Origin of the sequence: Oceanimonas doudoroffii, from assembly GCF_002242685.1 — a bacterium.
Classification (GTDB): domain Bacteria; phylum Pseudomonadota; class Gammaproteobacteria; order Enterobacterales; family Aeromonadaceae; genus Oceanimonas; species Oceanimonas doudoroffii.
This window is the reverse complement of the sequence record NZ_NBIM01000006.1, coordinates 112,915-165,240: the sequence shown is the minus strand read 5'-3', so window position 1 is coordinate 165,240 and position 52,326 is coordinate 112,915. Positions and strand designations below refer to the sequence as shown.

The following is a 52,326-nucleotide window of genomic DNA, read 5'->3' as shown; positions in this document are numbered from 1 at the left end:
CGTCACCCTGCCCGCCGGGCCGGGCCTGGGCGTCACCCTCAACGAAGACAAGCTGGCCGAATACCGCCGCAAGTCATCACTCGCCCCCCACGCGTAACAGGAAGACAACCATGCTGTTTAAAGTCGAGATGAAGGTCAATCTGCCCCACGACATGCCGGCCGAGGTGGCCGCCGAGATCAAGGCCCGGGAGAAGGCCTATGCCCAGGAGCTGCAGACCCAGGGCAAATGGCGCCACCTGTGGCGGGTGGCCGGCAGCTACGCCAACGTCAGCATTTTTGATGTGGCCGACAACGCCGAATTGCAGGATCTGATCAGCAACCTGCCACTGTTTCCCTACATGGACATTCAGGTGGCGCCCCTGTGCCGGCACCCGTCCTCCATTCATCAGGATGACCGTTAACCGACGTTCGTCCCCCCTGCGACCAAATCATAAAAAAGATGCAAGGAGCAATATCATGTCTGTGAAAACCACCCATACCCCCGAGGTAAAAGAGCTGCTGGAAAAAGTCGCCGGTCTGAACCAGGCCGGTGGCAACGAGCGGGTCAAGACCATCGTGCACCGCGTGATGCGCGACGTCTTCCAGCTCATCGAAGACCTGGACATCACCCCGGAAGAATTCTGGAGCGCCGTTTACTATATCAACGACCTGGGCAAGAACGGCGAAGCCGCCCTGCTCGCTCCCGGCCTGGGCATGGACAAGTACCTGGACATTCGCATGGACGCCGCCGACGAGCTGGCCGGCCTGGCCGGCGGTACCCCGCGCACCATTGAAGGCCCGCTGTATGTGGCCGGCGCCCCGGAGTCCGAGGGCTTCGCCCGCATGGACGACGGCACTCAGGACGGCGACACCATGATCCTGACCGGTGTGGTCACCGACCAGGACGGCCAGCCGCTGGCCAACACCCTGGTGGAGATCTGGCACGCCGATCTCAAGGGGGGCTACTCCTACTTCGACCCGTCCCAGAGCGAATACAACCTGCGCCGCAGCATTCGCACCGACGCCGATGGCCGCTATACCGCGCAAAGCATCATTCCGTCCGGTTACGGCTGCCCGCCCGAGGGCGCCACCCAGGCGCTGCTGAACCAGCTGGGCCGCCACGGCCGCCGTCCGGCCCACATTCACTACTTCGTGTCCAAGCCGGGCTACAAGCACCTGACCACCCAGATCAACCTGGCCGGTGACGAATACACCTACGATGACTTCGCCTTTGCCACCCGTGAAGAGCTGGTGTGCGACGCCGTGCGCATCGACGACGCCGCCGCCGCCGAGCAGTACGGCCTGAACCAGCCGTTCACTCGAGTGGAATTCAATATTCAGCTGGTGGCGTCCGACAAGCCCGAGCACCAGCAGCGCCACGAGCGCAAGCGCGCCCTGGAAGACGACATCGCCTGAAAACTCGCCGGGTCAGTTATCAAGCAAACCCTCACCTGATCGGAAAGGGGCCTTTCGGCCCCTTTTGCATTTAGTGGTGATGATGACTTCCCGTTTAAGCCAGCTCCTGGCCTTATGACCCAGAAAATCCTTTCCTCCCCGGATAGATCAAAGGGCCGGCATGTTTTCTGAACATCCGAGCATCTCACCCACCCATGGATAATAATGTAACCTGGCAAATGTATGTTGCGTATTCGCCAATATTAGCGGGCGAATTATGCTGAACCACTTGAATCCTTTTCTTACTATTCAGGACTTTGGCTTGAGCTGCCGTTCCTTACTCAATGATGTAAATATCAGACCCAGCGTTTAAAGATTAGTGAGGTATTGATGCCGCCAAAGGCAAAGTTGTTACTCATCACGTATTCCGTGTCGACTTTGCGTATTTCATGCATGATGTAATCGAGTTCTGCGCATTCCGGGTCTACATTGTCCAGATTGACGGTCGGGCAGAACCAACCCTCACTCATCATTTCAATGGCGGTCCAGGCCTCCAGTACACCGCAGGCACCCAGGGTATGGCCGGTATAGCTTTTCAGGGAGCTTATCGGGGTGTTGCTGCCGAATACCGCTGCAGTCGCCCGGCTTTCGGCAATATCTCCCCGGCCGGTGGCGGTGCCATGGGCACTGACGTAACCGACGGATGAAGCGGGCAGGGCCGCACTTTCCAGGGCCTGACGGATGGCGACTTCCATGGTGCCGGCATTGGGCTGGGTCACATGAGTGCCATCGGAATTAGTGCCAAAGCCGACAATTTCGGCGTAAATCCGCGCGCCACGCCCCCGGGCGTGCTCCAGCTCTTCCAGAATAAGTGCGCCGCCCCCTTCACCGATCACCAGCCCGTCCCGATCCCGGTCAAAGGGTCGGGGCGAAAGATGGGGAGTGCCGTTGGCCACGCTGGTCGCATACAGGGTATCGAACACGGCGGCCTCGGTGGCGCACAGACCCTCGCTGCCTCCGGCCACCATCACATCCTGACTGCCGAACTTGATCGCCTCATAGGCATAGCCAATGCCTTGGCTGCCCGAGGTACAGGCGCTAGAGGTGGTGATCACCCGGCCACGAAGGCCGAAATGCACGCCAATGTTCACCGGAGTGGTATGGGCCATCATCTTGATATAGGAGTTGGCATTCAGCCCATCCGATGAATGGTTCATCAGCATATTGCCAAAATCCGCCAGGGCCAGGCTGTCGCCAGCGGAGGAACCAAACGAAACCCCGACTCGGCCGTTACCCAGCTCCTCACTGCCCAGCAGGCCCGCATCCTCAAGTGCCAGCTCGGTTGCATACACCCCGAGCTGAGCCACCCGGCCCATACTACGTAGCGCCTTTCTGGTGTAATGGGCCGGCATGGCAAAATCCCGCACCGGTGCCGCCAGCCGGGTATTCAGCCCATCGTAACGGTCCCAGTCATCCATTCTGACAATACCGCTGCGACCGGCGGCAAGGTTATCCCTGATGGTCTGCCAGTCGTTGCCGATGGGAGAAAAACCCGCCATCCCCGTAATCACAACCCGTTTCATCAATACATTCCACCATTTACCGAGATCACTTGGCGGGTGATATAACCGGCCCCTTCGGACATCAGAAAGCTGACCGTTGCCGCCACCTCGTCGACACTGCCTGTCCGTTGCATCGGAATCATCTTCAGCGCTTCCTCCATGGGCACGTCCTCGGTCATATCGGTTTCAATCAAACCCGGAGCAACGCAGTTCACCGTAATCTTGCGCCTGGCCAGCTCCACGGCCAGGGCCTTGGTGGCCCCGATAATGCCCGCCTTGGCGGCACTGTAATTCACCTGACCCCGGTTGCCCATTTCACCGGAGACCGAAGACAGAGTCACGATGCGGCCGGGTTTTCTGCGCCGAATCATGGGCATCATCAGCGGGTGCAGCACATTGTAAAAGCCGTCGAGATTGGTTCTGAGCACCAGGTCCCAATCTTCTTCCGGGATGGCCGGAAAGGCATTGTCCCGGGACACCCCTGCATTGCAGACCACGCCATAGTAGGCGCCATGGGTTTCCACATCCAGCTCCAGTACCCGGCGGCACAGCTCCCGGTCGGCAATATCGAATTGCAGGACCCGGGCCTGGCGGCCCAGCGCTTCGATCTCCTGGGCCACCGCGTCGGCGGCGGCACGGCCCGAACGGCAGTGCAGCACCAGATCAAAGCCGTCCCGGGCCAGTTGCAGGGCGATGCCCCTACCGATACCCCTGCTGGAGCCGGTAACCAAAATTGTTGCTGTCATTATTTTGCATCCCGTAAAAACACGTCGGCGTCTTCCGGCTGATAGATATTCAGGCTTGCCGTTACTTCGTAATCCCGGCCCTGGAGTTCACAGTCAAAGGCGCACAGGCCATTTTCCGCCTGCATGTTTCTGGTCACCTTAACGTGTATGCGCTCACCCGGGAGGAACCAAGCCACCGGCACGCTGTATTTTCGGGTGCCGAGCAAAAAACCCAGCCTGGGCGTCCGCCCCTGCTTGCGTTCCTGCAGGCCGGCCCAAGCACCTATAGCCTGGGCCATGTACTCCAGTCCCACCCAGGACGGCACCCCCTGTTCATCCGCGAACATGGAGGCCGGGGTAATGTCCACCGCCGCCGACAACCAGTCTTCACCGTATCCGGTGATCTCCGACAACAGGCTCATCCGCCCGGAGTGAGGGACCAGTTCATCTACATTAAACTCAGATTTCATGACACTCTTCTCAAAATCAAAGAGATATTGTTACCGCCAAAGGCAAAGGAGTTGCTCAATACATATTCGGGCTTACCTCCTGACACCGGCGTCGTTACCAGATTAAGGCCGGGCAGACCCGGGTCCGGTTGGCCATCCCACACATGGCGTGGCACCAGCCCTTCGGTCAGCACCAACCAGCCGATCCCGGCCTCCAGCGCGCCGGCGGCCCCCAGGGTATGACCGGTCAGCGGCTTGGTGGAACTGCAGGGCACGCCGCCGCCGAATACCTCCGCGACGGCCCGCGCCTCCATCTGATCGTTCAGCTGGGTGGCGGTGCCGTGCAAATTGATATAGTCCACCGCTCCGGGTTCGATGCCGGCATCGGCCAGCGCCGCCCTCATGCAGGCCATGGCCCCCGCCCCGCCGGGATCCGGGGCAGAAATATGATGGGCATCCGAGCTTTCCCCCACGCCGGCAAGCTCCACCCCGCCCGGCTCCCGGCTGAGCATAAACAGCCCGGCCCCTTCCCCGATATTGATACCGCGGCGATTCGCACTGAACGGATTGCACAGGTGGTCGCTGACCGCCTCCAGAGCGGAAAAGCCCTGCACCGTCAGCTGGCAGAGGGTATCCACCCCACCGGCCACCACGGCGTCGCAGACCCCCGCCCGCAACAGCCGACGGGCGGACGCCAGCGCCTTGGCCCCGGAGGAGCAGGCCGTGGAAATACCGAACACGGGGCCGCCCAGTTGCAATTCGGCGGCAATAAAGGCCGCCGTCGCGCCCATTTCCTGCATGCGGTAGTCATATTCGGGGGGCAGGGTACCGGTGGCGGCCCTGTGTTTCAGGGCCGCTTCACTGTCGCCGATGCCGGAGGTAGAGGTGCCGATCACCACACCAATACGGTGCCGGCCAAACCGACCGGCGGCCTGGGTGACAGCATCCCGGATCTGGTTCAGCGCCGCCAGTGCCAGACGGTTGTTGCGGCTGTGCCAATGGGTCTCGCTCAGGGTCACCGCCGGCAGCTCGCCGCGACAGAGTCCTAGGAGCATGGGCCGTCCGGGACTGAAGTCGTCCGTCAGCACCAGCCCAGACTCGCCCTGTTGCAGGCGGTGGCAGGCCGACTGCCGGTCTGCCCCCATGGCACTGACCATGGCCATGGCATTCAGGTAACACCGCTTCACTGTGCCAACTTCCTTTCTTCCAGTGTCTGTATGGTAACGCTATATTCCCCCAGATGGTTGATGACCCGGGTGCTGTCTCCTTCGTGAACCACATCAAGCAGCGGCACGCCATCATGCCACAAGCGCCGCCGGTTCGCTTCCATCTCCAGTGCCCAGCCCGCCTCCGGCGGGTAATAACGGCTCAGCGCGTCTGCGGGCCAGAGCGCCAACTGAATCGTCGCCAGTATCGCCCTAGCGGGCAGCTCAGCCGGAATATTCACCTGCTGCCGCAATTGCCGCCCGTCGTATTCCAGGGTCATCAGCGGCTGCCCCGTGGCCATCAGGGCCGCCAGCCTGCTCCGCTGATGGTCAAACCGGCCCACCACTAGAAACTGCAGCCGCTCGCCCCGGGACTCCATGGCCAGGGTCTGCTTCAGCAATACCGGTGCCGGCCCCTCCGCCGGCGGCAGCAACAACGGCTCCGGGGCCGGGCGGTTCAGGGCGCAGCCCGCCAGCAGGCAGGCCGCACTCAGCAGCAGGATCAGCCGCGACATAGCTCGGCCAGGGTCGAGAGCCGGGCCGGCTCGCTGACATAGGGATTGTTGCTGTCCCAGGCATAACCGGCGAGGATGGAGCTGATCATCGCCTTGACCCCCTCGCTCTTGTTGTTGGCGAAGATCACATCCTGCAGCCGTCCGTCATACCAGCCCTCCACAAACACCCTGAAGGTATCAATGCCGGTTCGCAGCGGGATCTCATATTCCTGCTGCCAGTCGGGGTTCAGTCCCTGCAGTTGACGGTGTACCGTGGCCGCCGCCAGGGTGGCAGATTTGAGCGCGATGGTGACGCCGGATGAAAACACAGGATCGAGAAATTCGCCAGCGTTGCCCAACAGGACAAAACGATCACCATAGAGCCGCTCCACATCGCTGGAGTAGCCTTCCAGCTTCCGCATGGGAGTATCGAACAGGGCATTGGACAGAAACTCGCTCAGCATGCCGCCCTCGGCGATATAACCCTGCAGGGTGGCCAGCCTGTCCATGCTCTCTTCGTCAAACCTGTCTCTGGGCAACACCACGCCCACCGAGGCCCGGCCATTGCTGAAGGGGATCAGCCAGTACCAGATCTCGGGCACGAAGGGGTGCACCGTGATCAGGATCTTGTTGCGATCAAAACGCGGATCGACAATTCTGTCTTCCACATGGGTAAACAAGGCCAGCCGGGCGCCCAGAGTGGAGGCCTTTTCCAGCTGCAGCAGGCGCGGCAGCACTCGGCCGAAGCCGCTGCCGTCAAGCAAAAAGCCGGCTTCCATCCGGTAGGCCTCGCCCGTTTCGGCCAGCACATCCACCACCACGCCGGCGTCATGGCGGGAAACCGCCGTCACCGTCTGGCCATAACGGATCTCGGCCCCCTGGCGCTCGGCACAGTCGGCCAGGGTCTTGTCGAACTGACTGCGCTGCACCTGATAGGTGGTGCCCCAGCCGGCGGAGAATTTCTGGCGAAAATCAAAAAAGTCGTAGTCGTAACCCCGGCAGAAGGCGGCGCCGTTCTTGTGCTGAAAGCCGGCCTCCACTACGTCCTGCAGCATGCCGACCTGCTCCAGAAACGCCATGCTTTGCGGTAGCAGGCTTTCGCCGATGGAAAAACGGGGAAAATGCTGCCGCTCCAGCACCAGCACCCGGTAGCCATACCTGACCAGCGACGCCGCCGCCACGGCACCGGAGGGTCCGGCACCGATGACAATGACATCATAAGTTCCCTGCTCAGCCATTCATTCTTTCTCCTTCGGAAGGGTCACGCATAAGGGGGGCCAACAGCCAGGTCAGTAACAGCCCCGGCAGGACGATGGCACCAAAGTGATAAAGCACCGGGGTCTGGCTCAGGGCCAGCAGACCGAATGCCAGCAAGCTGCTGAACGCCGACAGACTGACCGCCAGCCAGGTGTGATCGCTGTCGTTACGCTCATGCAGAAAGATCCCCATATCCAGGCCAATGCCCAGCACCAGCATCAGGGCGATCAAATTAAACAGGTTGTAGCCATCGTTAAGCAGCAAAAAGCCGGCAAAGGTCAGCAGGGACGCCAGCAGCGGCGGCAGCACAATGCGCCAGCAACGGCGGCGGTAACGCAGCATCAGCATCAGGATAACGGCGCTATAGGCCAGCAGCAGCCAGTAGACGATCTCGGCCCGGTAACGAGCCATCAGCTCGCTGATATTCTCCAACTGATCGACCAGCTGCACATCCGGCTCCCCCTCGGCCAGCTCGCTCAGGGCCTGTTTCAGCCCGGGGCTCAACTCTCCCTTGAGGCGGATAAGGGTGGCCACCTCTCCCTGACTGTCGCTGATAATATGGGAAGACCAGAGCCGACTTGCCTGCAACGCTTGCCATTGTTCCGGCGTCAGACGGGTATCTGCCGTCCGCTCCATTTCCATCCATGCCAGGGCACGCTGCTCTCCGGACAGGTGCAGCACATCGGCCAGGGCCGGCCACCGGGCCCGATACAGCGCCTTTACCTGTTGGGCGTTATCGGCCTGACGCTGGAGCGAGGGCAGCACCTGGGACAGAGCGCTGTAGCCCTGCAGGCCATGCTCCCGCTGCAAGCGGGCCAGCCCGGCCTGCAACCGCTCTTCGGTGCTCAGTACCTGCTCAAAATCGGCACCGCGCACCAGCAGGAACACGGCGCTGCTGCCATTACCCAGCCAGGCCTGCACCTGTCGGTCCTCGACCAGCAGGACCGCGGGCGAGGTTTGCAGCAGCCTCACATCGTCCCGGGGTACCCCCTGCCAGATCACCAGGCCTCCCAGCAGGCCGGCCACCAGCAGCAGCCCCGTCAGCCGGGGTCGACCATCCAGCCGGGGATAGACATTGCGCAACCGCGCCAGCCAGCCGGCGGCGGCCAGGGGAGTAAGGTGCTGCCGGCGGCTCAGCAACGGCAGCCAGAGCAACACGGTCAGCCAGGCGGCCACCAGCCCCAGGGCACAAAACACCGCCATCTGCCGCAGTCCCGGAAAGGGGGCCAGCGCCAGCCCGGTGTAGGCAATCACGCTGGACAGCAGCCCCAGCAGCAGGCCGGCAAAGAGCCTTGCGGTGATCCGCTCTCGGGGCAACACTCGGGCCTCGCAAATAAAGTGCATGGCATAATCCACCGCCACCCCGACCAGACCCGCGCCAAAGGCCACCGTAATCATGTGAATACGCCCGAATAGCAGCAGGGTGGCGGCCACCGCCACCAAAGAGCCCACCAGCACCGGCAGCAGCGCCAGCCCCAGGGGCCACAGGCTTCTGAACACCAGCAGGATCAACAGCACTATGCCCGCCAGGGAGCCCAGCCCTATGGTGGATATTTCCCCCCGGGCTCGCTCGGCCCCCGCCGCCGCATGGAGCAACAGACCGGAGCGATAGAAGCCGACCTGCTGCTGCCGCAACTCCGCCGTCAGCGGCGTCAGCACTGCCAGCACCGCCTGCTGTACCTCAAGGCTGAAGGGATCCGCCGCCAGTTGCAGGCTGAGCAGATAGGCGGGGCGGTCGGCGGCAGTCAGGCGCAGCAGGCCCCGGTCCATGCCGACCGGTACCCCGGCCTGCAACGACAGGGCCAGCTCACCATAGAGGCCAAAAGGATCCCCGATGGGATCCAGGACCACGGGCGACAAGGGGCTCATCAACTGCTGCAGGGCCAGCCGGTATTGCAAGGCCCCCTGCTCCCGGCCAAGGCGCTCCCGGACCTCGGGGTTCAGCAAGGTAAAACGGTAAGGGTAAAGCTCCTCCAGCGCCTGTCCGCCGGCGGGGGCCTGCCAGGTCAGCCGGGCCAGGCCGTCCAGCGCCTGCAACCGGCTGGCCGCCAGCTGCACCGCCGCCCGGGCCTGATTATCGTCATCGGCGGTGACCACCAGCACCAGCTTGTCTGCAAATTCCGCCGCCTGCCGTTCGGTGGCCCGTTTGAGCAGGGGTTGCTGCTCATCCACCGGCAGCAACGCCATCAGGCTGGTATCGACCACCAGCCCCCGCTGCCAGGCCGACAGGCACAGGGTCAGGATCACCGCCAGCCACAGCAGGGCACCGGCCCGCATCCTGTTCATTGGGGCAAATCAAGGAAGCGGATGCGGGTGCTGTCCCCTCCCGCCTCAAACAGGCGCGCCTCCCGCAGATAGCCGTCGCCCTTCAGCTCAATGCGGATAACCAGCCGGGCGAGACTCGCTTCCCGCGGGAGCAGGGTCGCCTGCCAGCGGGGGCCGGTAATCCGGCTCTGCACCTCAAAGTGCTGGGACAGGCTGTCCCAGCGGGCCGTCATGACCCCGAAAAAAATATCGCTGAACAGGGCCACCACCGGATTGCTCCGGGTTTCCAGCCGGGACAGCAGGGTGCCGTTCTGCTCGCTGGTAATGCGCTCCGGGGTCAGGGTCAGCAGGTTTTCAATGGGGCTCAAGGTATGCCAGCGGATATGGCTGCCGGCCTCATAGGAGAAGCGGCCTTCCGATCTGATGTCGGTATCCAGCGCCGCCAGATACCTGACTTGCTCAAAGCCACCGTTCAGGCTCTGAGGCGACTGCATCAGGGCTGCCAGCGCCTGATAGTCGGAGGCCGCCGCCTGAACCGGGAGCTGCCACCACAGGGCGGCCAGCAACAACAGCACCTTCTTCATTCGGTCAGCCCCAGCTTGTGCAGCAGCACCGCCGGCGAGGCATACTGCATTTCCCCGCTGGCGGCCTCCACCGCCACCTGCACAGTGCTGGCCCGGGTCAGGCGTTGACCGCTGTCGGCATCGCTGATCACATAGTTAATCCTGAGCCTGTGCTCCCATTCGGCCAGGCTGGCCTCCACCCTGATCTTCTGCTGAAAGCGCAGGGGCTGAGCATAGCGGATATGCAAATCGATCACCGGCCACACATAGCCGGAGTCCTCCATCTGCGGGCAGTTGTAATCGATCTTGTCCAGCAGCGCACAACGCGCAATCTCCAGATACTTGGCATAATGCCCGTGCCAGGCGACCCGCATGACATCAACATCATGAAAGGGAATTTCAAGCGTGACTTCGGCTTTAATCATGGCTTGTCCTGCTTATCGGGGCCGGCCGCGTGCTGATCGGCCAGCCAGAAAGGGAAAAAGTTGAACCACTGCAAGGGGGCCTTGCGGCAATAAGCCGCCAGACGGTCGGCATAGGCCTGCACCGCCCGCTGCAATCCCGCCTCCCGCTGCCCCCGCGGCAGCACCAGCCGCCGGCTGAACCTTTCCAGGTAGAGGTGATAACGGCCTGACTGCTTGAGGCAGAACATCAGATACAGGGGGCAGCGCAACAGGCTGGCCAGAATAAAGGCCCCTTGGGGAAATTCCGCCTCCTCCCCCAGAAACGTCGCCGTCGAGGTGCGGCCACCGCCCTGCACCGGGGTGCGATCTCCCGCGATCACTATGTATTCCCCCGCCTCGACACGCTCCGCCAGCACCATAGCGGTGGCCGGCGACATCTCGGTCACCTGCATCAGGCTGATGCTGGCATGGCCATGAGCCTGCTTCATCAGCCGGTTGAACTTCTCGGCATGACGGGTGTGCACCAGCATGGTCACGGCGATATCCGGCAACTGATGGGCCAGAGCGCTGCACACTTCGGTATTCCCCAGGTGAGAGACGATAATAATGCCGCCGCTACGGCCCTGGTCGACCTCGTCAAAGGCCGCCGGGGTTTCGAAGATCACATCCCGGGGGCGGATATGCCCCATCCAGACCAGCAACTTGTCCAGCAGGATTTCGCCAAAGCCCCAGAAATGGCGGAAAGGGGTCAGCCCGGCGCGCTGCTCCGGGGGCAGCTGACGCGCCACCCGCCGCAGATAGGCCCGGGACGCCTGCCGGGCCTGTCGGCGTCTCAGGTAGAAATAGGTCATCACCGGCAGCAGCAGGATGCGGAATCCCGTCCGGCCAAACAGACGATAGGCCAGCAGCAGGCTTTTCATCCCCAGCAGGGTGCCGGCCTCTCCGATCCCGGCCCAGTGCTTGCCGCCCTCAGCCATGGCAACGCCGCCTGAGCATGGCCGGCAACCGCACCAGCATGCCGAAGAACAGCCGGGTGTGCATCAGCGAGATCAGGGCGTTGTCCCTGACCGCCTTGAAGTGGGATACCCCATCCAGCGGATAGTGCACCCGGGTGGGCAGGTTGACCACCGGCAGTCCGCGCCAGCACCAGCGCACCAGTACCTCGGGATCGAAGTCCATGCGGTTACCGCAGGGCTCCTCATCCAGCAGCCGCACCACCCGGGCCAGCGGATAGAGCCGAAAGCCGCACATGGCGTCCTTGATCCGAAACGAAAGCGTGTTGATCCAGACCCAGACATGGGTCAGGTAACGGGCGTAATAACGCAGCGCTGGCACGGAGGCATCGTAACGGGGATAGCCGGAGATCAGGGCCTGGGGGTGTTGCGCGCCCATGGCCATAAAACGGGGCAGATCGGCCAGATCGTGCTGGCCATCGGCATCAATCTGGATCCCATGGCTGTAACCTAGCTCCAGCAGCCGCCTCAGGCCGACCTTGACCGCGGCCCCCTTGCCGCCGTTCTGCTCCAGCCGGAGCAGACGCACCTTGTCGCCATAGTGCCGGTCGAGCCGGATCAGCTCGTCGCGGCAGGCGGCCGAGCTGCCATCATCCACCAGCAATACCGGATAGCCGTATTCCAGCACCCGGGCCAGGGTGGGGCCAATGGCCTCTTCATGGTTGTAAACCGGAATCACCACGGCGGCCTGCAGCCCCGGTTCAGCTGAAGCAGATGCGTCCACTGGAATGCACTCCCTTGTCCGAAAAATAACGAAACGCCAGCTTTTGCCTGTCAGCCTGATATTCCATCCCCAGCGTCACCCTGGCATCGGGAAAAATTACCTGCTGAAACTTGGCCACCTCCAGGCGGCAGAAGGTGCCCTCCACTCCCAGCAGGGTGCGCCCGTAATGTTCGGCCCAGTGCACTTGGGTAATGCCCGGCAAAATGGGGTTGCCGGCAAAGTGGCCGTCAAAATAAATCAGGGTTGCCGGTATGGCCAGCGCCAGATCCGCACTCCGCCCGGTGATCGTCTGGCCAAGCACCTCGGGCCATTTAACATCCTGCTGCCGGAACATCGCCATTAATGAATCCACCGTAATCTTGCCCTGCTGGTTGTAGGGCATCTGCTCTGTAAAACGCCAGCGTCGCGGCAGCGCCACCGGCTCGAAATGGCGGGCAAATGCCTCCCGCAGCCGGCGCACCAGCGCCGGCTTGCCCCGGGTCTGTAAAAACTGCCGGCCTTCCGGAGTCAGCTCCGCCACCAGGGCGATCTCGGTCCGCCGCCGGCTCAGCGCCAGGGCCCTGGCGATCTTGATCAGGGGCTGCTCCTCGGCCACCTGCTCCACCTCGGCCAGCGAAATGCGCTTGCCTTCAATCTTGACGATGCGATCGGCGCGCCCCAGCAGGGCGAAGCCGCCGTCTTCCGACAGCGTCGCACGGTCGGCCAGCAACTGTCGGCCGCCCTCAAGCTGGGGGCCGGTCACCAACAGCCGGCCCTCCGGGGTCAGCTCACAGTCCAGCCCCGGCAGGGGCCGCCAGCCGGCCTCACTGGTCGGGGTCTGAACTCGCCAGGCCACGGCCCCCGTTTCCGAGCTGCCATAAATTTCCCGTATCTGGGCATCCAGCAGCACCGCCACCCGCAGGCTGTCCGCCCGTTGCAGGGGGGCCGCCGACGACAGCACGGCATGGCAACTGAGCCGCAGGCTGTGCCAGTCCAGCGCCGGATTCAGCCGGCTCAGGTGAGACGGGGTGGACACCAGCACGAAGTGCGGGTAGCGCCGGGCGCGACGAAACACATCTTCGGTCAGCTGACAGATCTCCGCCTCGAACAGCTGGCCCCGGCACAGCGGCCAGAGCAGGCGGAAGGTCAGTCCGTACAGGTGCTGATGACTCACGGTCGCCACCACCACGGCTCGGGCTTCCTCCGGGCCGGGCCAGCGCCGCTCCAGTGCCGCCAGCTCGCTTTCAAGCTGGGCCACGGTTTTGACGATGGGCTTGGGCGCCCCGGTGGAGCCGGAGGTATACAGCTCCAGCGCCGGAAAGTCCGCCGTCAGGGGCTGCCAGTCCGGCAAGGATGAGGATAACGGAGGGGCGTCCCGATAGTGGGCCTCAACGCCCGGAAACTGACCGGCAAAGCCGGCCACCCGGGGCTGCAGCCGGGCATGGGTAGCCGGCCGGTTGTCCCCGGGCAGGCAGACGGTGCTTCCCCGTTGCCACAGCGCCAGCAACATGGCCGCGAACTCGACCGTATCCTGATGATAAAGGGCCCAGCGCTGTCCCGGCCTGGCCGGCAGCCGCCGGTACCACCAGGCCACCCGGGCCTCCAGCTCGCGACGGCTTACCATGCCATCGGCCCCCACCGCCACCGGTCGTTCCGGTGCCTGGCGCAGCCAGTCAGACAAAGGGATCAGTGCACTCATACGGCGCTCCTGACCCGCCGCCGGATCACCCACTCCCCCGCCAGCATCAGGCCGATAAGAAGATAGGCGATCAGGCCGTTGTACAGTGCCCAGACGGCGGGGGACGCCCAGAGCATGGTGCCTGCCGACACGGCCCCGTTCAGCGCAAAAAACACGCACCAGGCCTGGGTGACCTTACGGGTATAGGCCACCCCTTCCGGCGGCAGATCTGGCTCCCTGAGCCGGGCCAGCCGCTCGATCACCGTTCGGGAACCAAAGAGGCTGCCGCCAAACACCAGCAACAGGCTCAGATTCACCAGCACGGGGTAGAATTGCAGCCCCAGCCGGGCACCCCACCCCAGGGTAACGGCGGCAACCCCCAGGGCGCTGCCGACGATCACCAGACGCTCGTGTTGCTGTCCGCCACCTCCCAGCCAGCGCATGCCCAAGATCACCAGCAGCACCGGCAGCAGCGCCAGGGCATCAAAGCGGTGCAAACCCCAATACACCAGAAAGGGATAGGCCAGGGTCAGCAATATGGTCGTTGTTCGCAGCAGCACCGGATTCAGCTCAGCAGTTTCTCGACTTCAGTCACCACATCCTGCACCGTGCGCACCGATTTGAAGTCCTCCGGCTTTATCTTCTTGCCGGTCATCTTCTTCAGCTCCACGACCAGATCGACGGCATCTATGCTGTCGATATCCAGATCCTGATACAGGTTCGCCTCTGGATTAATATCCGCCGGATCGATTTCAAACAGCTCTTCAAGCACGCTGGCGATTTTCTGATAGATTTGTTCCTGATCTGACATGAGGTTCACTTATTGTCCGGTTTGGGTTTGAATCAAGGCGGCCAGCGCGTTCACACTGGCAAAATGTTTTTTGGTATCTTCTGAATCCGCTTTCAGTTTGATGCCATAGCGTTTCTGCAATGCCAGGCCGATTTCCAACGCATCAATCGAGTCCAGCCCAAGACCATCAACGAAGAGGGCATCATCGTCGTCAATTTCTTCCGCCTCGATATCTTCAAGATCGAGAGCCTCAATAATCATCTGCTTTACTTCCAACTGCAGGCTGCTCATAACGTGTTAACTCCTCAGTAAAATAATCGGCGAGATCCGCCGTTAACTGGCGGGCAGCAAGGGACGGGACGCTTTCCCGCAGCCAAGCCGCCACCGGTATGGTGTCGTTGACGCGAATGCGAACATGCACCCTGGCCGCCGGTACTCGGTACCAGGGATCCTGCTTGCTCAGGGTACCGGGGCGACAGCTGATCAGTACCGGTGTGATGTCGGCGCCATTACGGATCGCCACATTGGCAGCCCCTCTTTTAAAGCTCAGCGGCATCCCTGGCGTGGTCCGGGTTCCCTCGGGAAAGATAATCAGTGCATCGCCTTTGGCAAAGGCGTCTCCCGCTGCGGCAATCACCTTTTCGTTGTCTTCGTTGATGATATAGCCAGCGAGTTTGAGCGCCCCCCGGGTAAAGGGATTGCGGAGCAGTTTGCCCTTCACCACACAGTTGGCATTGGGCACCAGGGCGATAAGGAAAACCACATCGATAAGCGACGGATGGTTCGCCAGTATCAACCTGGCATCCCGCAGTTTTTCCCGGTTTTCCACCTCGTAGCTGAGCACCCCCAGGCCTTTCATCATACCGATATAGCCGCGAAAGACATGATGGATCAGCCGCTGCCCCTGGTGTTCACGCTGCCTTGTGGTACCCGGCAGGCAGTACAGTACCGGCAGGGCCAGCAGCGGCAGCAATATGCCACCCAGCCCGAACACCAGAAAACTGAAGGCGGTTGCGCACCAGCGCCACAGATGATTGAGAGAGGCCGGCATTGCATTCACCCCCGGGCCGCGGACCCGCCACGCAAGCGCCAGCCTGCTCCCGACGCCGAGCCAAAACGGGCGCTGTCGTCCAGGCCACACAGCAGGCGCATCATTTGCAGCAGTTCACTTTGGTTCTGCGAGGCGTCAGCCGAAGCTGGCACTGACTGCTCAGGTTCGCTCTGCTCAAGGGTCATTCCGGTACCCTCGGTGCGGGAGAGCAGCATGGCCAGCGCAAAGGGAAAAGACTCACACTGGCTGTAGGGCCGGTACAGTTCGGGCAGGGGAACGTCATAGATCAGGCACAGCACCCGCTCTCGTTGCTGCAGCTGGGTCGCCGACTCCAGCAACGCCAGGGGGATCAGGTTGTCGGTGGCGGCAATGGCGGTGACTTCACTGACGTCCTGGCGCGCAATGGACAGCAGACCGCTGACGGCATTGTGAACCGCCAGGCTGAAGCCGGTGGGTGACATGGGTTGTTCAGCGGCAATGCCTTCCAGCAACGACAGGGTCAGCGGGGTGTCGCCATGGCGGGAAGCAAACACCCCCGGCATGGCATCGTTCTGTTCAAGCAGCGGCAGGGCCGCTCCGGCGGCGCAACGGCCAGGCTCGGTAAAACGCCGCCGTAACAGGGGCGGGATCTGTTTCAGGGAGATCTTGTGCAATCCCGGCTCAAGAGGAACAGGCTGCTCCAGCCAGCGACGCCATGCACAAGGCCCTTCCAGGCCGGGTGCCAGGGCATTCCATGACTGCAACTTGAAACCTAATGACATCCTTACTCCTGCCTGTAGTCCAACACAGGCCAGCCACTCCCACCCTGGCGACATTATTTCTGGTTAAAATCTGGCACTGGGTTATCAACAAAAAGCGACCCCAAGGACAGTTTCCATTGCCTGATGATGACAAAATACAGTCGTATTTTACACATTCATGACGAAACCATGAAAATCAGACAAAACTTCTTTTAACCCTGTTATTAAAGGGCGATTTTACCCCCTCCCTCCCATAATGCAAAGCAAAAACGGTTTACTCAATAAACACAAGCTACCTATAATCGCTAACTTATGAGGAAATTTGCAGCCATTAAGGAAGAATTCAATGAAAGTGCTCGTTACTGCCCTGTCGCTATTTTTTATGCTGATGTCTCCCCAGGCATTCAGCCGTGATACCAAACACATGTTATCCATTGAGGAAGCCATGGCCTCTCCCGACTTCCAGGAACGTCTGGACCCTAATATCGGGTTTTATTTCGGCACTCAGAAACATCCTAGGGTAGAACGCAGTCTGGGCAACTTCTCTAGCAATAAAAAAACCAATGCATTTAACAAAAGTGATGAGGAAGCCTGCCGCTGGGTCATGTTGTCCGCCATGCTGTCACTACAGGACAGGGTCAGAAAGGAAGGCGGCAATGCCGTGATCAACATCGCCAGCTACTACAAGAAAAATAAGGTCAACAGCAATACCCAGTATGAGTGTCATGCCGGTGCGGTGATCGCCGGTGTTGCCCTGACCGGAGAAGTCGTCAAGCTTGCCCGCTAACGACAGCCTCGGCACCATACTGCTCTGGTTTGCCAGCGCCGGTGCCCCCGGCCAGCCCGTCCCCGATGCCGGGCTGGCCTTGCTCCCCCCTGCTCAACGGGATTTTTTCCACTCGCTCCGCGCGCCCGGACGGCGGCAACAATATCTGCACAGCAGGCTGCTGATGTGCACAGCCCTGAGCCGGCATTACCGGCGGGCCACCACAGAGTGGGATATTGAAGAGCGGACCAATGCGGCCCCTCTTATTCACAATCTGCCTGTTCCCGCCCATATCAGCCTGAGTCACAGCCACCATCTGATCTGCTTTGGATTAAGTTCGTTCAGGATAGGCATTGATGTGGAATGGATGAAAAGCGGACGCCGCTTCCGGGAAATGGCCGCCCTGTTTATGAGCAACGAAGAAGTTGCCCTGTTACCCGAACACCCTGCCGAGCTGCAGCGGTATTTCTATCGGATCTGGTGCGCCAAGGAGGCTCTGTACAAAGCGCTGACTCCCGCCGAGCAGGCCCGGACCACCCTGACAGGACTCTCATACCCTGCCCTGCTGGAAAACGATTCCCCCTGGCATCTGATGCAGTCCCGTCTGGATCATTACCGGCTCGCCGTTGTCAGTGAAAAAGTCACTGCCGCCCCTCTGTTGCACCAGGCCTCGATTAACCTTGAACACGTCATGCGGGATGCCGCCAGACGCGGACTAAGCAATCACAAAAAAGGGCCTGATGGCCCTTTTGGGATACTCGACACAACTGAAACTCAGTGATGGTGATGACCGTACCCGTGGACTTCCTTCGCGGGTTTGGCCTCTTCTCCGTCCACCGATATTTCCACCTCGACCTCGCCCGCCTGTTCAAACCGCAGGGTCAGGGGAAAACGATCTCCCAGCTGGGGGGCCTGCTTCAGTCCCATCAGCATCAGGTGATGGCCGCCCGGGGCCAGGCTCACCGTTTCGCCGGCGGGAATCGGCAGGCTCTTGAGCTGGCGCATTTTCATCATGTCGCCGTCCATCAGGTGTGTGTGGATTTCCACCCGCTCGGCCAGGGGCGTGCTGGCGCCCAGCAGCACATCATCGGCCCTGCCCTGGTTGTTGATCACCAGATAGGCGCTGCCGTTGGCCGCCATGGGCGGGGCCGGACGGCTCCATGGGTGATCGATATGCAGCCCACCCTGCTCATATTCATGGGCCAGGGCGCCGCTGGCGCTGAGCAACAGCAGGGAAGCGATGGCACTGCGCATTACATTCATGGGGCTCTCCTGAAAATAAAAAGCGCGGCGCCGGTCAGCGCCGCCGAAATCCGTTGCACGGGTAGTAAAAGATGAGTCCCGTTCATACTAGAAAAAAACCATTACCGGCACCATGCGGCACATTGTCGCAGCCGTCAACGACTTACGGCATGCTTCTGCAGCATGCGCTGCAGGCTGCGCCTGTGCATGCCCAGGGCCCGGGCGGTGGCCGAAATATTGCCCTCGTGCTGCTGCAGCACAAACTGCACATATTCCCACTGGTGCCGCCTGAGTGAAGGCGATGCCTCCTCAATGCTCAGGGCCGCGGTCTGCTCTGTGCCTTCCTCTTCAAAGGCGGCAAGAATGGCGTCGATTTCTGCCGGTTTGGGCAAATACTGCACCGCGCCCAGCTTGATGGCGGCAATGGCGGTACTGATGCTGGCATAGCCGGTGAGCACCACAATGCGCGCCTCAGGCTGGGCCGCTACCAGCGCCGGCAGCAGTTGCAGGCCGCTTTCGCCGTCCAGATTCAGGTCCAGCAAAATGCCCTGGAAACGGGCGGACAGCGCCAGCACCTGCTCGCCGGTGGCCGCCCACTCCAGGTTCAGCCCCCGGCGTTTAAAGCCCCGGCACAGCAGGCGCGCAAACGTCTCGTTGTCATCCACCAGCAAAAAGTCGGTCATCATGAGATGGGCTCCAGCGGCAACAAAATGCGTGCGTAAACTCCCCCTTCGGCGTGATTGCTGAGCTCCAGCCGGCCGTTTAGCCGCGACAGGGTCGCATGCGACAACCAGACTCCCAGCCCCAGGCCGGCAGGTTTGTCCGAGTCGAACTGATCCAGTCCGGCCCGGCGCAACTGGGCCTCAGAGAGCACGCCGGTACGGTTATGCACGCCCAGCTCCCAGTCACCGTTGGTGTGAAACCGAGTATGCAGTTCAATGCGGCCTTCGCCGGCATCGGCGGCATTGTTGAGGATGTTGAACAACGCCGGCCAGAACAGCGGGCTGAGCCGCACAGTTCGGTCTTGCGCCATATTTGAATGCTGCCATTCTACCCGCACCTCCGGCCGCAGGTTCTGCCATTGGGCCAGTCGCTCCCCAAGAGTACGATAGAGCCGCACCGGCTCTCGTTCCGCCTGGCTCTGAGATTTAAGCCGGCTCAGAATATCGGCGCACTGTTCAAGCTGGGAATGGGCCAACTGCAGATCTTCCTGCACCTCACGGGGCAGATCGGGGGTTTCGCGCAGCTCTTCATTGAGCAGAAACAGGTTATTGAGGGGGGTGGACAGCTGGTGAGTCAGGCTCGCCGCCTCCATCGCCAGCACCAGCAGTCGCTCGTCGCTGTCCTGGCGCCGATAGGCCTGGTTCAGCCGCCGCTCCCGTTCACCCAATATACGCACCAGCCGGGATACACAGGAGGTGATCAACCCCGCCGATAGCGCAAAGGTCAGCCACATGCCCACCAGATGCAGGTTGAACAGGGCCTCGTGGCCGCCATGTTCTCCAGCCGGCAACGGCAGGTGCCAGAAGAACAACAGCAGATAGAGACCGGTGGCGATACCGGTCAGCCCCCAGGCAACCCCGGGTGAACACACCAGTGCCGCCATCATCAATGGCAGCAGAAACAGCACCGCCAGCGGATTGCTGGCCCCGCCGGTCAGTCCCAGCACCAGCCCCAGCGCCAGCACGTCCAGCAGCAGGCCACATGCCAGCAGCCGCCGTACCGGCCGGCCAAGGCGCCAGTCGCGATTCAGCCACAGGTTGATCACGGCCACGCCGATGGCCACCGCCGCCAGCGGCAGCAGCGGCAAATTAAGGTGCAACAGGTAGAACACCAGGGTGCTGGAGCCGAGCACGGCCACAAACATCCAGCGGCTGTACAGGCTAAAGCGCAGCACATGGTTCAGCTCGAGCAGGGGCAGGCTGGCGGAACGGAGTTGGGTCATGGCGGCCAAGTAACACACACAAAGCGCCATGGTAGCACGAATAAAAACGCCGGAAGTGCGGCGAAATGTCGCACTTCCGGCGTGTCGAAGTCAGCAACCCTGAGGGTGCTTCGTGCTACGGTTTCTTCAGGATGACGTTTTTACTGCATCAATATTCACAGTGGCTTCCGGTTCACCTTCTTCCGCGTCGGCCCGCTTGCCCAGCAGCCGCAGGCCGGCGGCCATGGCCAGGGTACAGATGATAATGCCCAGCCACCAGGGCATGCCGTAGGCCACCGGCACCACACCAAACAGGGTGGCGATTACCCCCACAAACAGCGCATAGGGCAACTGGGTGCGCACATGCTCCACCAGGCCGCAGCCCGAGGCCATGGCGGCCAACAGGGTGGTCTCGGCCAGGGGCGAACAATGATCCCCCCATACCGCGCCGGCCAGCACCGCCGCCACCGAGGCATAGAACAGATGCATGGCGTCCGGGTCGCCGGCCAGGCCATGGTGCTGCAGCACCGCCCAGGCCAGGGGCACCACCAGGGGCATCATGATTCCCATTACGCCCCAGGACGAGCCGGTGGCAAAGGCGGTAAAGGCCGACAACACAAACACGCTCACCGGAATTAGTTCCGGCTGCAGGCTGTCGCTGAGCACGCTCACCAGGTAATCGCTGGTATTCAGGGTCTCGTTCACCGACGACAGCGCCCAGGCCATCATCAAAATGGTGATGGGCAGCAGCATCGACTTCACCCCTTCAAACCAGTAATGGGCGGCCTCGTCCATGCTCAGCAGGCCCTGAATGCGGGTCATCACCAGCGCCACCAGGGTACTGAGCAGCGAGCCCCACATCATGGCGGTAAAGGAATCGCTGCTGCCGAACACATCGCGCAGGCCGGCCTCGGCGGGAAAGCCCAGCTCGCTCATGCCGGTGTACCATATTCCCCCAAGGGTGGTGAGCACCAGCACCGTCATGGGAACGATGGCGTTCAGCGCCCGATGGGGAATACCCGGTTTGGCATCGATGCTGGCTTCCTCGGCGATGGCTTCCCGGTCGGTCAGTTCATCGTCCGCCTCACGCTGTCGGCGCACCGCCCGTCGCTCGGCCTTGAGCATGGGGCCAAAGTCCCGACCACTGAGGCTTATCATAAACACGAACAGCAACGCCAGAATGGGGTAGAAGCTGTAGCTGATGGAAGCCATAAACACCCCGTAAGCGGAGCCGTCAAAACCGTCCACCAGGCCGAGCGCCTCATCAATCAGCCCCACCTGAAAACCTATCCAGGTGGTCACCAGCAAAATGGCCGACACCGGAGCGGCGGTGGAGTCCACCAGATAGGCCAGCTTTTCCCGGGAGATGCGCAGCCGGTCGGTGATATTGCGCATGGTGTTACCGACGATCAGGGCATTGGCGTAGTCGTCAAAGAAAATGGCGGTACCCAGCAGGCCGGTGGTGGTCTGGGCGCTGCGCCGGCCGCGCACAAAGCGGGTAATGTGCCGGGCAATGCCCACGGTGCCGCCGTTGCGGGAAATAATGCCCACCATGCCGCCGATCAGCAGACAGAACAACACCACCGACATATGCTCGGCATCACTGGCGGCGGCCAGCACATGCACGTTCACCGAGTCGAGCACACTGCTCAGCAGCTTGTCGCCGGCCAGGCCATAACCCAGCCAGCCGCCACAGCAGATGGCCACGAATAACGCCAGTATCACCTGACGGAACGCCAGCGCCAGCACAATGGCCAGCAGCGCCGGCACCACCGACAGCCAGGCGGCAATGGCCGGGCTGGCCGCTTCTGCCAGCACGGTACCGGCCTCATCCTGCAGGCTGAGCGCCAGGCGCTCGGCCTCAGTCACCAGCTCTATGATTGCCGCACCGTTTTCAAGGCTGACCGGCTGGCGGTTGTCTTCCTGCACCAGCCACAGGGGCTCGGTACCGGTAACCGTCACCTCAAAGGGGATGCCCTTCAGCACCAGGGCCGGGGCCTCAAGAGTGGGCTCGCCGGCCCGGGCCAGCCCGGGCAGCAACATCAGCAATGCCAGCAATGGCGTCAGCCAGTGGCGAATCTTGTATCCTTCCATGGAACCGTCTCCTGTCAGACCGAACGCAGATACCAGTCATACTCCTGAGAGCTGACGTGGCGCATAAACAGTTGCCGCTCGCCGTAGCGGTTGGCGTGGTATACCCGGCAGAACTCCTGGCCCAGGTATTCCGGCAGGATCTCATTGCGCTGCCATTGATCCAGCGCCTGGATCCAGCTGTTGGGCAGGCTGGGGGGATGACTGGCGTAGGCGTTGCCGGTCACCGGCTCAAAGGGCTTCAGTTGCTGGGTCAGGCCATGGTGAATGCCGGCAAGAATGCTGGCCACCAGCAGGTAGGGATTGGCGTCGGCACCGGCCACGCGATGCTCCAGGCGGCGGGCGGCGGGATTACCACCGGGCACGCGCACCGCCACGGTACGGTTGTCGGCGCCCCAGGTCTGGCTCATGGGCACGTAATAGCCGGGCTGAAAGCGACGATAGCTGTTGGCGTTGGGCGCAAACACCACCATGGACTCGGGCATCAGTGCCAGTACGCCGGCCACCGCCTGCTGCAGCAGCTCACTGCCGAGGGGGTGGTCGTCTTTACTGCAGAAGCGGTTATTGCCCTCATTGTCCACCAGGCTCACATGAATATGGGTGCCGCTGCCCGCCTCCTGATTGTAGGGCTTGGCCATAAAGGTGGCTTCCATGCTGTGGCGAGCCGCCACTCCCTTGATCAATCGCTTGAGCAACACCGCTTCGTCGCAGGCCTGCATGGCATCCGGCCTGTGCTTAAGGTTGATCTCAAACTGGCCCGGGGCGCACTCGGCAATGGCGGTGTCCACCGGCAGGTTCTGGATCATGGCCGCGTGCTGAATGCTCTCGATAAAGTCGCAATAGTCATCGAGATCCGACAGTGAATAGACCTGGCACTGACGATCCCGCTTGCCGCTTACCGGCGACACCGGCGGCTGTAGCTGGTGCTCGTCGTCCCGTTCCCGATCGATCACATAAAACTCGGTTTCCACCGCCACCACAGGCGTCAGCCCAAGATCGGCAAAACGATCCAGCACCCGCTGCAGCACATGGCGGGGATCGTACACAAAGGGGCTGTGATCATTTTCATACATGCTCATCAGCACCTGGGCGCAGGGCCTGTCCTGCCAGGGAACCCGACTCAGGGTGCCGGGCACCGGAAAGCACAGCCGATCGCCCTCGCCCTGATCCAGCCCCAGTCCGGTTTCCTCAATGGTGTTGCCGTTAATGTCGAGGGCAAACAGCGAGGCCGGCAGGCAGACCCCCTCTTCATAGGCCTTGAGCAGGCTGTCTCTGGGAATGCGCTTGCCGCGGATCACCCCGTTGATGTCACCGATCATGAGATCGATGGAATTGATATCCGGGTTTCGCTCCAGAAACTCCCGGGCCTCTTGCATGCCCCTGTCACTCATGGTGACCTCCATGTTGCGTTTTAATAACCATAACAGAATGACAAATGTTATAGGATAATGAACAAACTAAGGCAATCACTCATCAACACCAAAAGTTAACACTCTGTGAAAAATAGTTAACTTCGTCACATAAATTAAACTACACCGGCTATAAACAAGGCTTTTTCACTGGATTCTGCGCAAATGACATGCTTCCATGCAGTAACTGGAACGGCGATACCGACCGTTGATTATATAAACCAAACGGTTTGAGCAGGTGAGACCATGGAAAGAATAATGCACAAACCCCTGATCGGCGTTACCGCCTGTCAGCGACAGATTGAAGGGCACCATTGCCATATGGTGGTCAACAAGTACGTGGACGCCCTGCGCCACTCGGCCAACGTGGAGGTCGTGCTGCTACCTGCCCTGGCCGAAGGCCTGAATGAAGGGATCCTTGAGCGGCTCGACGGCCTCTGCCTCACCGGCAGCTACAGCAATGTGGATCCGCGTCATTATGCTCCCGATCGGGATCATCCCGACTGTCGGCTGGATCCGGATCGGGACGGATCCGCTCTGTCACTGATCCGCACTGCCCGCAAGCTGCAACTGCCACTGCTGGGGATCTGCCGTGGCCTGCAGGAAATGAACGTGGCCTGGGGCGGCAGCCTGCGCCAGCCGCTGCAGGTGTTGCCCGGCCTGATGGATCATCGTGAGCCGAACACCGACGGGGTCAACAGCCACTACGAGCCGGCCCATGCCCTCAGCCTGAACCCGGACGGCCTGCTGCACCGGCTCACCGGCGAGCTGAATTTCGAGGTGAACTCGCTGCACCAGCAGGGCATCGACCGCCTCGGCGAGGGTCTGCTGGCCGAGGCCCTGGCACCGGACGGCCTGGTGGAAGCCATCAGCGATCCCACCCTGCCCTTTGCCCTGGGCGTGCAGTGGCACCCGGAATGGCGCACCGACGAGCACCCACTCTACGCCGCCATCTTTACCGCCTTTGGCACCGCCTGTGCCCACTACCGGGACAGCATCAAGGCTTAAAAAAGCTCATTCAAACAAGAGGGGGACAGGCCGTTGCCGAAGTCATGGCCTGACCCCGACATATACATGAAGAAAAAGGACACCATCATGCACCAATACAACACCCAAGCGCTGCGCGAACAGGACGGCCAGCACCACCTGCACCCCTTTACCGACACCAAGGATCTGGGCAGCAACAGCCGCATCATCACCGGCGCAGAAGGCATCTATATTGTTGATTCAGAAGGCAACCGCATTCTCGATGCCATGGCCGGCCTGTGGTGCGTGAACCTGGGCTATGGCCGCCAAGAGCTGGTGGAGGCCGCCACCGCCCAGATGACCGAGTTGCCCTACTACAACAACTTCTTCAAGACCGCCCATCCGCCGGCGATCAAACTGGCCAAAAAGCTCACCGAGCTGGCCCCCGAGCACATCAATCACGTGTTCTTCACCGGCTCCGGCTCCGAGTCCAACGATACGGTCGTGCGCATGGTGCGCCGCTACTGGCAGCTCAAGGGCCAGCCGGAAAAAACCGTGATCATCGGCCGACGCAACGGCTATCACGGCTCCACCGTGGCCGGTGCCAGCCTGGGCGGTATGGCCCCCATGCATGAACAGGGCGGCCCCATGCTGGCGGATGTGGAACACATCGCCCAGCCCTACTGGTTTGGGGAAGGTCAGGAAATGAGCCCGGAAGCATTCGGCCTGCTGGCGGCACGCTCCCTGGAGCAGAAAATCAAGGAGCTGGGCGTGGAGCGGGTCGCGGCCTTTATCGCCGAACCGGTTCAGGGTGCCGGCGGCGTGATCATTCCCCCCGAGAGCTACTGGCCCGAAATTCAGCGCATCTGCGATCACTACGGCATTCTGCTGATTGCCGACGAGGTGATCTGCGGCTTTGGCCGGTTGGGACAGTGGTTCGGCAGCCAGCATTTCAACATCAAGCCCGATCTGATGCCCATCGCCAAGGGACTGTCGTCCGGCTATCTGCCCATCGGCGGCGTACTGGTGGGCGACCGGGTGGCCGACACCCTGATCGAGCAGGGCGGTGAGTTCTACCACGGCTTTACCTACTCCGGTCACCCGGCCTGTGCCGCCGTGGCCCTGCGCAACCTGGAGCTGATGGAAGAAGATGGCGTGCTGGAGCACGTGCGCGAGGTGGCCGCGCCCTACTTTGCCGAGCGCTGGGCCAGCCTGGCGGATCATCCCCTGGTGGGCGAAGCCCGCAGCCTGGGATTGCTGGGTGCCCTTGAGCTGGTGGCCGACAAGACCACCCTGGCCCGCTTTGAGCCGGGCATCGGCGGCCGCTGCCGGGACAACTGCTTTAACACCGGCATAGTAATGCGTTCCGTGGGCGAGACCATGGTGGTGTCACCCCCCCTGGTGATTACCAAGGCCGAGATCGACGAGCTGGTGCGCCTGGCCCGGGAGAGCCTGGACGCCACCGCCCGCCAGCTGGGCATCATGAGCTGAGGAGGCTGTCATGACGCAACATGCTCTTGCCCACTGGCAAGCCCTGAGTGAAGGACTGCGGCCCGAGGGCCGCGCCTTTATCAACGGCCGTTACTGCGAGGCCGTGTCCGGCGAGCACTTTGCCAGCCACAACCCAGCCACCGGCGCGCACCTGGCCGACGTGGCCAGCTGTGATAAGCAGGACGCCAGCCTGGCGGTGGCCCACGCCCGCACCGCCCTGCCCCACTGGGCCGGGCTGGCTCCGGCGGAGCGCAAGCGCCTGCTGCTGCGGTTTGCCGAAATGGTCGAAAGGCACGCCGAGGAACTGGCGCTGCTGGAAACCCTGGACATGGGTAAGCCCATCGCCAACAGCCTGAATGTGGATCTGCCCGCGGCGGCGCGCTGCCTGCGCTGGAATGCCGAGGCCATCGACAAGGTCTATGGCGAAATCGCCCCGACCGCGTCCAGCAGCCTGGGACTGGTGACCCGGGAACCCCTGGGAGTAGTGGCTGCCATCGTGCCCTGGAACTTTCCGCTGATGATGGCCTGCTGGAAAATCGCCCCGGCGCTGGCCGCCGGCAATACCGTAATATTAAAGCCGTCGGAAAAATCCCCGCTCAGCGCGCTGCGGCTGGCGGCCCTGGCCCATGAGGCCGGCCTGCCCGCCGGCGTGTTGCAGGTTCTGCCCGGTTACGGCCATACCGTGGGCAAGGCCCTGGCCTCGCACATGGACGTAAATGCCCTGGCCTTTACCGGCTCCACCGGCGTGGGCAAACTGCTGACCCAGTATGCGGGCGAGTCCAACCTAAAGCGCACCTTTATGGAATGCGGCGGCAAGAGCGCCAATATCGTGTTTGCCGACGCCGGTAATCTCGACTTTGTAGCGCAACAGGCGGCCCAGGCCATTTTCTACAACCAGGGCGAGGTGTGCATCGCCGGTTCACGGCTGCTGGTGGAAAACAGTATTAAAGACCAGCTGGTGGAGCGCATTGTGCACCACGCCGCCGCCTGGCAACCCGGCAACCCCCTGGATCCGGCCTCCGCCATGGGCGCCATTGTGGACGCCACCCAGCTCGACGGCATTGCCGGCCATGTGGCGGCGGCGCTGAAGCAAGGAGCCCGCCTGCGTACCGGCGGCGAGCCGGTGAACATCAACGGCGGCCTGTATTTTGCCCCCACGGTGTTTGATAACGTCACCAACAACATGGCCCTGGCCCGGGAAGAAGTCTTTGGCCCGGTGCTGGCGGTGATCGGCTTTGACAGCGCCGACGAGGCGGTGGCCATCGCCAACGACTCCCCCTACGGCCTGGCGGCGGCGGTCTGGACCCAAAACCTGGATCGCGCCCTGACCACGGCCCGACGGCTGGAGTCGGGCCAGGTGTTCGTCAACAACTATGCCGGCGGCGACATGACGGTGCCCTTTGGCGGTTACAAGCAGTCCGGCAACGGCCGCGACAAGTCGCTGCACTCCCTCGCCGAATACAGCCAGCTGAAAACCACCTGGATAGAGTTTGGCGCGGGCTGACGATGGTGTGAAACACCAGCAGGCCGAAAAACACCAAGGGCGCCAAAAAGCGCCCTTGGTGTTTATTCCACCCCCAACTGACGCAGATACAGCTGAAACAGCTCGGCCTGGCTGTTGATGGCGAGCTTGCCGTAAATATGCTTGCGGTGATTTTTCACCGTACCAGGACTGATGCACAACTGCTCGGCAATGGCGGCGGCACTGTGCCCTTGCAGAAACAACCGTGCCACTTGCTGCTCCCGCTCGCTCAGGCGTTCATCAAGAAACTCCCCCGTATCATCCTGACATAAAGGCGACGCCTGCCAGTGATGCTTTTCCAGCAGCGCCTGCAATAACGGAAAAAGGTAAGCCATCTTTTCATTCAGCAGGCGGGCGTCCAGCTGAGGCGGCGGCTGGTAGAAACCAAATGAGAAGGCCAGGGTGGTATTCGTGCTGGATGAAAACAGGCACATCAGCTCGTCATGCAACCCCAGTCCGGTGTAATAGGTCAGGAAGTATTCACTGCGCCTAAACTCAGACGGAGCTATCTCATCCAGACGAAACACACCGGCGGCAGCATGGTTCAGCCAATGCTGATAAAAGGGGTCCAGCTGGTACATGCCGGCACAGTAGGGATGCAGGGTCGCCATCTCCTGCTGCTGGTTCAGATTATGTAACAAGATCTCCGGGGCGCGATAACGGTAAAACCGGCACAACACCAGATCGATATGTGGAAAGTAGCTTTCAAGGCAGGCTCGCAGCCGCGGCAGAAAGTCTTTTTCATCGAGGGATGACAGTAATTTCGCCAAGGGTGCAAGAGAGTCGGGCGCAATATCCTTTTGCATGAACGCCATGTACCACCGAAACGTAAAACGGTGAATAAAATGTAACATTCAAACAGGACCCTGACCAGTGACGGCACTGTATCAGGGTCAGGTACTCACGCACCAATGTCCTTCAGCAACGGCCGCAGGCGTTCAATCAGCACCGCCTGGTGAGGCTGCAATTCCTGCTGGCCCCAGCGGGCAATATCATCTCCCGCCGGATCGGGCACGTGAATATCGCTTCGACTCAGGGTTTCGATCACCCGGTGGCCGCAAAAAGGCACATATCCCTCCGAATAGCCTCCTTCATGCACCATCACCAACCGGCCCCGGCACAGTCGGTCGGCGGCGATCATCACCTTCTCGGTCAGCCGACCAAAGGCATCGGCATTAAGCAACATGCAGCCGAGCGGATCCAGGGCGCCGGCATCAAAACCGCAGGCCACCACGATCAGTTCCGGCTTGAAACGATCCAGTGCCGGGATCACCAGTTGATCCATGGCCGCCAAGTAGGTGCCGATCCCGGATCCGGCCGGCAGCGGCACATTGAGGTTATAGCCGAAACCGGCCCCTCGGCCTCGCTCGTCCGCGCTGCCCGAGCCGATGGGATAGTTATTGTCGTGATGCAGTGAAATGGTCAGCACCTCTGCATCCTCATAAAACGCCTGCTGAGTGCCGTTACCATGGTGCACGTCCCAGTCGATCACCGCGACCCGGCGCACCAGGCCCCGCGCCTGTGCCGACCGAATGGCGATGGGAATATTGCCGAGCAGGCAAAACCCCATGCCCCTGTCCGCCTCGGCGTGATGGCCGGGGGGGCGTGACAGGCAATAGCCGTTGTCGACCTCACCGTTGAGTACCGCCGCCACCGTGGCCATTGCCAGGCCGGCAGAGCGGCAGGCAATGGGAAAGGCATCCTGGCGAAAGGGCGCATACTGGCCGGCATCACCAAACCCTTGCTCACTCATTGCATTGAGTTCATCAATATAACGCGGGGTATGAAAGCGCAGCAGGTCTTCCCGCGTTGCGGGTTCACCTTTTATCGGAAGCAGTTGATCCAGCAGGCCACTCACCGCCAGCAGGTTGCGCAACCGGCGCTTGGTTTCCGGGTGTTCGGCGGCAGCGGCAGGCTGCACAAAGCCACCGGGGCGGTCAAATACCGAGCAGGGGCCGGCATCGTGCCACAGGCAATGTTCGTGAAAGGCGAATCCGGTTCGTTTCATTGTGCTCTCCTTGTTCAAAATCAGGCCAGCAGCCACAGCAGTACCGTGGTGATGCAGGCGGCAATCAGGGTATAGGGCAGTTGGCTTAAGGCATGCTGCATCGGGCTGATGCCGCATCCCCGGGCGGAGATCACGGTGGAGTCACCAAAGAAGCAGGCATGGCTGCCAAAGGCCCCCGCCGACACCAGGGCCCCCAGGGTTAGCGCCATGTTGGCGTCCAGCGCCTGCGCCAGAGGCACCATGATGGGAAAGGCGATGGCATACACCCCCCAGAAGGAGCCGGTGGCAAAGGTCAGCCCGGCGAGCACCAGAAAGCTGAGCGCCGGCAGCCAGCGGGCGTTCATGTAGGGGGTAATGGTGTCGATCAAATAAGGCGCCAGCCCCAACTTCTCGTTCACCGCCTGCAGCACAAAGGCCGCAAACACGATGCCCAGGGGCAGCAGCATGGTGGCCATGCCCTGAATAATTTCGTCAAACAGCCGGGGCAAACTGGCCAGCCCCTGCAGCCGATACAGTACCAGCGACACCACCAGGGCACAGCCCACGCCCATCAGGGCATCGATGTCGAAATACCAGGTGGCCAGCAGCAGGGTCAGTACCGGCAGCATGAAGTTCATCAGCCGAGGCGGCTGACGGTGGCCCGGCTCGTCCTGCTCCACCGGCATGCTGTTGCCTTCAAGGCAGTCCCGCTCCGCCTGCCTCATGCTGCCCAGCAGCGGAATGACGCCAAAGGCCACCAGGGGCACCAGCAACAGCCCCACCCAGGGGTACACCAGGTAAGGCAACAGACTCAGGTAATAGTTGAAGCCCTCCCCTTCCGGCACCAGGCCATTGGCTTCGATCAAGCCGGCGAGATAAATTACCCAGGTGGAAAACGGGATCAGCAGGCACACCGGCGCCGAGGTGGAGTCCACCACATAGGCCAGCATGTCCCGGGAAATGTTCAGCTTGTCCGACAGCTTACGCATGGCGGTACTGACGGTCAGGGCGTTAAGATAGTCATCGATAAAAATGGCAATGCCCAGCAGCCAGCTGGCCATCAGGGCATGAGAACGGCGTTTCACATATTTACCCAGGCTGTCGCTGAAGGCCAGGGTAGCCCCGGAAAACTGCAGCAGAGCGATTAAACTGCCAAGCAGGCCGCATACCAGGATCAGCCAGCCCATGATGGGCCCCTGCATTACTTCCAGGGTGCTGGCCACAAAGTTGTGCAGCGTTCGCTGTGGTTCAATCAGGGCAAACCCGGTCAGGGCGCCGGCCAGCAGCGGCTCCAGGGTTCGCCGGATCAGTAACGCCAGTCCCAATACCACCAATGTCGGCACCAGGGCCAGCAGCCCGAATTCGCCGTTGTCTTTTCCCGTTCCAAAGAATATCGCCAGCAGCAACAAGCCACTCACTACCGCCAGCCGAATCCAGCCGATGGGCAGTTTATCCACTCGGGGGCGCAGTATTTTCTCCATGCCATCTTCCTCGTCGTTCCATTGACGATTCATCATGAAGGTGGCTGAAAGCAGGTAACATGTCCCCTGAGGGACATTTGGCGTGATCTGAATCACGGCAAGGGTGCACCATCACCCGATACGGATAATACGAGAATGAAAAGGACGGCCCTGGCTACAGGCAGGGCCTGTTCCTGAAGCAGACGAGGCCTCATTCATTTTTCCGCCGAGGCTCAGGCGCAATGCGCCTCGATCAGCCGTACCAGGGTGTCCAGCTCCAGGCGTACCTGCTCGTCAAATGCAAAGCCCATATTGATGCGCAGGCAGTCGCGGTAGTGCGCGGAGGCGGTGAACAGGTCGCCGGTGCGAATGTCCAGGCCGGCGCCGCGGGCGGCCTGCCCCAGTGCCTCGGCCGCCAGCCCGGGCACCTGCAGCCAGAGCACCAGGCCACCGTCCGGCTGGGCGATTCGGCTGCCCGAAGGCAGCCGTCGGGCCAGGTAATCTAGGTAAAACTGCTTTTGCCGAATCAACCGGATTCGGGTACGACGCAAATGCCGGGCATAAGCCCCGGTGTCGATAAAGTCGGCCATGGCCAGCTGTACCAGGGTGGGCACACCAAACAGCCTGGACGCCATGGCGGCACCAAAGCGACCCGGGCGACACCAGCCCAGCCGGTAACCGGGGGACAATGTCTTGGACACCGAACCACACCAGATCACATATCCTTCCTCGTCATACCAGGCGGCCGGCAGCGGCATGCGATCGCCGTGGGCCAGCTCCAGATAGACATCGTCCTCAATCACCGGCACGCGGTAGCGACTGGCCAGCCGTGCCAGCCGTTGCTTCTGAGCCACCGACATGGTGATGCCCTGGGGGTTCATGTGGCTGGTGCAAAACAGCCCCGCCTGCACCGTGCCTTCGGCCATCAGCCGTTCCAGCTGGTCCAGATCAATGCCGTCGGCCCGGGACGGAATCTCCACAATGCGCCGCGACATATGCGCCAACAGCTCGAGCAGGCCGTTATAACAGGGCGAACTGATGGCCACCGCGTCACCGGGCCGAGTGCAGATCTCCAGCGCGCTCTGCACCGCGGCCATGCAGCCATGGGTGATCATCAGCTCGTCGGCGCCGAGGGCAAAGCCCGCCTGACTGAAATGACTGGTCAGGGCTGCCAACAACGCAGGTTCGCCCAGGGGGGGCGGATATTCGCCGATCCGGCCGGCAGTGGCTGCCAGGGCCCGTCGAAAGCTGCGATCCAGACCATTGCGGGTGGCTTCGTCAAGCCCCAGCAGTGCCGTACCCAGGGGCCCACCATTCCGCTCCCGCGCCCGTGCACGACCTCGTTCCGGTGTCGCCACCCGGCTGGCAAAGGATGCCCATTCCGGCGCCGGCGCCACGGGCCGGCCGGCGGCCACGAAAAAACCCGCCTTGGGCCTGGCCACCAGCCAGCCGAGAGATTCCAGCTCGGCGTAACAGCTGACCGCGGTAGACATGCTGATCCCGTGCTGGCGGGCCAGCTGGCGCAGCGACAGCAGCCGCTCGCCCGGTGCCAGCCGGCCGGCTTGAATGTCGGTGATGAACTTCTCCGCCAGCTGCCGATATCTCGCCATCGTCATCTGTACCCCCTTACTTTTTAAAAATTGTATCTGTACCCGTCAGGTGCGGCAAGGGACACTCAATCCCCATCAACCTCACTCGGAGCACTTGGCATGAACCCACGGGATTTCTGGCTGATCGTCCTGGTCATGGCGATCTGGGGCATCAACTTTTCCATGATCAAACTCGGCGTCAGCGAGCTGGATCCGCTGCTGGTCGCGGCGGCCCGCTTTCTCTGCGCTACCTTTCCCATCATCTTTTTCATTCGCCGACCCAAGGTGCCCTGGCGCCACCTGATAGGCTACGGTCTGGTGTTCGGCACCGGCATCTGGGGCATGGCGTCCTGCGCCATCACCTTTGGCCTGTCGGCGGGCATGGCCTCGGTGCTGCTGCAGCTCGACGTGCTTACCACGGTGCTGGTGGGCGTATTGTTGTATCGGGAAACCATCAGCCGGCGCATGTGGTCGGGCATTGCCATCGCCCTGCTTGGTGTGCTGGTGGCCATCGTCTACACCAACGGCAACGTCACTCCCGCCGGCGTGCTGTTTATTCTGATATCGGCCATCTGCTGGCCCCTGGCGGGGGTGATAGTGCGTCGCTCGGGCACGCAGTCGGCCTTTGCCTTCAATATCTGGGGCATGTTGTTTGCCCCCTTGCCGCTGATTGGGCTCAGCCTGCTGTTCAACGGGATCGACGTGCTGGAGATCACCTACCGGCAATGGCATGCCGGCACCTGGCTCTCGGTACTGTTTCAGGCCTATCCCACCACCCTGTTCGGCTACTGGGTATGGAACCGTATGCTGCTCAAATACCCAATGAGCCAGATGGCCCCCATGACGTTGCTGGTCACGGTGTTTGCCCTTGCCAGTGGCTACCTGATGTACGGTGAGCAACTGTCACCGGCCCAGTGGGCCTCGTGCACGGCCTTTTTGCTGGGTATCGCCCTGGTGCTGTATCGGGGACCACTGCCCGGCAAGCCGCGCACTCCTCTGAGTACCGACAAGGGCACGGCATAGCACAAACAGATCACGTGCAGGGATGCCCCTGCACGCGGTCAGAAATGCTTGGCCGGGGTGGAGCAGCTGACGATGCGGCAGGGTTTATCGCTGAGGTTGCGAAAACGGTGGGGCTGGGTGGTAGAGAAGTAGTAGCTGTCGCCGGCCTTCAGCAACCGGTGCTGGGCACCTATGGTGATTTCAATTTCTCCTTCAATGACCACGCCGGCTTCCTCGCCATGGTAGGCCATCATGTCGTGGCCGGTATCCACGCCGGGGGGATAGGTTTCCACAATAAAGGACATGGCCCGGTTCTTGCGGTTGTAGCCCACCAGTTTCAGGGACAAATTGCCGCTGCCCACGTCCTGCAGTTCCTCGGGGCTGAAAAAGATCTGATCGGTGTTTTGCAGATCCAGGGTAAAAAACTCCCCTACCGTCATGGGAATGCCGTCGAGGATCTTCTTCAGGGAGCTCACGGAAGGGCTGACCTTGCCCTGTTCAATCAGCGACAGGCTGGAATGGGTCACGCCGGTGCGTTTGGCCAGCTCCCGCTGGGAAATATTGCGCATCAGGCGCACCGCCTTGAGACGGGCGCCCACATCATTGGCGTCGTCGCCGTCCTGCTTCGCTGTTGTCATGTTGCTCCATAAACCAAAAAACCTGGCGGCAAATTTTACCCAATGCCAAAACAGGCTGTAAATTCAATTCCGTGCCGGTCAGAGCCCGGCCTGCTCCAGCCGGGTAGCCATGTCGCTCAGGCCGTCCAGCCCCTGAATGTCGGTGGGCTGAAGATACAGCGGATAGCGGGACAGATCCGCAAATATTCGAGCAATATCGGCCAGGTGTGTTTTTTCCAGCGAGCGCCGCCGGGCCAGAAAGGCGCCGTCGGCGTCGTCGGGCAAAATGCGATTCACCACCAGCCCGGTCAGGGGCAGCTTTTCTTCCCGCAGCGCCGCCACCGCCCGCCCGGTTTCCAGTATCGGCAGCTTTTCGGGCGTCAACACAAACAGCAGCGCGGTCTGCTCACTGTCGGTAAGCAGCCGGCGGGTGCGCTGAAACAGTCGCTGACGGGCCAGCAGGGTATCGGTAATGGATTTGGTGCGTTCGTCCATGCCGGCGGTTTCGTGGGCCCGAGGGTCGCCAAAGGGGCTGTCCACGTCCTTGCCCGGGGTCAGGTGGTCCAGCACTTCGCCCAGTTTTTCCGACCGTCGGTTGCTCTTGAGCATGCCCTGAGTCCAGGCCGCCATGGCCTCGGGCAGGCTGAGCAGGCGCAGGGTGTGGCCGGTAGGAGCGGTGTCGAAGATCACCAGGTCGTGGGTTTGCAGCCCCCCTTCCATCACTCGGGCCATGCGCTCCAGCAGTGCCGCCTCCTGGGCCCCCGGCGACTGTCGGGTGAGCCGCATCTGCCGCTCTACCTCGCCGTACATTTCGGGCCGAGTAAAGCGTTTAAGCTGGGCCAGCACCCGGGCCAGGTGCTGCTCTACCTCGTGGTCCGGATCCAGCTCCAGGCCGTCGAGGTTGGGCGCCAGCCGGGTAATGGTGTCGCCAATGTCCCGGCCAAAGGCGTCGGCCAGGCTGTGAGCCGGGTCGGTCGACACCAGCAGGCAACGCTTGCCCCGGCGGGCCGCCAGCAGCGCCAGCGACGACGACACCGTGGTCTTGCCCACGCCGCCCTTGCCGCCCACCAGCACCACCCGCTTGTCGGTCAGTAACATGTAATTTCTCCAGACAGGAAGGCCGGCATTGAAGCCGGCCCCGGTGTGCGAAATGTTGGGATTCGCTTCGCTCATCACCAACCTACGCAGCACATCAAAAGACAACTCAATCAGCAGCAGCGGAAGTGATCCAGCGGCGAGTGCTCCATGCCCATGCGCTTGTGCCAGTCGTGAAACCGTTCCAGCAGCAAGGGCTGCAGCTCCAGGGTGTAATAGGAGGCCGGGTTCGGCACTCCCATCATTTCCGAGAACACCAGCAGCATAAAGAGGTCCTCCTCTTCGCGCCGGGCCCGGGCAATGGCCGCCCGGTAGGGCGCGTTATATACCTCTTCCGCATATTGGCTGGCCCGGTTTATCCAGGCCAGAACCCGCTTGATTTTCACGACTGGTCCTCGAGCTCTTCGGCCTTGCCGCTGCGCAGCCGGTTCAGGGTAGAGCCGCATTCCAGGGCCACCAGAATGGCCGCCGCCAGCACCACCAGATCCAGGCCAAACAGGAACCAGTTGGCCTGCTCATAGAAGCCTTTGAGCTGAATAAGCAGCGCCAATACCGTCATCACCAGCAGGAACAGCAGTGGGATCAGGGTGACCAGCATGGGTCGGCCCAGTCGCGCCAGCATCACGGTGATCACCAGCAGGGTCAGGCCCGCCAGCAGCTGGTTGGTGGTACCGAACAGCGGCCAGATCAGCAGGCCGCCGGAGCCATCACCGCCGGCGCCAAAGGCCAGCAACAGGCATGAAGCCACCGCCAACAGGGTGGCCGGGGCCGCCTTCTGCATCCAGTTAATGTTGTAGATAACGCCCCACTCCTGAAAGATGTAGCGCTGCAGGCGCAGGCCGGTATCCATGGTGGTGCCGGCAAACAGCACCGCCATCACGGTGAGAATGGTCTGCGACAGCTCGATATCAAAGCCCAGGCCGTTGCTCAGAATGTTGGCGCCGCCCTGCACAAAGGCGGCCACACCACCCTGGCCAAAGCCGCTGTAAATGGCCTGCCAGTCGGCCAGGGTGGCGAAACCGGCGGTGGCGGCGATGATGGCGGCCAGCGCCAGGCAGCCTTCACCAATGGCGCCGAAATAACCCACAAAGCGCAGGTCGGTTTCCTTGTCGAGCTGCTTGGAGGTGGTGCCGGAGGATACCAGGCCGTGAAAGCCGGAGATGGCGCCGCAGGCAATGGTGACAAACAGCAGCGGTATCATGGAGGGCGTGCCTTCCGGCACATTGTCGTTAAACGCCGGCGCCACCACGTCCGGGGCCGACAGCAGCACGGCACCGTAGAGCAGGCCCAGGCCCACAAACAGCTGCAGGCCGTTGATGTAATCCCGGGGCTGCAGCAGCATCCACACCGGCAGCAGCGAGGCGATGGCGGCGTAGACAAACAGCAGAATGATCCACTGGGCCTTGTCGGTCAGCCCCATAAACAGCTCGGGCAGCGCCAGCGGCATGGAAGGGCCGACCCAGATCAGGGCATAGAGCGCTACCACGCCCACCACGGACACGGTGAGCAGGCCAATCATCTTGCGGTAAATCAGCTGACCGATGATCAGCGCTACCACGATGGCGCCCCACACCGGCACCACCGAGGTCTGGAACTGGGTGAGCAGGCCGGCGATCACCACGGCGAACACGGCGTTCACCATCAGCAGCACCAGGAAAATTACGATCATGAAAATGCTGCGGGCGCGCTTGCCCACCACGTCGCCGGTGAGGGACCCCACCGATTTGGCCTTGTTGCGATTACTGGCCCAGATCGCCCCTGCATCGTGCACACCGGCAAAGAAGATGGTGCCGAACACCACCCACAAAAAGGCGGGCACCCAGCCCCAGATCACCGCGATGGCCGGCCCCACTATGGGGGCGGCCCCGGCTACCGAGGTAAAGTGGTGACCCCAGAGCACGAACTTGTTGGTGGGCACATAATCCACCCCGTCTTCAAATTCGTGAGCCGGGGTACGAAATCCCGGGTCCAGCCGAAATATTTTTTCGGCCACGAATTTCGAATACACGAAATAGCCAAGCGCCATGGCGCCCAGCCCGATCAACATCAGGAATATGGCATTCATTTACCCGCTCTCCCGTAAAGAGTTTTTCTTATCATTGTTAGCATTTCCGGTATCGTCAAACCGGGGCCTGAACGAACCCCAATTAAAAGGAAAAGCCACGAAGAATCAATACGGTAACAACAAATTCAAATGACACCGAAAGAAGACAAAATCATGAATGCGCGAATGACCGAACCCGCCCAATAAAAACCACCATTCAATAAGCGGAATGGCAGTTTATATCACCAGTCACTACTGAAAATTAAGAGTAATACACAGACTCAATCAAACCGGCATTATTCTTCCCGAAAAATGCTGATCTGGGTAACCCCCAGCTTGCGAAAATATTCTTCCCGAAATTCCTTCATGGTTTTTTTATCGTTGCGGCTGATATTCGCCAGTTGATCTTCCATGCGGCGAAACTCCGCCAGGTTCAGCCCCTCGGCGGCGGCAATGGCATCATAAATGCTGTGATGCTTGTCGTTGGCGTAGCCGATTTCCTTTTGCTGCTTGCGGTAGTGGTAACGAATGCGAAAGGCCATGATGCAGGGCTCCGTAAAAAGCGCCATTGTCGCTGCAAACCCCGCCCGCACTCAAGAGTGCGGGCGGCATCACGCCAATTCGAGTCCATAAGGCGCATAATGCCGGCCATCATGAGTCAACATGCCACCCTCTCCCGCCTGCGCCGCATCGCCCTGCCGTTGCTGTTGCTGACCGGCACCCTGCTGGTGACCGCCGGGCTGTTCTTTCATGCCCAGAATCAGGGGCTGGCACACATTCGCCAGAACGCCGAGGCCAGCCTCAGTCGCTATATCATCAACCTGCGCCACCAGCTGGCCCGGCACCGGGATCTGCCCAGGCTGCTGGCCACCCAGCAGCAGCTCAAGGCGCTGCTGGCCGACCCTTACAACCCGCAAAAGGTCGACGCCGCCAACCGCTATCTGGCCTGGGTCAACCGCACCATGGGCGCCACCGACAGCTACCTTATCGACAGCAACGGCATCACCCTGGCGGCCAGCAACTGGGATCAGCCCAATCCCTTTATCGGCAACGACTACAGCTTTCGCCCCTATTTTCAGCAGGCCGTGGAAGGCGGCCAGGGCCGCTACTTCGCCCTCGGCAATACTTCGCGAGTGCGGGGGTATTTCTTTTCCGCCCCGGTGCGGCAAAACGGCCAGATCATCGGCGTGGCCGTGGTCAAGGTGGATCTGGAAGATATTGAAGGCAGCTGGAACGATGCCCTGCAGGACATTCTGGTGATGGACGAAGACGGCGTCATCTTTATCTCCACCCGTCATCACTGGCGCTTTCGACTGCTGCCTCAGGGCAATGCCCTGGTGCCGGACCAGCAACTGCTGGCCCGTATTCAGGGCAGCCGCCGTTACGAAAACGCCGAGATCACCCCCCTGCCCCTGCACAACAGGGAGATCACCGCCAGAGGCAACCAGCTGCTGACCCTGAATGGCAATCAGGCCGCCGGTCACTATCTGCTGGTCAGTGAACTGGTGCCGGAGGCCGGCATGCGGGTGGCGGTACTGGCCAACCTGAGCCCACTCAAGACCCGCATTGCCCGCACCCTGGTCATGGGGCTGGGCGGTTTCTGGGCGATCGCCGCCCTGTTGCTGTTCCTGCGCGCCCGCCATCGCATGCAACGGCGCCATGAGCGTGAGCTGCAGCAGGCCCACGAGGCACTGGAACGACGGGTGGAGCAGCGTACCCGGCAGCTGACCGACAGCAACCAGCGTCTTAAACAGGAAGTGGAGCAACACCGACAGACTCAGGATCAACTGGTGCAGGCCGCCAAAATGGCGGTGCTGGGTCAGTTGTCGGCGGGCATTAACCACGAGCTGAACCAACCACTCACCGCCATTCGCCAGTTCGCCGACAACGGCCGCAAGCTGCTGGAGCGGGGGCGCACCGAGTCGGTGGCCGGCAACCTGCGGGAAATTGGCGGCCTGGCCGAACGCATGGCCGCCATTTTGCAGCCGCTGCGTGAATTCGCCCGCCAGCGCGATGCCGGCGGCGCGCAGACCCGGCTGGCGCAGTTGCGTCAGGGCGTCATGGTGCTGATGGGCGGCGAACTGGAAAAGCGTCATGCCCGCCTGCACTGGCCGAATACCTATGACTCGCTCATGGTGGCCGGTGATCTGGGCCGGCTCGAGCAGGTGCTGGTCAACCTGATTGGCAACGCCCTGCAGGCCATGGCCGATGAGCCCGCGCCCCGCATCGACATTGATGTGCAGGCCAGCGAACGGCAGGTGACGCTCAGGGTGCGCGATGACGGCCCCGGCCTGAGTGAACAGGCCCTGGCGCACATTTTTGAACCCTTTTTCACCACCAAGTCCACCGGCCTCGGGCTGGGGCTGTCCATCTCTCACCGCATTGTTCAAAGCCTGGGGGGCGAGCTGACCGCCGCCAACCACCCGCAAGGCGGCGCCATCTTCACCCTGGTGCTTGCCCGCGCCCACAAGGAGCCCGCATGACCGCGCCCCATATTCTGCTTATCGACGATGACGATGCCATTCGGCGCTCCGCCGCCCAGACCCTGGAGCTGGAAGATTACCGGGTGCAGGCCTTTGACCGCGCCGACAAGGCGCTGCCGCAGCTCGATGAGAACTTTGCCGGCATCGTGATTACCGACATCAATATGCCGGGCATCACCGGCCTGGAACTGTTGGAGCGGATCAGGATCATCGATACCGACATTCCGGTCATTCTGATCACCGGCTTTGGCGATATCTCCATGGCGGTGAGCGCCATTCAAAGCGGCGCCTACGACTTTATCGAAAAGCCCTTTTCATCGGATCTGCTGCTCGACGTGGTGCACCGGGCCCTGGAAAAACGCGCCCTGACCCTGGACAACCGCCGCCTGCGCCTGGAGTTGCAGGCGCAGAGCGCCCCCGGGCCACGCATTATCGGCGGCTCGCCGGCGGTGCAGGAGCTGCGCCGGCTGGTACAGACGGTGGCGTCCAGCCCGGCAGACATTTTGCTGATGGGAGAAACCGGCTCGGGCAAGGATCTGCTGGCCCGCTACATTCACGAGCACAGCCCGCGCCGGGAACAGAATTTTGTGGCCATTAACTGCGGCGGCATGCCCGAGAGCCTGATCGAATCCGAGCTGTTCGGCCACGAAAAGGGTGCCTTTACCGACGCCAAGGAAAAGCGCATCGGCAAGCTGGAGCACGCCCAGGGGGGCACCCTGTTTCTCGACGAAATCGAGAGCATGCCCATGAGCCTGCAGATCAAGCTGTTGCGGGTGCTGGAAGAGCGCACCATAGAACGACTTGGCTCCAACCGGCTGATTCCGCTGGACATTCGTATTGTGGCTGCCACCAAGGCGGATCTGCGGGCCCTGGCCGATGCCGGCGATTTCAGGGAAGATCTCTATTACCGGCTCAATGTGGTGCGCATCGACATTCCCCCCCTGCGCGCCCGCCCCGACGACATTCCCATGCTGTTTCAGCACTTTGCCCTGCTGGCCTCGGCCCTGTACGAACGGGAAATTCCACCGCTGTCGGCGGAGCGGCTGCATCAGCTTCTGAGCCACAGCTGGCCGGGCAATGTGCGGGAACTGCGCAATCTGGCGGAACGCTATGTATTGCTGGGCGAGGCCTGCTCCTTTGATCTGGGTGACCACAGCGGGCCCGACAGCCCGGCTTCCGGCCAGAGCCTGGCCGCCCGGGTCGATCAGTTCGAAAAAACCCTGATCCAGACCGAGCTGGCCCGCCACGGCGGCTCCATCAAGCACACTCAGGAAAGCCTGCAACTGCCGCGCAAGACCCTGTACGACAAAATGAAAAAACACGGCCTCGACAAAAATGACTACAAGGGCTGACACCGACGCTAGCGGTTAACGGTGGTCCGGGCCGTCAGCACATACCCCGCCAGGCCCATAACCGGGCCGGGCAGCAACAACCACAGGGCATCCAACCCCAGGTATTCAAACAGGCTGCTGGTGACGGAAATGGAGACCACGGTAATCGCAAACCCAATGCAGTTCTGAATGGCCAGCGCGCTGCCGACGGATGCGGGCGGGCAGGATGTGGCCGCCAGCGCAGAAAACTGCGGCGAGTCGGCCACCACGGAAGCGCCCCAGATCATCAGCAGCAACAGCAGGCTGCCAGCCTGCAGGTCGCGCCAGCCAAGCACGAAGACCAACCCGCAAAGCCCGGACATGGCCAGCGCCCCCAGGGCGACCCTGGCGCTGCCCGCACGCAGGGACAGCAAGCCGCCGCACAGCGAACCCAATGCGCCAACGGCGATAATGGCAAAAGACAGTCCGGACACCCCCAGCCCGGGAAAGTGCGACGCCAGGGAAGTGCGGGCGACAATCAGGGGCACCAGGGTCCAGAAGGCGTACAGCTCCCACATATGGCCAAAATAGCCCAGGGTCGCAGCCCGGAACGGGCCGTGCCGAAACGCGTGCAAAATGGAAGGCGGCCGAGTATCGGCGCCACTCGGCCGGCCGGTTGCAACGGCCGCATGGGGCCCGTCACCCAGGGAGCCAACCAGCCAGGCGCCAAGCACCGCGGTCACGGACGAGGCAGTGATCACCAGCTGCCAGGGCAGATCGGCGCCCATCACCCGCATTGCATGAGGCAGCGCCGTGCCCAGTGTCAGCATGGCCACCAGCTGCGCCAGCGCCAGCCCGGTTCGAGCGGGTGCCCAACCCACGAGCAGCTTCATGCCCATCGGGTAGATGCCGGCAAGGCAAATGCCTACGCCAAATCTGAACAGCATGCCGCTTAACAGGCCCTCGGACAGCCAGGCAAACCCCAGGTTAAACAGGGCGCCGGCGACGGCGCTGCCCATAAAAATCGAGCTGGCCCTGAACCGATCCGCCCCACCGCTCATGGAGATAACCAGGGTGCCAAGAATAAAGCCCAGCTGAACGGCACTGGTTAGCCAGCCAATGTCTGAGGCACCGACCCCCCAACTCGCTATTAAATCGTCGGATGTGCCGTTGGCACTGAACCACAAGGCGGTTCCCAGCAGCTGGGCCAGGGCAATGGTGGCAACAGGCCCCATCCCCTTGAGCAGGAATCGCCTTACTGCGCCGTCATTCACCGTTAAGGTCAAGCCATGCTCCCATTGAGTCGATTGAACAGAACAAAAGAACGATGGGTGGAATTCCCCCCATATGCCCATTAAGAGGCCTGAGGTTCAGAGCCATTCCTCCCGCCACAGCCCCTCCCCCTGTTTTGAACTTCGCGAAGATAACCGAAGAGAAAAGCCCCGTCATCCCCGTAAAAACGGTGCTCCTGCCCACCACACAAGACGCTTTTTGCCAAATGAGGCTCGGGTTAAGGAGCCAAGGCCGGCTTACTCGCGCTTATGCACGGCCTGCTGCCCCGGCGTTTTTGACTAATGGGTGAAAACCCGCCCATCACCGGCCACGAATGGGTGGGTTTCCACCCATTATCCGCGTCCATGCATGGTCCTGTACTTGTCCCACTTCTGCCCAGGCTCCCTTTTGGTGCGGCTGTCGCCGGCATGCACCAAAGTTGGCCTGGCTTTTGCTAATAGGATGTTAACGAAAACGGCGGCTTGTTGGCGGCCGATGGAAAAACGAGGTTAAGGAATGTCACAGCAACAACAACAGCTCGACGCACTCAGCCCCGAAGAGCAGAAAAAGCTCAAGGAGCTGATGGAAAAGGATGCCAAGACCGAGCGCAAGCTCACCGGGCCCTGGGCCTGGCTGGTGGCGGCGCTGGCCGCCACCATGGTCGCCCTCTACTTCTACGGCGCCGGCGTGGCCGCGCTCAGTACTCAGTATCATCTCGGCATTTATGTGCTGATCACCTTTGTACTGGTGTTTCTGCTTTATCCCGCCGGCGGCCGCACCGCCCATGCCGGCCTGTCGGTGGTCAGCGCCGCCCTGCTGGCGCTGCTGGCCGGGTGCTTCGTGATTTATGACTCGCCCACCGCCTTTTACCAGCAGCTTTCCCTGTTTCAGGAAACCTGGGAATACGACGGCCTGAGCCTGGCGCTGGAACAGGATCTCGACCGGCTGCACTATGTGCTGGCCCTGGTGCTGCCCTTTGCCGCCCTGATGATTCCGCTGGATCAGTGGCTGAGCCGGCGCAACGGTAACAGCCCCACCGCCAGCGACGTGGTGCTGGCGCTGATGGTGGCGGGTACCGTGCTCTACTGGATCAGCCAGTTCGAGGCGCTCAATTACCGGGCCGGGGCCGAGAACGAGGTAGACATGCTGGTGAGCGTGGTCGGCCTGCTGTTGTCCCTGGAAATCTGCCGCCGGGTGCTGGGCTGGTCCATCACCCTGATCGGTGTGGGCATGATCGCCTTTGCCCTGTTCGGCCCTTACCTGCCCGAGCTGTTTGCCCACCGGGGCTTTCGCTTTGAACGCCTGGCCACCGCCCTGTTCCTGACCACCAACGGCGTGTTCGGGGTCATGGCCAACGTGCTGGCCACCTATGTGATCCTGTTTATCTTCTTTGGCGCCTTTTTGCAGAAATCCGGTGCCGGCAAGTTCTTTATCGATCTGCCCCTGGCGCTGGCCGGCCGCTCCACCGGCGGCCCGGCCAAGGTGGCGGTGATCTCTTCTGCCCTGTTCGGATCCGTGTCCGGCTCCGCCATCGCCAACACCGTTTCTTCCGGTGCCTTTACCATCCCCATGATGAAACGGGCCGGTTTCAAGCCCCACGTGGCCGGCGCCATTGAGCCCGCAGCCTCCATCGGCGGCATGTTCCTGCCCCCCATCATGGGCGCGGGCGGCTTCCTGATGGCCGAGCTCACCGGCACCCCGTACTCCACCATCATGATTCTGTCCATTGGTCCGGCCATTCTGTACTTCCTGGCGGTGTACTGCATGGTGCATTTCGAGGCCAAGAAGCACGGCCTGGTGGGCGTGCAGGGTGAGGAAATTCCGCACTGGAAAACCGTGTTCAAGGGGGGCTGGTACTACGCCCTGCCGCTGGTGATCATTACCGTGCTGCTGCTCACCGGCCGCTCCGCCGGCAACTCCGCCTTCTGGGCCACGCTGTCGTGCATTGCGGTGAGCTGGGTCAGCAAGGAAACCCGCATGGGACCGAAGCAAATCTGGGAAGCCATTCAGGTGGGCGCGCGCAACACCCTGATCGTGGGCGCCACCATAGGGGTTATCGGCGTCATTGTGGGCACCATCTCCCTCACCGGCATGGGCCTCAAGTTCTCGGATCTGATCATCTCCATGGCCGGCGACAGCCTGCTGCTGGCCCTGGTGCTGGTGGCCATCGCCTCGCTGGTGCTGGGCATGGGCGTGCCGGTGACCGCCGCCTACCTGATCGTGGCCGTGCTGGCGGTGCCGGCCCTAGGCGAGTTTGGTGTGTCGGCCATTGCCGCCCACATGATCGTGTACTGGCTGTCTCAGGACTCCAATATCACGCCGCCGGTGTGCGTGGCCGCCTACGCCGGTGCCGCCATTGCCGGCTCGGACCCGTGGAAGACCGGCTGGACCTCGTTCAAGTTCGCCAAAATGCTCTATGTGATGCCGCTGCTGTTTGCCTATGTTCCGGCCATGCTGCTGGACGGCACCCTGATGGAAATCATCACCGCCTTTGTCTCCGCCACCCTGGGCACCCTGGCCTTTGGCGCCTTTGCCATGGGTTATCTGCGCCGCAAGACCCGCGTGCACGAGTGGTTGCTGCTGGGCGCCGGCACCCTGTTGCTGTACTGGCCCACCTTTGCTTCCGACATCGGTGGCCTGGGTCTGGTGGCCCTGGTGTGGTGGCTGCAGCGTGAAGGCGACACCAGCACCGCCGTTAACCATTCCAATGCCCACTAAGGAGGCCTCATGTCCCGGATCAACCTCATCCTGTACGCCACCGACTTTTCCGAGGGTGCCGCCGAGGCGGCATCTCTGGCGCAGGAACTGGCCTCGGCGCACAGTGCCCGGCTGCACCTGTTGCACGTGATCACCGGGCTGGATGACCGGCACCGCCGCGGCATTCCCGCCAGCGTGGTGGACGCCTTTACCAAGGAGGTCAAAACCCAGGCCATGACCGACCTGCACGACTTCAAGGAGCGGCAGTTCGGTGGCTTTCAGGGCGAGCTGACTTCGGAGCTGAGCCAGGGCCATGGCGCCGACGAAATTCTGGCCCGGGCAGCGGCGCTCAAGGCCGATCTCATCGTGCTCGGCACCCACGGCCGACGTGGGGTAAGGAAACTGCTGCTCGGCTCCACCGCCGAGCGGGTCATTCGCCAGTCCACCGTGCCGGTGCTCACCGTGCCCGAACGTGACTGACACCGCATTCACCGGAAGACAACAAACGCAACGACAACGAGGAAACCAACATGGTTAAACATGCAACCAAGACCTTTCGCGTACTGACCACCCTGGCCGTGGCCACCGCCACCACCCTGGGCGCCGGTGCGGCCCAGGCCCAGACCGAACGCCTGGCTTTTTCCGGCGGCCCCGACGGCGGCACCTTTCAGTATTTCTCCAACGGCATTTCCACTCGGCTGTCACGCACCATGGACGGCGTGGATGTGTCCAACATGGCCTCGGCCGGTTCGGTGGAAAACCTGCGTCGGGTCAACTCCCGGGATGCCGACTTCGGCATTGTCTATTCCGGCGACATGTATCTGGGCCTGAGCGGCAAGCTGACCAATGACACGCGCAAATACCGCAACGCCAAGGCAGTGTCCTACCTCTATGGTGCCCCGGCCCACCTGATTGTGCTTGATGGCTCCGGCATTACCGAGGTGTCCCAGCTGGAAGGCAAAAACGTGGCCGTGGGCCCGGCGGGCTCCGGTGCCGCCGCCTCGGCCCAACGCTTCTTTGAAAGCGTGGGGCTGTGGGACAACATCACCCCCCAGTACATCGGCTACAACCAGGGCGCCTCGGCCCTGGGCGACCGCCAGATTGATGCCCTCTGGGTCTTTGCCGGCTTTCCCAACGCCTCGGTGATCCAGGCCGCCTCCAGCAACGACATTCGCCTGCTGCAGGTGCATGAGGCCGCCAGTCAAGGCACCCTGTTCCAGGATCACCCCTACTACGCCGAAGTCACCATTCCCGCCGGCACCTATCCGGGCGTGGACTACGATGTGGTCACGGTGCAGGACTCCGCCCTCTGGGTGGCCGGCCGTCATCTGTCTGCCGACCGGGTGGCCGACAGCCTGAAGCAAATCTATTCCGAGGAAGGCCTGACCTTTATGCGCTCGGTGTCTCAGGCGGCCTCTGCCATGAGTATCGACTCCGGCACCCTGGGCATCGTGACCCCGCTGCACGATGGCGCCAAGGCGTTCTGGACCGAGCAGGGCAAAACCCTGACCGACCAGCAGCAGTAACCTGCGGCGCATCGTGATGATAACAACGGGTCCATGAGGGCCCGTTTTGTTTTGCCCCGCCTTCTATACTGAACAACAGCCTTGCAGCCGGAGCTCACCATGACCCACCTCAGCATCGAACGGGATGCCATTCTCGATACCGCCCTGCACCTGGCCCTGCACCGGGGCTGGCACGGTTTCAGCCTGCGCGAGCTGGCCGAGGCCCGGGAGCTGACCCTGGCGGAGCTGAGCCGGCACTTTCGCTCACGGGACTCGCTGGCCGAGGCCCTGTTTGACCGGGCCGACGATGCCCTGCTGAGCCTGCCGATGGACCCGCAAGAGCCCATGCGTGAGCGGCTGCTCACCGGCATCATGGTCTGGCTCGATTACCTGGCTCCCTATCGCCCGCTGGTCAAGGAGATGCTCGGCTACAAGCTGGAGCCCGGCCATGTTCACCTGCAGGCCCACGGCATTACCCGCATCAGCCGCACCGTGCAATGGCTGTTGGAAGCCGCCGACTGGCAGGCCACCGGCCTGCGCCGCAGCGCCGCCGAAGTCACCCTCACCGCCATCTACCTGACCGCGGTGGCCAGCTTTGTGGTGGACGCCGGCGACAACCTCAACACCACTCGCACCCTGGTGCACGGCCTGCTCGGTCGCGCCGGCCGGCTGCTGCAATAAACTTTTGAGCCCGCCGCCGCGGCCGTTGCATAATCACAACATCCTGTTTTAACTGGTAAAGCGATATTACGTGATCACCGCTGAACGCAAGGACGGCCATTCACTCAAGCTGTCGCGCATTTTGCGCGAGGCCACCGAGCACCGACTCGATCTCTACCTGTTCGTGCCCGGCGAGCTGGGCCTCAACAGCCAGGTGCTGCCGGAAGACGGCTTCTATCACAACGCCATACACAGCACCCGCACCTACTTCAGCGATCGCCCCCACCTGCCCCTGGTGCACAGCCGGCTGGCGGAACGGGGCAAGCTCACCCCCGAACAATACCGGGTCAGCCTCAGCCTGTACGGCTACCAGTATGTGGTGGGGCTGGAACAGTCCTGCCACGATCTGCGCAACCGCATGGAAGCCGTGTCCCAGGAAGAGGTGGAAGCCGTGGTGTCCCTGGCCCAGGACATTCTGCGGCGGCTGCGCCGCCGTGTACCGAACGACGACACCCTGCGCAAGTACTACACCAATATCGACAACTATGTGTCCTGGTTTACCGAGCAGCGGTTGTTGTCGCTGGTGGCCCACCTGCCCCGCAACGGTGACTACAAGACCGTCAAGTCGCTGCTGCTGGAGGTCTGCGCCATTGAGCGCCAGCATCGCATCGACAATAAGTACAATACCGCCCACGCCAGCGATTCGCTGTCACGCATCTCCAACAAGATGCGGCTGCTGCGCCGGTTGATCGAATATCCGGTCACCCTCAAGGAGCGCACGCGGGAGCTGGGGGGTGGCGAACAGAAACTGCTCAAGGCGGTGGTCACCGCCGTGGTGATGACCACGGTGTCGCTGGCCGCCTACGAGGTGCGCGAAACCCTGGGCGGCCTGTCCATGATGGTGATCCTCGCCCTGGCGGTGCTCTACGCCCTGCGCGAGCTGTTCAAGGATGACCTGCGCAATACCCTGTGGCGCTGGCTGCGCCGGGGCCGTCCCAAATGGCGGCGACAATACTTTGATGTGCACAGCACCCAGCTGGTGGGGCGCCAGCTGGAATGGTTCGACTATCAGCGCCCGTACCGCGTGCCCGCCGAGGTGCGCGCCGCTCGTCGGGCCAACGTCAGCCAGCGGGAAGAAGTGGTGTTGCACTACGGCAGTCACTCGCGCATGTTGCCCACCCGCTTCCTGACCGGCTATGAGCAGACCCGGGAAAGCCTGCAGCTGGATCTGACCATGCTGGCCCGGCTGATGGAAAAAGGCTCCCATCATGTTTACCAGCTGAAGGAAAATCAGGTGTCACGCCAGCCGGTGGAACGGCGCTACCTGTTCAACCTGATCACCCGCGAGGTGCAGGGCCTGAAGCCGCCGGTGCTGCAACGCTGGAAGGTGGTGGTGAGTCGCTCCAAAATCGTGGAGGTGGAAGAAATCCCCCAGAAGAAAAAAGCATAAAAAAGTTGTAATAACGCCTTCGATGAACCAGACCAAGATAGTGAAAGACGGCAAATGCCGGGCTTTCCTTAACAAATGGACTTAACAGAAGGATATTCATCATGACCAAAGCCAACACTGCCACCGCCCTTGCCTTTGCCCTGGGTACCGCCCTGGCCGCTTCCGCCCCCGCCATGGCAGACAACCATTCCGGCGACATGGAAAAATGCTACGGCGTTGCCCTCGCCGGCCAGAATGACTGCGCCGCCGGCCCGGGTACCTCCTGCGCCGGTACTTCAAAAACCGACCATCAGGGCAATGCCTGGAAACTGGTTCCCGCCGGCACCTGCCTGGAAACCGATTCCCCCACCTCGCCCACCGGCAAGGGTCAGCTGGAAGCGTTTGAAGAAGTCGGCGCCTGATCCCGAGGAGGCACCATGGACCATCACCCTTATCGTGCCGGCACTGGTGCCTCCCGCTTGCCAGCCACGGCGGGACTGGGGCTTAAGCTGCAGCACGCCGAAGAGATACTGACCACACGCCCTTCTCTGGGCTTTGTGGAAATTCACGCAGAAAATTTTATGGTGGATGGCGGCCCTCGCCATCATTACCTGAGCCGCATTCGTGAACACTATGCGCTGTCGGTGCATGGTGTGGGGCTGTCGCTGGGGGGCATGGAACCGCTCGACGAAGATCACCTGGCCCGGCTGGCCCGGCTGGTGCAGCGCTACCAACCCGAGGCGGTGTCGGAGCACCTGGCCTGGGCCGGGCACGGCGGCCGTTTTCTCAACGATCTGCTGCCTCTGCCCTACACTCCCGCCAGCCTGCAGCGGCTGTGCGATCACATCGACCGGGTGCAGCAGGTGCTGGGCCGCCCCATTATGCTGGAAAATCCCGCCACCTATGTGCGCTTTTCCAAATCCAGCCTCATGGAGGCCGACTTTATTCGCGAGGCCGTACGCCGCAGCGGCTGCGGCCTGCTGCTGGATGTAAACAACGTTTATATCACGGCAGTTAACCACCGGCTTGATGCACAAGACTATATCGCTGCCCTGCCCCTGGACCAGGTGGGTGAGGTGCACCTGGCCGGTTTTGACGAGCAGGCCGATGACAGCGGCGCCGCCCTGTTAATCGACCATCATGGCAGCCCGGTGGCCGAGCCGGTATGGGCACTGTATCAAGGGTTGCTGGAACGAACCGGCCCCCTGCCCACCCTGCTGGAACGGGACAACAATGTGCCCGCCCTGAACGAGTTGCTGGCGGAAACCGGCCATATTCACCGACTGCTGCACGAGGCCGACCACCACGCCAGCAACAAGGAGCACCGCCATGCATGATGACTTTGCCAGCGCCCTGCTCAATGCGGATCTACCGGTGCCCGCCAGCCTGACCGGGCACCCCGGTGGCCGGTCCCGCTTCAATGTCTACCGCAACAATGTCAGAGTGTCGCTCACCGAGGCACTGGCGGCCCAGTTTCCGGTGTGCCGGCAACTGGTGGGCGACGACTTCTTCAACGCCATGGCCGGTATTTATATCGAACAGTCACCGCCATCATCACCGCTGCTGACCGACTATGGCGTCACCCTGCCCGACTTTATTGACGGCTTTGCCCCGGCCGCCAGTGTGCCTTGCCTGGCCGACATGGCTCGACTGGAGCTGCTGGTGCAGCGGGTGCAGCATGCCGCCGACGCCGAGCCGGTAGCCGCCGACCGGTTGCAGGCGTTGCTGGCCGATCCGGAACGTCTGGCCCGCCAGGCGTTGCAACTGACACCCGCCTGCGCCCTGTTGCGCTCGGCCTTTGCGGTGGCTTCAATCTGGCTGGCCCACCATGGCGAAGGCCGCCTGCAGGACATTCGCACCGCCACGCCGGAAAACGTACTGGTGCTGCGTATTGGCCTGTCGGTGAGGCTGCTGCGCCTCACTGGCGCCGATGCCACCTTTATTGAATGCCTGCGGGCGGGCGCACCACTGGGAACCGCCCTGGAGCACAGCCTGCAACAGCAGGAAGACTTCAACCCCGCGACCATGCTGCAGAGCCTGCTGGAATGGCGGGCCGTGACCGGATTTATTACGCAAGGAGATGCCTTATGAGCCTGACCCAACAGTGCTACCGGCTGCGCGGCTTGCTCAACCGCCTGCCCCACACCCTGATCGCCCTGCTGGGACGGTTTTCCATCGCCGCCGTGTTCTGGCGCTCGGGCCAGACCAAGGTGAACAACTTCAGCCTCGATATCGTCAGCGGCGAGTTCAGCCTGGGATGGCCAAGTCTGAATCCGTCGGCAGTGTTTCTGTTTCGGGAAGAATACCGCTTGCCGCTGATCTCCCCCGAGCTGGGCGCCCTGCTAGCGGCCACCGCCGAACACCTGTTTCCGCTGCTGCTGTTGCTGGGACTGGCCACTCGGTTTTCGGCGCTGGCACTGCTGGGCATGACCCTGGTGATTCAGGTGCTGGTCTACCCCGGCGCCTGGCCGCTGCACGGCATCTGGGCCACGGTGCTGCTGCTGCTGATCGCCCGCGGCCCCGGCGTGGTGTCGCTGGATCATTGGCTAACGAGGAAGCATTGTGATTAACTTGCAGGTAAACCATAAGACCCTGAAAAGGACGGTCATGGCTGCACCCTCGGAGTTTGCCCCTGAACTGAACGAACAACTGCGGCTGCAAATGCTGAAATTCGCCACCCTGCAGCTGCAAGATTCCCATCTGGCGGAGGACGCAGTGCAGGAAGCCATGCTCGGTGCCTTTCGTTATGCCGACTCCTTTAACGGTCGCTCCGCCTACAAAACCTGGGTGTTTGCCATTCTCAAGCACAAGATTGCCGATCAGATCCGCAAACGTCAGCGCCTGACCACCGTCAGCGAACTGAACAACGAAGCCGATCAGCAATTTGAAGAAACCCTGTTCAACCAGAGGGGCCACTGGAACAAACAGGAGCGGCCGGTGCGCTGGAGTTCTCCCGACGACAGCCTAGAAGACGAGCGTTTCTGGCACATTTTCGAGGCCTGCCTCGACGGCCTGCCGGCCCGCCAGGGCCGGGCATTCATGATGCGGGAATTCGTGGGGCTGGAAAGCCCGGAGATCTGCGCCGAGCTGACGCTCACCGTCAGCAATCTCAATGTACTGCTTTACCGGGCACGGTTGCGGCTGCGTGAGTGCCTGGAGAACCGCTGGCAACGGCAAGGAGACTGCACATGCTGAAATGCCGCCAAGCCACCCGGCTGATGTCCGAAAGCCAGGAACGGCCGCTCACTTCTCAGGAAAAACTGTCGCTACGGCTGCACACCCTGATGTGCAGCGCCTGCAACAACTTTCAACGGCAACTTCCGGTGTTACGCCGGCTCTGTCGCGCCTATACCGAGCGCGAAGATAAATAGATGCGAGTGGGCGAAAGGAGTTCCGCCCAGCCTCAGCGCTTCAACCGCACCACCAGATCATGCAGCTCGGTGGCCACCGACTGCAGCCCTTCCATGCTGCCGGCGGCAGAATCCGCCTGGG

54 protein-coding genes (1 of these 54 only partly in view) are annotated in these 52,326 nt (G+C 61.9%); 21 read left to right on the top strand and 33 right to left on the bottom strand.

Features of this window, described 5'->3' with window-relative positions:
- The first annotated feature begins 110 nt into the window (after positions 1-110).
- Complete coding sequence (catC, locus tag B6S08_RS15085; protein WP_094201632.1) at positions 111-401, top strand: muconolactone Delta-isomerase; 291 nt, start codon at positions 111-113, stop codon at positions 399-401.
- 55 nt (positions 402-456) lie between these two features.
- Positions 457-1,395 (top strand): catechol 1,2-dioxygenase, encoded by a 939-nt coding sequence (catA, locus tag B6S08_RS15080; RefSeq protein WP_094201631.1) that lies wholly within the window; start codon positions 457-459, stop codon positions 1,393-1,395.
- 335 nt (positions 1,396-1,730) lie between these two features.
- Here catA and B6S08_RS15075 read toward each other — a convergent pair whose 3' ends face one another.
- The 17 genes from B6S08_RS15075 to B6S08_RS14995 are packed head-to-tail and all read right to left on the bottom strand — an operon-like array spanning position 1,731 to position 16,294.
- Positions 1,731-2,957, bottom strand: a complete 1,227-nt coding sequence (locus tag B6S08_RS15075) for a beta-ketoacyl-ACP synthase (protein ID WP_094201630.1) — start codon at positions 2,955-2,957, stop codon at positions 1,731-1,733.
- Positions 2,957-3,682: a 3-ketoacyl-ACP reductase FabG2 gene (locus tag B6S08_RS15070; protein ID WP_094201629.1), complete on the bottom strand. Its 726-nt coding sequence runs from the start codon at positions 3,680-3,682 to the stop codon at positions 2,957-2,959. The genes B6S08_RS15075 and B6S08_RS15070 overlap by 1 nt, the downstream gene beginning before the upstream one ends.
- Positions 3,682-4,131 (bottom strand): hotdog family protein, encoded by a 450-nt coding sequence (locus B6S08_RS15065; RefSeq protein ID WP_094201628.1) that lies wholly within the window; start codon positions 4,129-4,131, stop codon positions 3,682-3,684. The genes B6S08_RS15070 and B6S08_RS15065 overlap by 1 nt, the downstream gene beginning before the upstream one ends.
- Entirely contained in the window at positions 4,128-5,297 is a 1,170-nt protein-coding gene (locus B6S08_RS15060) for a beta-ketoacyl-[acyl-carrier-protein] synthase family protein (protein WP_094201627.1), read from the bottom strand. Before B6S08_RS15060 ends, B6S08_RS15065 begins: the two co-directional genes overlap by 4 nt.
- Positions 5,294-5,830, bottom strand: coding sequence for a DUF3261 domain-containing protein (locus tag B6S08_RS15055; protein ID WP_094201626.1), 537 nt, complete (start codon positions 5,828-5,830; stop codon positions 5,294-5,296). The genes B6S08_RS15060 and B6S08_RS15055 overlap by 4 nt, the downstream gene beginning before the upstream one ends.
- Positions 5,818-7,047, bottom strand: coding sequence for an NAD(P)/FAD-dependent oxidoreductase (locus B6S08_RS15050; protein ID WP_094201625.1), 1,230 nt, complete (start codon positions 7,045-7,047; stop codon positions 5,818-5,820). The genes B6S08_RS15055 and B6S08_RS15050 overlap by 13 nt, the downstream gene beginning before the upstream one ends.
- Positions 7,040-9,352, bottom strand: coding sequence for an MMPL family transporter (locus tag B6S08_RS15045; protein ID WP_141202207.1), 2,313 nt, complete (start codon positions 9,350-9,352; stop codon positions 7,040-7,042). The genes B6S08_RS15050 and B6S08_RS15045 overlap by 8 nt, the downstream gene beginning before the upstream one ends.
- On the bottom strand, positions 9,349-9,915 hold the full coding sequence (locus B6S08_RS15040; RefSeq protein WP_094201623.1) for an outer membrane lipoprotein carrier protein LolA: 567 nt from the start codon (positions 9,913-9,915) through the stop codon (positions 9,349-9,351). The genes B6S08_RS15045 and B6S08_RS15040 overlap by 4 nt, the downstream gene beginning before the upstream one ends.
- The gene (locus B6S08_RS15035; protein WP_094201622.1) at positions 9,912-10,319 is read right to left on the bottom strand and encodes an acyl-CoA thioesterase; all 408 of its coding nucleotides are present in this window, start codon (positions 10,317-10,319) and stop codon (positions 9,912-9,914) included. The genes B6S08_RS15040 and B6S08_RS15035 overlap by 4 nt, the downstream gene beginning before the upstream one ends.
- Positions 10,316-11,275 carry a lysophospholipid acyltransferase family protein gene (locus B6S08_RS18580; RefSeq protein ID WP_094201621.1) on the bottom strand — a complete coding sequence of 320 codons (960 nt, stop codon included), beginning with the start codon at positions 11,273-11,275 and terminating at the stop codon, positions 10,316-10,318. Before B6S08_RS18580 ends, B6S08_RS15035 begins: the two co-directional genes overlap by 4 nt.
- Positions 11,268-12,035, bottom strand: a complete 768-nt coding sequence (locus tag B6S08_RS18575; protein ID WP_094201620.1) for a glycosyltransferase family 2 protein — start codon at positions 12,033-12,035, stop codon at positions 11,268-11,270. Before B6S08_RS18575 ends, B6S08_RS18580 begins: the two co-directional genes overlap by 8 nt.
- Entirely contained in the window at positions 12,013-13,713 is a 1,701-nt protein-coding gene (locus B6S08_RS15020) for an ApeI family dehydratase (protein WP_094201619.1), read from the bottom strand. Before B6S08_RS15020 ends, B6S08_RS18575 begins: the two co-directional genes overlap by 23 nt.
- The gene (locus B6S08_RS15015) at positions 13,710-14,252 is read right to left on the bottom strand and encodes a COG4648 family protein (protein ID WP_094201618.1); all 543 of its coding nucleotides are present in this window, start codon (positions 14,250-14,252) and stop codon (positions 13,710-13,712) included. Before B6S08_RS15015 ends, B6S08_RS15020 begins: the two co-directional genes overlap by 4 nt.
- Before the next feature lie 5 nt (positions 14,253-14,257).
- A complete protein-coding gene (locus B6S08_RS15010) occupies positions 14,258-14,503 on the bottom strand; it encodes an acyl carrier protein (protein ID WP_094201644.1) in 246 nt (81 codons plus the stop codon).
- A 9-nt stretch (positions 14,504-14,512) separates the two neighbouring features.
- Positions 14,513-14,773, bottom strand: a complete 261-nt coding sequence (locus B6S08_RS15005; RefSeq protein WP_094201617.1) for a phosphopantetheine-binding protein — start codon at positions 14,771-14,773, stop codon at positions 14,513-14,515.
- Positions 14,733-15,533 (bottom strand): lysophospholipid acyltransferase family protein, encoded by an 801-nt coding sequence (locus B6S08_RS15000; protein WP_094201616.1) that lies wholly within the window; start codon positions 15,531-15,533, stop codon positions 14,733-14,735. Before B6S08_RS15000 ends, B6S08_RS15005 begins: the two co-directional genes overlap by 41 nt.
- 5 nt (positions 15,534-15,538) lie before the next feature.
- Entirely contained in the window at positions 15,539-16,294 is a 756-nt protein-coding gene (locus B6S08_RS14995) for a beta-ketoacyl synthase chain length factor (protein ID WP_169716417.1), read from the bottom strand.
- A 325-nt stretch (positions 16,295-16,619) separates the two neighbouring features.
- On the opposite strand from B6S08_RS14995, the gene B6S08_RS14990 reads away from it, so the two are divergent.
- Positions 16,620-17,060, top strand: coding sequence for an excinuclease ATPase subunit (locus B6S08_RS14990; RefSeq protein WP_094201614.1), 441 nt, complete (start codon positions 16,620-16,622; stop codon positions 17,058-17,060).
- A gap of 163 nt (positions 17,061-17,223) precedes the next feature.
- The gene (locus B6S08_RS14985) at positions 17,224-17,820 is read left to right on the top strand and encodes a 4'-phosphopantetheinyl transferase family protein (protein ID WP_141202206.1); all 597 of its coding nucleotides are present in this window, start codon (positions 17,224-17,226) and stop codon (positions 17,818-17,820) included.
- Here B6S08_RS14985 and B6S08_RS14980 read toward each other — a convergent pair.
- The 5 genes from B6S08_RS14980 to B6S08_RS14960 all read right to left on the bottom strand — a co-directional run bounded on the left by B6S08_RS14980 (position 17,814) and on the right by B6S08_RS14960 (position 23,687).
- Positions 17,814-18,302, bottom strand: coding sequence for a copper chaperone PCu(A)C (locus tag B6S08_RS14980; RefSeq protein WP_094201612.1), 489 nt, complete (start codon positions 18,300-18,302; stop codon positions 17,814-17,816). The genes B6S08_RS14985 and B6S08_RS14980 overlap by 7 nt on opposite strands.
- A 134-nt stretch (positions 18,303-18,436) precedes the next feature.
- Entirely contained in the window at positions 18,437-18,967 is a 531-nt protein-coding gene (locus B6S08_RS14975) for a response regulator transcription factor (protein WP_169716416.1), read from the bottom strand.
- Entirely contained in the window at positions 18,964-20,226 is a 1,263-nt protein-coding gene (locus B6S08_RS14970) for a sensor histidine kinase (protein ID WP_094201643.1), read from the bottom strand. The genes B6S08_RS14975 and B6S08_RS14970 overlap by 4 nt, the downstream gene beginning before the upstream one ends.
- A gap of 126 nt (positions 20,227-20,352) precedes the next feature.
- The gene (locus B6S08_RS14965; protein WP_094201611.1) at positions 20,353-22,299 is read right to left on the bottom strand and encodes a Na+/H+ antiporter NhaC family protein; all 1,947 of its coding nucleotides are present in this window, start codon (positions 22,297-22,299) and stop codon (positions 20,353-20,355) included.
- A 14-nt stretch (positions 22,300-22,313) separates the two neighbouring features.
- The gene (locus B6S08_RS14960; RefSeq protein WP_094201610.1) at positions 22,314-23,687 is read right to left on the bottom strand and encodes a glutamine synthetase family protein; all 1,374 of its coding nucleotides are present in this window, start codon (positions 23,685-23,687) and stop codon (positions 22,314-22,316) included.
- A gap of 276 nt (positions 23,688-23,963) precedes the next feature.
- On the opposite strand from B6S08_RS14960, the gene B6S08_RS14955 reads away from it, so the two are divergent.
- The 3 genes from B6S08_RS14955 (at position 23,964) to B6S08_RS14945 (ending at position 27,666) form a co-directional block, all read left to right on the top strand.
- Positions 23,964-24,713 (top strand): gamma-glutamyl-gamma-aminobutyrate hydrolase family protein, encoded by a 750-nt coding sequence (locus B6S08_RS14955; protein ID WP_094201609.1) that lies wholly within the window; start codon positions 23,964-23,966, stop codon positions 24,711-24,713.
- A gap of 87 nt (positions 24,714-24,800) precedes the next feature.
- Entirely contained in the window at positions 24,801-26,162 is a 1,362-nt protein-coding gene (locus B6S08_RS14950; protein WP_165662035.1) for an aspartate aminotransferase family protein, read from the top strand.
- A gap of 10 nt (positions 26,163-26,172) precedes the next feature.
- Positions 26,173-27,666: an aldehyde dehydrogenase gene (locus tag B6S08_RS14945; RefSeq protein ID WP_094201607.1), complete on the top strand. Its 1,494-nt coding sequence runs from the start codon at positions 26,173-26,175 to the stop codon at positions 27,664-27,666.
- A gap of 62 nt (positions 27,667-27,728) precedes the next feature.
- Here B6S08_RS14945 and B6S08_RS14940 read toward each other — a convergent pair whose 3' ends face one another.
- From B6S08_RS14940 to B6S08_RS14925, 4 genes are all read right to left on the bottom strand, one after another.
- Positions 27,729-28,499, bottom strand: a complete 771-nt coding sequence (locus B6S08_RS14940) for a helix-turn-helix transcriptional regulator (RefSeq protein WP_094201641.1) — start codon at positions 28,497-28,499, stop codon at positions 27,729-27,731.
- An 86-nt stretch (positions 28,500-28,585) separates the two neighbouring features.
- A complete protein-coding gene (locus B6S08_RS14935) occupies positions 28,586-29,692 on the bottom strand; it encodes a class II histone deacetylase (RefSeq protein ID WP_094201606.1) in 1,107 nt (368 codons plus the stop codon).
- Between the two features lie 20 nt (positions 29,693-29,712).
- Positions 29,713-31,188, bottom strand: a complete 1,476-nt coding sequence (locus B6S08_RS14930) for a Na+/H+ antiporter NhaC family protein (protein ID WP_245849875.1) — start codon at positions 31,186-31,188, stop codon at positions 29,713-29,715.
- 176 nt (positions 31,189-31,364) lie between these two features.
- A complete protein-coding gene (locus B6S08_RS14925) occupies positions 31,365-32,747 on the bottom strand; it encodes an aminotransferase-like domain-containing protein (RefSeq protein WP_211284245.1) in 1,383 nt (460 codons plus the stop codon).
- 93 nt (positions 32,748-32,840) lie between these two features.
- Between B6S08_RS14925 and B6S08_RS14920 the strand changes: the two genes are divergently transcribed.
- Positions 32,841-33,743, top strand: coding sequence for an EamA family transporter (locus B6S08_RS14920; RefSeq protein ID WP_094201604.1), 903 nt, complete (start codon positions 32,841-32,843; stop codon positions 33,741-33,743).
- 38 nt (positions 33,744-33,781) lie between these two features.
- Here B6S08_RS14920 and B6S08_RS14915 read toward each other — a convergent pair whose 3' ends face one another.
- The 5 genes from B6S08_RS14915 to B6S08_RS14895 all read right to left on the bottom strand — a co-directional run bounded on the left by B6S08_RS14915 (position 33,782) and on the right by B6S08_RS14895 (position 38,020).
- Positions 33,782-34,360 carry a cupin domain-containing protein gene (locus B6S08_RS14915; protein WP_094201603.1) on the bottom strand — a complete coding sequence of 193 codons (579 nt, stop codon included), beginning with the start codon at positions 34,358-34,360 and terminating at the stop codon, positions 33,782-33,784.
- Between the two features lie 78 nt (positions 34,361-34,438).
- Positions 34,439-35,437, bottom strand: a complete 999-nt coding sequence (locus B6S08_RS14910) for an ArsA family ATPase (RefSeq protein ID WP_094201602.1) — start codon at positions 35,435-35,437, stop codon at positions 34,439-34,441.
- A 110-nt stretch (positions 35,438-35,547) separates the two neighbouring features.
- Positions 35,548-35,820 (bottom strand): cory-CC-star protein, encoded by a 273-nt coding sequence (locus B6S08_RS14905; RefSeq protein ID WP_094201601.1) that lies wholly within the window; start codon positions 35,818-35,820, stop codon positions 35,548-35,550.
- Positions 35,817-37,499 (bottom strand): carbon starvation CstA family protein, encoded by a 1,683-nt coding sequence (locus B6S08_RS14900; protein WP_094201600.1) that lies wholly within the window; start codon positions 37,497-37,499, stop codon positions 35,817-35,819. The genes B6S08_RS14905 and B6S08_RS14900 overlap by 4 nt, the downstream gene beginning before the upstream one ends.
- 275 nt (positions 37,500-37,774) lie before the next feature.
- Positions 37,775-38,020, bottom strand: a complete 246-nt coding sequence (locus tag B6S08_RS14895) for a DUF2960 family protein (protein WP_094201599.1) — start codon at positions 38,018-38,020, stop codon at positions 37,775-37,777.
- A 111-nt stretch (positions 38,021-38,131) separates the two neighbouring features.
- Between B6S08_RS14895 and B6S08_RS14890 the strand changes: the two genes are divergently transcribed.
- Positions 38,132-39,961, top strand: a complete 1,830-nt coding sequence (locus B6S08_RS14890) for a sensor histidine kinase (protein ID WP_094201639.1) — start codon at positions 38,132-38,134, stop codon at positions 39,959-39,961.
- Positions 39,958-41,313 carry a sigma-54-dependent transcriptional regulator gene (locus B6S08_RS14885; RefSeq protein ID WP_094201598.1) on the top strand — a complete coding sequence of 452 codons (1,356 nt, stop codon included), beginning with the start codon at positions 39,958-39,960 and terminating at the stop codon, positions 41,311-41,313. Before B6S08_RS14890 ends, B6S08_RS14885 begins: the two co-directional genes overlap by 4 nt.
- An 8-nt stretch (positions 41,314-41,321) precedes the next feature.
- Here the strand turns inward: B6S08_RS14885 and B6S08_RS14880 are convergent, their stop codons facing one another.
- Complete coding sequence (locus tag B6S08_RS14880) at positions 41,322-42,557, bottom strand: MFS transporter (protein ID WP_211284244.1); 1,236 nt, start codon at positions 42,555-42,557, stop codon at positions 41,322-41,324.
- Between the two features lie 502 nt (positions 42,558-43,059).
- On the opposite strand from B6S08_RS14880, the gene B6S08_RS14875 reads away from it, so the two are divergent.
- The 11 genes from B6S08_RS14875 to B6S08_RS14825 all read left to right on the top strand — a co-directional run bounded on the left by B6S08_RS14875 (position 43,060) and on the right by B6S08_RS14825 (position 52,205).
- Positions 43,060-45,261: a TRAP transporter permease gene (locus B6S08_RS14875; protein WP_094201596.1), complete on the top strand. Its 2,202-nt coding sequence runs from the start codon at positions 43,060-43,062 to the stop codon at positions 45,259-45,261.
- A 9-nt stretch (positions 45,262-45,270) separates the two neighbouring features.
- Positions 45,271-45,720, top strand: coding sequence for a universal stress protein (locus tag B6S08_RS14870; protein ID WP_094201595.1), 450 nt, complete (start codon positions 45,271-45,273; stop codon positions 45,718-45,720).
- A 50-nt stretch (positions 45,721-45,770) separates the two neighbouring features.
- On the top strand, positions 45,771-46,766 hold the full coding sequence (locus B6S08_RS14865) for a TAXI family TRAP transporter solute-binding subunit (protein ID WP_094201594.1): 996 nt from the start codon (positions 45,771-45,773) through the stop codon (positions 46,764-46,766).
- A gap of 99 nt (positions 46,767-46,865) precedes the next feature.
- Positions 46,866-47,426: a TetR/AcrR family transcriptional regulator gene (locus B6S08_RS14860; RefSeq protein WP_094201593.1), complete on the top strand. Its 561-nt coding sequence runs from the start codon at positions 46,866-46,868 to the stop codon at positions 47,424-47,426.
- A 70-nt stretch (positions 47,427-47,496) separates the two neighbouring features.
- The gene (locus B6S08_RS14855) at positions 47,497-48,855 is read left to right on the top strand and encodes a hypothetical protein (protein WP_094201592.1); all 1,359 of its coding nucleotides are present in this window, start codon (positions 47,497-47,499) and stop codon (positions 48,853-48,855) included.
- Positions 48,856-48,956: 101 nt separating this feature from the next.
- The gene (locus tag B6S08_RS14850; RefSeq protein ID WP_094201591.1) at positions 48,957-49,256 is read left to right on the top strand and encodes a BufA1 family periplasmic bufferin-type metallophore; all 300 of its coding nucleotides are present in this window, start codon (positions 48,957-48,959) and stop codon (positions 49,254-49,256) included.
- Between the two features lie 15 nt (positions 49,257-49,271).
- Positions 49,272-50,171 (top strand): MNIO family bufferin maturase, encoded by a 900-nt coding sequence (gene bufB / locus B6S08_RS14845; protein ID WP_094201590.1) that lies wholly within the window; start codon positions 49,272-49,274, stop codon positions 50,169-50,171.
- The gene (locus tag B6S08_RS14840; RefSeq protein WP_094201589.1) at positions 50,164-50,925 is read left to right on the top strand and encodes an HvfC/BufC N-terminal domain-containing protein; all 762 of its coding nucleotides are present in this window, start codon (positions 50,164-50,166) and stop codon (positions 50,923-50,925) included. The genes bufB and B6S08_RS14840 overlap by 8 nt, the downstream gene beginning before the upstream one ends.
- Positions 50,922-51,404 (top strand): DoxX family protein, encoded by a 483-nt coding sequence (locus B6S08_RS14835; protein ID WP_094201588.1) that lies wholly within the window; start codon positions 50,922-50,924, stop codon positions 51,402-51,404. Before B6S08_RS14840 ends, B6S08_RS14835 begins: the two co-directional genes overlap by 4 nt.
- Before the next feature lie 37 nt (positions 51,405-51,441).
- Positions 51,442-52,029 carry an RNA polymerase factor sigma-70 gene (locus tag B6S08_RS14830; protein WP_094201587.1) on the top strand — a complete coding sequence of 196 codons (588 nt, stop codon included), beginning with the start codon at positions 51,442-51,444 and terminating at the stop codon, positions 52,027-52,029.
- Complete coding sequence (locus tag B6S08_RS14825; RefSeq protein WP_094201586.1) at positions 52,023-52,205, top strand: anti-sigma factor family protein; 183 nt, start codon at positions 52,023-52,025, stop codon at positions 52,203-52,205. The genes B6S08_RS14830 and B6S08_RS14825 overlap by 7 nt, the downstream gene beginning before the upstream one ends.
- 32 nt (positions 52,206-52,237) lie before the next feature.
- Here the strand turns inward: B6S08_RS14825 and B6S08_RS14820 are convergent, their stop codons facing one another.
- On the bottom strand, positions 52,238-52,326 hold the end of the coding sequence (locus B6S08_RS14820) for a methyl-accepting chemotaxis protein (protein ID WP_094201585.1). 1,465 nt of this gene lie beyond the right edge of the window; only the last 89 of its 1,554 coding nucleotides appear in the window; the start codon falls outside the window, past its right edge; the stop codon is at positions 52,238-52,240.

Excerpts from the sequence above, each read along its gene's own strand:
- catC (WP_094201632.1), top strand. The coding sequence starts at position 111 with ATGCTGTTTAAAGTCGAGATGAAGGTCAATCTGCCCCACGACATGCCG.
- catA (WP_094201631.1), top strand. The coding sequence starts at position 457 with ATGTCTGTGAAAACCACCCATACCCCCGAGGTAAAAGAGCTGCTGGAA.
- B6S08_RS15075 (WP_094201630.1), bottom strand. The coding sequence starts at position 2,957 with ATGAAACGGGTTGTGATTACGGGGATGGCGGGTTTTTCTCCCATCGGC.
- B6S08_RS15070 (WP_094201629.1), bottom strand. The coding sequence starts at position 3,682 with ATGACAGCAACAATTTTGGTTACCGGCTCCAGCAGGGGTATCGGTAGG.
- B6S08_RS15065 (WP_094201628.1), bottom strand. The coding sequence starts at position 4,131 with ATGAAATCTGAGTTTAATGTAGATGAACTGGTCCCTCACTCCGGGCGG.
- B6S08_RS15055 (WP_094201626.1), bottom strand. The coding sequence starts at position 5,830 with ATGTCGCGGCTGATCCTGCTGCTGAGTGCGGCCTGCCTGCTGGCGGGC.
- B6S08_RS15050 (WP_094201625.1), bottom strand. The coding sequence starts at position 7,047 with ATGGCTGAGCAGGGAACTTATGATGTCATTGTCATCGGTGCCGGACCC.
- B6S08_RS15045 (WP_141202207.1), bottom strand. The coding sequence starts at position 9,352 with ATGAACAGGATGCGGGCCGGTGCCCTGCTGTGGCTGGCGGTGATCCTG.
- B6S08_RS15040 (WP_094201623.1), bottom strand. The coding sequence starts at position 9,915 with ATGAAGAAGGTGCTGTTGTTGCTGGCCGCCCTGTGGTGGCAGCTCCCG.
- B6S08_RS15035 (WP_094201622.1), bottom strand. The coding sequence starts at position 10,319 with ATGATTAAAGCCGAAGTCACGCTTGAAATTCCCTTTCATGATGTTGAT.
- B6S08_RS18580 (WP_094201621.1), bottom strand. The coding sequence starts at position 11,275 with ATGGCTGAGGGCGGCAAGCACTGGGCCGGGATCGGAGAGGCCGGCACC.
- B6S08_RS15020 (WP_094201619.1), bottom strand. The coding sequence starts at position 13,713 with ATGAGTGCACTGATCCCTTTGTCTGACTGGCTGCGCCAGGCACCGGAA.
- B6S08_RS15010 (WP_094201644.1), bottom strand. The coding sequence starts at position 14,503 with ATGTCAGATCAGGAACAAATCTATCAGAAAATCGCCAGCGTGCTTGAA.
- B6S08_RS15005 (WP_094201617.1), bottom strand. The coding sequence starts at position 14,773 with ATGAGCAGCCTGCAGTTGGAAGTAAAGCAGATGATTATTGAGGCTCTC.
- B6S08_RS15000 (WP_094201616.1), bottom strand. The coding sequence starts at position 15,533 with ATGCCGGCCTCTCTCAATCATCTGTGGCGCTGGTGCGCAACCGCCTTC.
- B6S08_RS14995 (WP_169716417.1), bottom strand. The coding sequence starts at position 16,294 with ATGTCATTAGGTTTCAAGTTGCAGTCATGGAATGCCCTGGCACCCGGC.
- B6S08_RS14990 (WP_094201614.1), top strand. The coding sequence starts at position 16,620 with ATGAAAGTGCTCGTTACTGCCCTGTCGCTATTTTTTATGCTGATGTCT.
- B6S08_RS14985 (WP_141202206.1), top strand. The coding sequence starts at position 17,224 with ATGTGCACAGCCCTGAGCCGGCATTACCGGCGGGCCACCACAGAGTGG.
- B6S08_RS14980 (WP_094201612.1), bottom strand. The coding sequence starts at position 18,302 with ATGAATGTAATGCGCAGTGCCATCGCTTCCCTGCTGTTGCTCAGCGCC.
- B6S08_RS14975 (WP_169716416.1), bottom strand. The coding sequence starts at position 18,967 with ATGATGACCGACTTTTTGCTGGTGGATGACAACGAGACGTTTGCGCGC.
- B6S08_RS14970 (WP_094201643.1), bottom strand. The coding sequence starts at position 20,226 with ATGACCCAACTCCGTTCCGCCAGCCTGCCCCTGCTCGAGCTGAACCAT.
- B6S08_RS14965 (WP_094201611.1), bottom strand. The coding sequence starts at position 22,299 with ATGGAAGGATACAAGATTCGCCACTGGCTGACGCCATTGCTGGCATTG.
- B6S08_RS14960 (WP_094201610.1), bottom strand. The coding sequence starts at position 23,687 with ATGAGTGACAGGGGCATGCAAGAGGCCCGGGAGTTTCTGGAGCGAAAC.
- B6S08_RS14955 (WP_094201609.1), top strand. The coding sequence starts at position 23,964 with ATGCACAAACCCCTGATCGGCGTTACCGCCTGTCAGCGACAGATTGAA.
- B6S08_RS14950 (WP_165662035.1), top strand. The coding sequence starts at position 24,801 with ATGCACCAATACAACACCCAAGCGCTGCGCGAACAGGACGGCCAGCAC.
- B6S08_RS14945 (WP_094201607.1), top strand. The coding sequence starts at position 26,173 with ATGACGCAACATGCTCTTGCCCACTGGCAAGCCCTGAGTGAAGGACTG.
- B6S08_RS14940 (WP_094201641.1), bottom strand. The coding sequence starts at position 28,499 with ATGGCGTTCATGCAAAAGGATATTGCGCCCGACTCTCTTGCACCCTTG.
- B6S08_RS14935 (WP_094201606.1), bottom strand. The coding sequence starts at position 29,692 with ATGAAACGAACCGGATTCGCCTTTCACGAACATTGCCTGTGGCACGAT.
- B6S08_RS14930 (WP_245849875.1), bottom strand. The coding sequence starts at position 31,188 with ATGATGAATCGTCAATGGAACGACGAGGAAGATGGCATGGAGAAAATA.
- B6S08_RS14925 (WP_211284245.1), bottom strand. The coding sequence starts at position 32,747 with ATGACGATGGCGAGATATCGGCAGCTGGCGGAGAAGTTCATCACCGAC.
- B6S08_RS14920 (WP_094201604.1), top strand. The coding sequence starts at position 32,841 with ATGAACCCACGGGATTTCTGGCTGATCGTCCTGGTCATGGCGATCTGG.
- B6S08_RS14915 (WP_094201603.1), bottom strand. The coding sequence starts at position 34,360 with ATGACAACAGCGAAGCAGGACGGCGACGACGCCAATGATGTGGGCGCC.
- B6S08_RS14910 (WP_094201602.1), bottom strand. The coding sequence starts at position 35,437 with ATGTTACTGACCGACAAGCGGGTGGTGCTGGTGGGCGGCAAGGGCGGC.
- B6S08_RS14900 (WP_094201600.1), bottom strand. The coding sequence starts at position 37,499 with ATGAATGCCATATTCCTGATGTTGATCGGGCTGGGCGCCATGGCGCTT.
- B6S08_RS14895 (WP_094201599.1), bottom strand. The coding sequence starts at position 38,020 with ATGGCCTTTCGCATTCGTTACCACTACCGCAAGCAGCAAAAGGAAATC.
- B6S08_RS14890 (WP_094201639.1), top strand. The coding sequence starts at position 38,132 with ATGAGTCAACATGCCACCCTCTCCCGCCTGCGCCGCATCGCCCTGCCG.
- B6S08_RS14885 (WP_094201598.1), top strand. The coding sequence starts at position 39,958 with ATGACCGCGCCCCATATTCTGCTTATCGACGATGACGATGCCATTCGG.
- B6S08_RS14875 (WP_094201596.1), top strand. The coding sequence starts at position 43,060 with ATGTCACAGCAACAACAACAGCTCGACGCACTCAGCCCCGAAGAGCAG.
- B6S08_RS14870 (WP_094201595.1), top strand. The coding sequence starts at position 45,271 with ATGTCCCGGATCAACCTCATCCTGTACGCCACCGACTTTTCCGAGGGT.
- B6S08_RS14865 (WP_094201594.1), top strand. The coding sequence starts at position 45,771 with ATGGTTAAACATGCAACCAAGACCTTTCGCGTACTGACCACCCTGGCC.
- B6S08_RS14860 (WP_094201593.1), top strand. The coding sequence starts at position 46,866 with ATGACCCACCTCAGCATCGAACGGGATGCCATTCTCGATACCGCCCTG.
- B6S08_RS14850 (WP_094201591.1), top strand. The coding sequence starts at position 48,957 with ATGACCAAAGCCAACACTGCCACCGCCCTTGCCTTTGCCCTGGGTACC.
- bufB (WP_094201590.1), top strand. The coding sequence starts at position 49,272 with ATGGACCATCACCCTTATCGTGCCGGCACTGGTGCCTCCCGCTTGCCA.
- B6S08_RS14840 (WP_094201589.1), top strand. The coding sequence starts at position 50,164 with ATGCATGATGACTTTGCCAGCGCCCTGCTCAATGCGGATCTACCGGTG.
- B6S08_RS14835 (WP_094201588.1), top strand. The coding sequence starts at position 50,922 with ATGAGCCTGACCCAACAGTGCTACCGGCTGCGCGGCTTGCTCAACCGC.
- B6S08_RS14830 (WP_094201587.1), top strand. The coding sequence starts at position 51,442 with ATGGCTGCACCCTCGGAGTTTGCCCCTGAACTGAACGAACAACTGCGG.
- B6S08_RS14825 (WP_094201586.1), top strand. The coding sequence starts at position 52,023 with ATGCTGAAATGCCGCCAAGCCACCCGGCTGATGTCCGAAAGCCAGGAA.